We start from the raw sequence: 57279 nt of genomic DNA on the forward strand, positions 1-57279 counted from the left end.
CAGGAGTATCGTCAACAGTTCGGTATGGTGCTCCAAGATGCTTGGCTTTATGAAGGAACCATCAAGGAAAACTTACGCTTTGCTAAGTTAGATGCGACAGATGAGGAAATTATCGCTGCAGCTAAGGCGGCTAATGTCGATCACTTTATTCGCACTCTACCGGGTGGCTACAATATGGAAATGAACCAAGAATCCAGCAATGTCTCTCTGGGGCAGAAGCAGCTCTTAACCATCGCTAGAGCTCTTTTGGCCGATCCAAAGATTCTGATTTTGGATGAGGCGACCTCCTCGGTTGATACCCGTTTAGAACTCTTGATTCAAAAAGCCATGAGTCGACTTATGGAGGGACGGACAAGCTTCGTCATTGCCCATCGCTTATCAACCATTCAAGAAGCAGATAAGATTCTGGTTCTCAAGGACGGTCAAATTATTGAGCAGGGCACTCATGATAGCCTCTTGGCTGATAAAGGCTTCTATCATGATCTTTATATGAGTCAATTCAGCCAGTCTTAAATCAGTGCTATCAATTCCTTCACTGCAGGCTAACCTCTTTTGCCCTTTTGAATGAAAGTATTTATGGGAGAAGCGTATCGAGAATGAAAAAAGCACGGAAAGTCTAGTTTAAACAAAGGAGTTAACAATGAATGGATTAGAAGATATGAGCTCAGAAGAACTTCGGCAGCTTTTTCCTATCTTTTTGGTAGCCCACAATGATGACTGGACAAATTGGTATGAAGAGGAGAAAAAGAGTATTTTGGACTTACTTGCGGCGGATAAATTTTCTGTCAGCGTTCATCATATTGGCAGCACCGCTATTCCCAAGATTTGGGCTAAAAATATTGTGGATATTTTACTGGAAGCTGATAACAGACAAAGTCTTCAAGAGATTAAGACCATCATGCTGGCTAACGGTTGGCTTTTTATGAGCAAGACTGAAACTCGCATATCGCTTAAGAAGGGTTACACAACAAGTGGTTTTGCTCCAAGAGTTTTTCATCTGCATCTGCGACTTTTGGGAGATTGTGATGAACTCTATTTTAGAGATTATCTGATTAAACATCCGGAAACGGCTAAAGCTTATGAAGAGTTGAAACTTTCTCTCTGGAAAAAATTCGAACACGATCGTGATAGTTATACGGAGGCTAAAGCAGACTTTATCAGGAAATATACGGAATTAGAAAAGCAAAAGGGGGATAAGAATAGGAAAATCCCATAATACAGCCTACTTTCCTCGGTTTGACAGACAGCCAAACAATTAAATCGTTAATCATTTGTCAATCCTGCATCGGCCATGATGCAGGATTTTTCATTATGGCTTGAAGCTAGTTTTTCTCTTTGAGAAAAACAAGAAGACCACCAGTTAAGCTGGTGGCTGATAAGACTTCTAGTTTCCATTTATTATGCTTATTATGCGATTGTCAGTTCGCTTTGCGGCTTTGGATGCCAAACAAATAAATCACTCGCAAATGTCTAGAAGAAAATGGCTATGATAAGAATGTAAGGAGGGGGAGAGAAGTGCATGATGATTTTGAAAGATAAAGGTCAAGAAGTCATACACCTTTCTGCTAGGCAAAGAAACTCTATGACTTATGAAGTTTTGGCACAGGAGCTGCAGGCCATTTCATTAGTGACTATTTATAGTATGAGTTTCGCATTATCGATCTTTTTTGAATTTTTATATTTTACAAAGCTGAGAATACCTTGTAGTTATGAAGCTAATATTTCTTATTATGATTAGCCAGATTAGATTTAGATATTAAAAGGGTGGATTGATTAAATTTTTGAAAATATTTTAGTGGTTGAAATTAAAAAGAGCTGTTCAAAAACATCCTAGCCTCCTAATATTTTACTGAACAAACAGATTGACGCAGTGGTTGATTGGAAGTCCTTATCCCTTGCTACACAAGTGATAGCGGCCATCCTAATCAACTGTGCGGAGGTGGGACGACGAAGTCAATTTCTTCGAAATCATGACTTCTGTCCCACTCTCTTTGCTGTTATTTAATCGTTTACAGGTTAGCGAATTCTAAAGTAGAGCGAGAGGAGGGCAATTCCAATCATAAAGAAGAAGAAAGCGACCATAATGCCAATAATACTGGCTGAAAACAGGGGGCTGCCCAGTAGAATAAGGCCAAATAGGATAGTAAGAACAGCCGAGGAGAGATTGATGGAGTATCTCGGATAGCCAGATCGACGCAGCTGGATGCCAGTGACTAGGCGCAGCAGTCCAGATAGCAAGACCCAGTAAGCAATGATGGTCATAAAGGCTTTAGTCAAGGAAAAGACAGAGCTGCTCAGAAGTAGAAAGCCAAAGACGACAGAAAGCAGACTTTGAACGAGCTGCCAGATACTGCGGTATTGGGGATTGTTCAAATATTCCAGAAAACTAGCAATTCCAGTCACAAAGATAACTAAGGCGATGATCCAGGCAATCGTTGCCACACTGGTTAGTGGATTCGCAAAGAGAAAGCCAGCGTACAGGATTGAAAACACCCCTCCGATTAAAGGAAACCATTTCATAAATATACCTCACTTCGATAATTATTTCTATTATAGTTTAGCAATAAAAGAAAAGCAAAGAGAACCTATCATTCTTAAAAAATAAGGACATAACAATAGTTCGAGACCATCGCTATGTCCTTTTCTCAGAAGATCTAGTAGTTTATACTCTTTGAAAGTCAAAATCATAAGCCTTCGAGTACACAGCCTAATGCATTCACGGCAAGTTTCTATGTTGTTACTCATTAGCGTGAATGTCATAATTGTTGAGCAACCAATCACCAACGCCCGGTGCGTCTGGGTTGTGAGCAGGTTGATTTTTATCAAGAGCGCGCAGTTCTTCTATTTCTTGGCTTGTCAATTCAAATTCGAAAATATCAAGATTCGATTTGATACGAGCTGGTTTAGTTGATTTTGGCAAGACAAGGATACCTTCTTGGTTCTCAAAGCGAAGGATAATTTGTCCGACATCTTTACCGTATTTTTCAGCCAGCTTTTTGATGACTGGATCAGACAGCAGCTCCTTATTCCCCTGACCAAGTGGTCCCCAAGCCTCAATGAGGACATTATCTTTAGCTAGAAGTTCTCGTAATTCTTTTTGTTGGGCATAGGGGTGCATTTCAACTTGGTTGACAGCAGGTCTAGTTTTAAACTGTGGCACATACTCTTTCCATAGTTTAGGTGTCATATTAGAGACACCGATAGATCTGATTTTGCCAGCAGCCTGAAAATCCTCCAAGGCACGCCAGCCACCTAAGACCTCTCCGTAAGGCTGATGAAGCAGGACCAAATCGATGTAGTCTAAATTAAGCTTTTCTAACGAAGTATTTAAGCCTTTGACGGCTAAATCATAGACGTAATCCTGCAGCCAGAGCTTAGTCGTCACGAAGATCTCTTCGCGCGGGATGCCAGAGTCCGCAATAGCCTGGCCAACTTCTTTTTCATTCATATAAGCCTGTGCGGTGTCGATGTGGCGATAGCCCACCGCGAGAGCTGCTTTGACTGCCGTATAAGTCGAGCCGTCCGCAGGGATGCGGAAGACCCCGAAACCAACTGCGGGGATAGTATTGCCGTCGTTAAGTGTAAATGTTTGTACCATGGTTTTTCTCCTTTTTTAACAAGATACAAAGCCGTTAAGCACTCCAAAGAAAAATAGGGAACCTGACAAAGAATTAATAAAATTCTAGGAAGGTGAGTCTTTTTTCACAGGAGTGTAGGCGCGTTCAATTAACAAGATATAAAGGGTGTCCGTGGATACAGCTAAAATAGGAAAAGCTATCTTTTTAGCTAAGTCCACAGCACATGTTCAATTCAATCAAGATACAGCCAGAGTTCCCTTATCTAAGTGCTCTGCGTTTGGTAACAAGTGCTAATTATCATAGTGAATTGCCTGCTTCTAGTTTTATTTTTTCCAAAATATAGCAAAAGCAAGCTAATAACATAAGCTATTGCTAAGCAAGTAATGTACGCTAATCGCGTATAATACCAAAGTTTGTATTGACAAATTTGCTTGGTTCCAGTGCGACTTCCTTTATAAAATCAGCGATAGCCAGCCGCGAAATATTGTTGGCATAAATGATATCACCTTTGGGAATTAAATCATAAGAGCGGTCGCTTGAATTATCAAGCCAACCTGGTCGTAAGATTGTGATGTCAAGGCCTGAGTTTTCCAGAATATCAGCAGCCTGTCGATAAGGTTTTAGAATTCTTGCAACTTGACCATTTTGGCCAGGCAATTCACCATAAATACCATAGGATGAGATGAAAATAATGCGCTTGGTCTGCGTTGCCTGCATGGCATTGACGATGGCTGTTACCATTCTTGGCAGATCGCCTGATAAAGCAACGAAAACAAGATCACTACCGATAAGAGCTTGTTCCAAGGCAGCTTTATCAAAGACACTGGCTGCGATTTTTGTTGTACGAGCGCTATCTGGCAATCGATTGGCTGACCGTGAAAACAAGGTCAGCTCCACCTCAGTCTCATTCAGTAAGATTTTTGTTGTGGCACGGCCGAGTGACCCTGTCGCGCCGATGATTGTTACTTTTGTCATTTAATATCCTCTTTCTATCCCATACGGCCATTCTTCATGGCAGCGATGACACCGCCGTCGATAAGAAGGTCTGTTCCTGTAATGAAGCTAGCCTCCTCGCTAAGTAAATAGGCACTCGCAGTTGCAACTTCAGCTGTTGTTCCAACACGTTTAGTGGCCGAATTATCAATCAAAGATTGATAATCAGTCGGATTTGCTTTCAGTTCGTGACGAGCCAAAGGTGTAATGATGATACCAGGACTGATACTATTGAGTCGAGCCCCACGTTCTGCCCAATTTAGACTTTCTGCCTGCACCCTCAGAATATTGCCCTGCTTGGAGATACCGTAGGCACCTCCAGGCATATCTTCTTGAATAAAATCCAATTTGCCTAAATCATCTGCTGGAGTTGTCATCAAGGCTTGACGTTGTTCAACTGTCACAAGGTCCGTAAACATGTGCCCAGCCATACTTGAAACGACAAGACCGGAACCGCCGGGTGCTATAATTTTTCCGAAAATTTCTAGAGCGATAGCTGTACCAACCAGATCCACCCGAAGGACGTCCGCAAAAGTCGCTTGATTTGGTGAAAGTCCCGCTGTATGGACGTAATAGTTGATATCGCCTAGTTGTTTTGCCTTATCAGCAAAGGATTGGATAGAGGCACGATCACCTGCGTCAACAATGACTGTTTCAACGATGAAGCCAGCATTCTCCAAATCTTCCTTGGCATTCTCAAGATTTGTTTGATTGATATCTCCTAAAATAAGTGTTTTGCTGGTTGCGATGCGGCGCACAATTTCGAGTCCGATGGCTCCTGCACCTAACAAGACTACAATATCCTTTGATTTTTTCATGTTTTTTCCTTCCTTATTCCTTATCCTATAGTTTTAATCAATTTTACACGGCTAGCCGGTAAATTTCTACTCCAGTCATTATCATACTTAGTAACTTAAGAGTGCTAGAGTAAAAAATCCTTTCTCAATAGGTGCTAGCCACTTGCTTGGTAATTTTCCACTGACCATTTACTTTTTCAAAATACATTTTGGTTTGCAAGCGCCAGATCGAAGGCCCTATGCCCCAAACCCGCGCTTTGACACGGCTTTGCCCGATGAGACTGGCGCTGTTTTCCCCGACAGTCACCTCCTTGATGGCATCCTCCTGCCAGGAGTAGTAGGCCATCTCCCCTGAAGCGATCTGGTCCAGCCATTCGCTCACCGGCTGATGATAACTTGTCATGTGAATCAATAAGGTATCTGGCTTCAGCAGTTTTTCAAGCGTGTCAATATCCTTGGTCATCATAGCTTGATTGATTTGGCGGTAAAGATTTTTCAAGATTTCATCATCTGTCACAAGCATTACCTCCTTTTGGTTGATGAATTCAGTATAAAACCTTATAATCAAATTATCCAATACTTATTTTCGATTATTTATAAAATTATTTTATAAGAAAAAGAAAGGAATTGAGCATGGGCTGTGCTAAAAAATAAGTATTTCTTGAACGTCAGTGTTCTCGATTAGCTTTTTGTTTTAGCTGTGTGTGCTTGAAGCCCTTGTATCTTAATTATGAATACCAAACAAATAACCTATCTGATTGAAACGGCTAAGACCCTGAATTTGAGCCGTGCCGCTGAAAATCTCTACATTTCTCAGCCATCCCTATCTTACCAAATCAAAGTTATTGAGGAAGAAGTTGGCTTTGCGATTTTTGACCGTATCGGGAAAAGCATCCGCTTGACGCCTGCAGGAGGGGACCTGATTGTGTCGTTGCAGCGCATTTCGCAGGAGCTGCAGTTTGCCATTGAGCAGGCACAAAATATGGGGGAGCGTTACAAGGATTCGATTAAAATTGGATTTTCAACCCGAACGTCCCTCTATTATCTGCCTGAGGCTATCAAAATCTTTGAAGAAAAACAACCATCGGTGCAGATTGTGCCAGAAATTCAGTCACCCGATGATTTCATCAGCTCTTTTATGCGCAGAGAGCTGGACATAATTTTGCTGCCGCGGGAGGAAGCTGAAAAGTTGACGGGTGTCGGTATCCATCCACTTTTTACAAGTCATATCTATCTCTTGTGTCAAAATTCGGATCCGCTTGCCCAGAAAGAAGTCATTACTGCTGATGACTTGGCCCATCGTACTTTGCTGGTAAACGGTGGATCATCGCCAAAACTTCGCCAGGTCCAGCAGCGCGTCTTATCAAGTGTGCCTATCCATTACTATAACAGTCCGACACATGATTTCACACTGATCCAAGTCGCAAGCGGTAAGGCCATCTGCCTCTCGCCAGGCTTTCTTAATGACTACTCAGGACAGTTTGCCTGGATACCATTTGACTGTCCAGAGCAGTTTGACTTTGTCTTAGTGACACATGAGGATAATCGCATCACTAGTATCAAGGTTCTGATTGATATCCTACAAAATTTATACGAGGGGACGAGAGATCGTTTTTAAGCATTTAAAACTCTGCTAAAACCTTTTGAAGATTTAATTCTCTGGTATCGGAGAAAGAAAGTAGTAAGAGGGCTATGTTATAAAATATCACATGAAATACGAAAAAAATAGAAAAAGATGCGAAAAATCCTTGACAAAATATTCAGAATATTTATATAATAAAGGACGTAATTATAATTACAAAAACGTCATATCGGAGGTAAGTGTAATGACAAGTGGACAAGAGTACGTTAACAGCGTCTTTTATAAGGTTAAGAAGCAAAATAGTCATGAACCAGAATTCCTACAAGCAGTGGAAGAAGTTTTCCAATCTTTGGTTCCTGTTTTTGATAAATATCCTAAGTATATCGAAGAAAATCTTTTAGAGCGTTTGGTTGAGCCAGAACGTATTGTGTCTTTCCGTGTCCCATGGGTTGATGACCAAGGAAAGGTTCAGGTAAACCGTGGTTTCCGCGTGCAGTTCTCATCTGCTATCGGGCCTTACAAAGGGGGACTTCGTTTCCACCCATCGGTAAACCAATCCATCATCAAATTCCTCGGATTTGAACAAATCTTTAAAAACTCACTAACTGGTCAGCCTATCGGAGGCGGTAAAGGTGGCTCTAACTTTGACCCTAAAGGCAAGTCTGACAATGAAATCATGCGTTTCTGCCAAAGCTTTATGACTGAGCTGAGCAAACATATTGGCGCAGACACCGATGTCCCCGCTGGTGATATCGGTGTTGGGGGACGTGAGATTGGCTACCTCTATGGTCAATACAAACGCCTTCGCAATGAATATACTGGTGTCCTGACTGGTAAAGGCCTACAGTGGGGTGGCTCACTGGCTCGTACGGAAGCAACTGGTTACGGTGCTGTCTACTTTGCAGAGCAAATGCTTAATGCGCGTGGTGAAAACTTTAACAACAAGACAGCTATTGTGTCTGGTTCAGGTAATGTTGCTATCTACGCAACTGAAAAATTGCAGAGCCTCGGTGCTAAGGTTGTAGCCGTATCTGATTCATCTGGTTATGTTTATGATCCAGATGGTATTGATGTTGACCTGCTCAAACAAGTAAAAGAAGTGGATCGTGCACGTATTACAGCTTATGCAGATGCTCGTCCAAATGCAAGTTTCACCCCAGCAGGTGGAGAAACCACGATCTGGTCTATTAATGCTGACCTTGCCTTCCCATGTGCTACCCAAAATGAATTGAGCGAAACTGACGCTGAAACCTTGGTTAAAAACGGAGTTATCGCCGTTTCTGAAGGGGCAAATATGCCATCAACGCTGGGTGCCATTGATGTCTTCCTTAAAAATGGCGTTTCATTTGGTCCAGCCAAGGCTGCCAATGCCGGTGGTGTAGCCGTATCAGCGCTCGAAATGGCTCAAAATAGCGGACGCACATCATGGACATTTGAAGAAGTTGACTCTAAACTCTATGATATCATGAAGGGTATCTATGAAAATTCAGCAGCGGCAGCTAAAGAATTTGATCAAGAGGGCAACCTTGTTGTTGGTGCCAATATCGCTGGTTTCCTTAAAGTTGCTGAGTCCATGTCAGCACAAGGTATTGTCTAGGCAATCCGATAGTTATTTTGCTATAAAACTCCAATAAATATTATAAAACAGATAAAACACTTCAGTTTCTTTCAGATGCTGAAGTGTTTTAGTTAATAGCCTATACGGTCTAGCATAAAGAAACCGTATAGGTTATTTTTGATAATGAAATTAGGAAATTATAATAAATTATTGGAATATGATAGAATGGGGATGAATTATGATTTTGAAATGGAGGAGAATTTATGAAATCTAAACGTTTTATTCTTAGGAAAGCTTTATTAGCTACACTGCCAGTTTATTTTATAGGATGCCCTCTGGTGACGCAGGCCGATGAACTAGAAAGCAGTGCCAGCACGGCAGTTCCGTCTGAGGCTGCCAAGGTGGCGGAAAGCACTCAAACTGATGCTGTCAATACTAACCAGACAGATAGTGTTGCCTCTGCTCCAGAATCGGCTACAGTAACTGTAGAAGAGGCAGATAGCACCTCAGTTCCTGCAGAAACTGAGGAAGCTTATAAAGAAGAGAGTGGGGCTGTCCAAGATAATGCTCAAACTGTCCAAACAGTTCCATCTTCTCTTGCTTCAGAGACTGAAACGGCAGAGCCAACAAAACTTACTTCTCAGTCAGTAATTATTCCGGCCTATCAGCGAGGAGATGATTTCTGGACGAGGATTGAAAATGTTGGCGGAGATCAGATTCCTTATGTTATTGTCAATCCTGCTGGCGGTCCAGGTCCCAAAATTGATGAGGCTTATCAGAAACACATTGCCAATAATATCAACAGGGGAATTAAAAATGTTGCCTATGTTCCAACCGGTTTCTTTAACCGCCCAAGTACGGATGTCTTAAACGATGTAGACCGTTATGCGGAATTTTATGGAGAAGATAATCTTGCAGGTATTTTCTTTGACGAGGCATCTTATGGTGGAAATGCTTCAGATGCTCCAAAGATGGCGGAATACTATCAATATGTTAAACAAAATTATCCTGACATGATTGTCATGGCCAATGCTGGCCGGTCTATCACTGACGAAATCGCTCCTTATGCTGATATCTGGCTGACAAGTGAAGTCAGTGCCGATACTTATATCAATAATTTTTACCAGCCGATTTCCCAGTTTGAGGCTGATCCTGCCAATGCTAATCGCATCTATCATGTGATTTATGCGGTTGACCCTTCGCAATATGATGATATTATTGCTCTATCCCGAGCTAGAAATGCTGGCTGGGTAATGATTACAGATGACGTAAAGAATAATCCGTATGACCGATTGCCAACAGATTTTGAAAACTTGGTTGCTCGTATTAACTCCGAAAACCAGACAGACAATCCTGTACCATCTGAATCTGATAAGCCAATCAATGAAAAATCAGAAATGGAAGATACAACCGAATCATTAGTAAATAATCTGCCGGCAGCTGATCTATCTGATCCGTCTTCTCGATCGGCTCAGAATTTAAATGCTTCTGAGAATTCTCAAGAAGAAACGGTTAAAAACGGACAAATGTTACCTGCTACTGGCAGCCGGAGGACAGTCGCCATAACAGTTATGGGATTGGGCTTGCTGCTGGCTGGATTCAGTCTGATGAGCCGTAGAAACAAGAATCGGTAATGTTAATAGAATGAAAGAGTCTGGAACAAAGGCTGTTCCAAACTCTTTTTTGTTTATTTTATATTGACAAGTCGCAGTAACTGAAATAGTCTCTGACACACCGATAAATCAGGTTTTTAAAGTCCCGCTTACCTATATATGATGCAGAAGTGTCTTTTTCAGATCAAGTGTTCAGTAAGAAAAAAGGGGAGAAAAATCGAACTTTTCAAAAGTTCGGAATTTTCCTCTAACTTTTGGTATGCAGGGGGATAAATAAATGTTTATGATCTGCGATTCATTTCACGTTAAAAGGCTAATGAAACTATTGCCGTTTTTTCTTTAGCTGCATGTTAGAGCATTTTCTTGCATCTCAGCTCTAAAAGGCTTTCACAAGAGGAGGGATTTGTTATAATAGTCGCTAAGGAGGCGATCCTGTGAAATTGAAGTTAGAAGAAATTTCTGATGGTGAAGAAGAAGTGGTTATTCGCTATCGAAAATACAGTGCCAAGGTAGAAGCTATCAGCCGTCTGGTTAATCAAGACAGCGATAAGATTTTAGCGCGCAATGACAGCGGAGACCGCTATTTGGCTTTGGACGATATTTTGTACTTTGAGAGTATTGATGGCAAAACCTTTCTTTATACTGCTCAATCAGTTTATCAGGTTGCGCCGAGTCTGAAAAACTTGACTGCCGCTTATGCTCACTGCGGCTTCTTTCGCTCTGCTAAAGCTATGGTGCTCAATATGTACCACATTGAAAGCTTTAAAAGCCAGTCTTTTGGCCGGATCGAAGCCACTCTGGACAATGGTGAACGTGTCCTTATCTCACGTAAATACGCCAATAAACTCAGACAGGTCTTGCAGGAGGGAATTAAAGATGAAGACTAAATGGTGGGAACGTTTCTTAAGTCAGGAAATTGCCAATGAATATAAGACAGCCATCTATTGCTTTTGTGTTTATTTTTTCTATGCTGTTTATCAGCTTTTTCAGGGAAGAACAACAGCCAATATCTATTATTTAATCGAAATGGTTATCGCAGCCTATGTTATCACTCAGATTCAGGTTTTTCTGTTTAAAAACTTTGATGAAGCTGATAGGTTAGCAGGGAGGGAACTGTTAGGCTTAATCGTTTGTTCCTGCCTTTATGGCCTTGTCGGGCAATGGCTGAGCTGGTTTGATGGCAATCTCCTAGCAGCTGCTTGCTTTGTCCTCTATGTGATGCTGGAATACTTGACTATTTTTATTGCCAATAAAATCAAGCGCCGTATTGATAGCAAGAACCTTAATCAGCTTTTGGATACTTACAAACAAGGAAAGGAAAACTAGCATGACTGAAACGGTAATTGATATCCAATATCTGAAAAAATACTATGGTAGGCATATGGGTGCAGAAGATGTGACCTTGTCTGTTAAAAAGGGAGAAATCTTCGGTTTTTTAGGTTCCAATGGTGCTGGAAAGTCAACGACTATTCGCTGTCTGCTGGGATTGATCCAAGCAAGCAGCGGTCAGATGACACTTTTTGGAAATCGTTATGGTTCGTTGACGGAAAATCTCAAACATATCGGCTACATGCCATCGGAAGCCATGTTTTACCCTAATATGAAAGTCAAAGATGTCATTGCTTTTGCGGCTAAATCCAGAAAAAAAGACTGTTCGCAAGAGGCGGACAGGCTCTGCCGGCTTTTAGAGGTGCCGCTGGAGAAGAAAATCGAGGATCTGTCTCTGGGCAATCGTAAAAAAGTCGGGATTGTCTGTGCTCTGCAGCATCAGCCAGAACTGCTTATCTTAGATGAGCCGACCTCAGGCCTTGATCCGCTCATGCAGGAGCGTTTCTTTAGCTTGGTTAAAGAGGCCTGTGCAGCGGGCAGTACGTGTTTTCTGTCTTCCCATGTCCTGTCTGACATCAAAAATTACTGCAGCCGCGCAGCTATTATCAAAGATGGAAAGATCCTTAAAATTGATACAATCGAAAACCTGACACACAGTCAGTCCAAGCGCGTGACGGTTTGGAAGGATAATAAGCAAGAATCCTTTACGTTTACAGGTTCTAGCAGCGACTTGCTGGCTCGTCTAACAGACATGCAGACAGATGATTTCCTAGTTGAAGAACCGCCGCTGGAAGACCTCTTTTTGCAGTATTATGAGGAGGCAGATAAATGATTTTATTAAAGCATGAATTAAAACTGACGGTCAAAAGTCTGCTCATTTGGTCCTTGGCAGTAGGAGTGGTTTGCTGGGGCTGCATTATCTTATACAAAAGTGTGGAGGATCAGCTGGCAGCTACAGCAGCTCTTTATGCTAATATGGGAGATATGACCAAAGCTTTGGGGATGGATAAGGTTAGTATCGCTACTTTAGACGGCTATTTTGCAACTGAAATTGTTATGATGTTCGGACTTGGAGCAGGGATGTTTGCGGCTATGATGGGAGCAAGCAGCCTCTCCAAGGAAGAAGAAGGGCATACGAGTGAATTTCTCTATACCCTTCCTTTTAGACGCCTGAATATCCTAATGTGGAAGTTTATCAGTCTGATTCTTATGCTGCTGATATTTAATCTGATCGTTATAGGACTGGAAGCATTTGGTATCTGGCAGATTGATTTGGACTTTTCTTATGATCTCTTTCTCAGGTATCATGCCTTAGCCTTTTTGCTGCAGATCGAAATTGCCAGTCTGGCTTTCTTGGTTTCTGCTTTCAGCCGTAAAAAACAAATTGGTCTCTCACTCGGGTTGGTTTTGCTGCTCTATGTTATGGATATGATGAGCCGTATTGTGCCGGATATCGAATTTCTCAAATACCTGACACCCTACTATTTTGCGAGCGGAGCAGATGTCTTCAGTCAGGTCAAATTACAGCCGGCCTATTTAGCTCTTGCTGGAGCTGTCATTGCAATTAGCTTGATCGTCAGCACAACTTATTACCAAAGGAAAGATCTGAGTGTTTAGATCGCATGCAGGATTTTGATTTAGCCCAGACCAGCGATAAAATTTCGAAAATGATAATAGAAATAGGCTTTTTCTTGTATTATAAGAAGAATCTAATTTATCCGCTTGAAAATCTAGTTTTACCTATCACAAAAAAGCATGACATTTTCCCTTCGTTTGAGGAATGGGATGTCATTCTTTTTTCATTTCATAGAAAAATTCTTAAGCTAGAGCTAGTTTTCTTCCTTTTTCTTTCCCGTAAAGAAGACTGTAAATGTTATGATCAGACCGACTAGGCTAAGGGCAGTCGCTGATTTCTCCTCGGTTCCCGTTTCCGGCAAGGAATTAGCCTCAGTTCGATTAACTTGTTTCGCTTGAGCAGCGGTTGACTGATTTCCTGTCTTGTCAGCGGGAGGTGTGAGGATAAAGCTAGCACTTGGTAGAACTTGAGTTTTTTGCTCGGTTCTTGCTTCAGACTGGCTTTCTTTAATCCGTTGGTCGCTGATAAGAGCTTGACCGACTGGTTGACCTTGACGATTGACATAGGTCTCTATAGTCAGCAGATGACGACCATCAGGTCGGTCTTGATAGGTATGGGCCGTTTGAACGGTGACATAGGTCTTGTGGTTCATCTCCGGTATATCAACCGTTTTACCGGCGGCCTCTTGATCTTTGATGTATTGAACAAAGGTTTCGGTATCAGGATCAATCGCACCGATCAGGGGAGCATTGCGCAACACAGAGAAGCCATCCCCACCGCCATAGAGGAAGTCGTTGATGACCACCTTGTAGGCCTGACTCGGATCGATTTCGCTGCCGTCATCCTTATAAGCTTTGACCACTTTATAAGGTGTTTCCTTGCCCCCGGCAGGATTATCGGTATAGAGATAGTGAAGTCCAGCCATTTGTAAGAAATAGCGTTGTTGCTCGTCATATTGTTGGTCAAGGGAGTCATAAATTTGTTGGCCTGTCAGCTGAACAACCTGTAAGACATTACCAAATGGTTGAACAGCCTGAGCAGCTCCCCAAGTGATAGATTTGTCAGGATTAACAATCAAATCTGAACGAACACCACCATTATTCGTTAAAGCGAAATCAACATCAGGATAGGTTTTGCGAGCAATGGCCAATTGTCCTTGAGTAACCAAATCACCAACAGCTGTTTCCTTATCTTGGTTGGTCTCCCGAGTGATAGCTTGAGGAAGGGTAGCAGTACCGATTTTAGCCTGTGTGACAGCTTTTACCCGCCTGCTGGCATCGTCAACAATAGCTTGAAGGTCAGGACTACCGGCCTTACCTGGTGCTACAGGGATAATTTGAGCGCTTGGGATATCAGTAAAATCACCTGTATCGGTATCTAAGACGCCGCGGACATCTTCAAAAGCCTTACCTTGGGAAGTGGCCTGAACGACACGTGTTCTGCCAACCACCCCATTGGCGTACTTGTGACTGTGACCGGCAAAGAAAATATCGACACTATTGTCTGGATAAATTTGGTTGAGCTTATTAAGGATCGGCACAGCATCACCTTCGAGTTCACCCGCATCATTGTCAGCAGCGACGTGAGCCAGAACACCAATAGCATGGACGCCTTGGTCATTTAATTCCTTGGCATATTTGGCAATGGTTTCAGCCTCATCTAGGAAAGTGTAGCCTTCGAGATTTTTCCTCAAGACGAGATTGGGAATTTCAGTCGTAACAATACCGATATAGCCCATCTTGACTTCTTTACCATTGATAGGAATGGTCTTAATAGCATAGGGCTGCCAGCCAAAGGGAATTTGATTTGTCTGTTGGTCAATGATGTTAGCGACTAGGATCTGCTGTTTTGCGGCTTCTTGCTGACCGTCAGCTGAATATTGGTCAACAATTGGATCGAATTGACCCGGTTCAGGTGCTTGTCCCTGAAGGATTCGGTTGTACTCAGCCAAACCTTCATCAAATTCGTGATTGCCAATGGTTCCGAATTGGACATCCATCTGGTTAAAAGCTTTAACAGTTGGTTCATCCTGCAGAAGACCTGAATTGGCAGGACTGGCTCCAACCATATCACCAGCTTGTACTCGAGTCGTGTCACCCTGTGGATGCTCAGCTTGGAATTGTGCCTGGGCATCATCCATATAAGCATCAAGCTGGGCGACCCCGCCAGCATCCCTGACAGGCCCATCTGGCATAGAAGCCGTCCCCGTCGTATCCAAGGCACCGTGAAAGTCATTGACTCCGAGAACTTGGACATCTACTTGATCGGCTGAAACCTCAGCAGCTAGAAGGCTCAAGCTAGCTGCGATGGCTAAAATACTACTTTTTAGTAATATACGTTTTTTCATAAATACCTCCGAATAGTTTACTTTTTCTACATAAGTTTACAACTAAATAACGAATTATTCAATATATTTTTTATCGATTGTTTATATATAAACGAACAATTATCTTTTTAAGCATTAGCCAAAAGTTTCCATGAGAACTTATTGCTTGACTTTAAAGTACAGGGCGAGTAGAATGATTCTCACGAGAACTAAAATGTTTTCAGGAAATGTGAGGTGTTTTCATGAAAGATCCTTTTGATACTTTCAGAAACTTCATCAATACTATGGAAGCTGCTATTCAGGAATTGGCCAAGGCACGAGGGGTCGAACACTTGGCTGGCCCTCAGGGCTTCACTGTTTCTTATCTTTACGAAAATCGTCATGACGAAATTTTCATCAAGGATATTGAGGAGAAGCTGGATATTTCCAAGTCTGTCACTAGTAATCTCATCAAGCGCATGGAAAAGAATGGATTTATTCTGGTTAAGCCTTCCTTGAGAGATAAGCGCTGTAAGCAGATTGTCTTGACGGATTGGGGGAGTGAAAAAGCCCAAGAACTAGCTATCTTTCGTCAGGAAATTCATAACAAGCTTCTCAAAGGGATTGATGAACAAGATTTGGAAGTTACCCATAAAGTTTTTAAACAGCTTAAAATTAATTTAGAAAAATAGGAGGCGTACATGTTTAAAATTTTTAAACGATTAAGTGCCAAAGAGTGGGGCATGATTGTCTTAAGTACGGTCTTCATTTGTCTAGCAGTTTGGATGGATTTAAAGACACCAGAATACATGTCTAAAATCACTACCTTACTGCAGGATAAAGGGACGACGACATCAGATATCATGAAGCCTGGTTCTAAGATGCTCATGTTCTCATTTGGGAGTTTTTTGATGGCTGTTCTAGTCGGTTTTTTGGCAGCACGAACGGCTGCCAGCTTTACGACACAGCTGCGCTCGGATATCTTCAACCAGGTGACGGACTACTCTCAGGCTGAGATTAAGAAATTTTCTGTGCCAAGTTTGCTGACTCGGACGACCAATGACCTGACACAGCTGCAAATTATGGTTACTATGGGGATGCAGGTGGTAACCCGCGGACCAATTATGGCTGTCTGGGCCCTGACTAAAATTTGGGGCAAAAGCGATGAGTGGACTGGTGCTGTCGGTGTAGCTGTTTTGGTTGTCTTTATCCTGCTGTCAGTCCTGATGTTTGTCGCTTTTCCGCGGCAGCGCAAAGTTCAGGGTTTGACCGATGATCTCAATGCTACTATTCGTGAATCCTTAACGGGTGTGCGTGTGGTTCGGGCCTATAATGCGGAAAGTTATCAGGATGAGAAGTTCCGAGAAGAAAATGCCAATCTGACTAAGCTTAATCTCTTTGTTTTTCGTCTGATGTCCTTGATGAATCCTGTTATGACTGCCGTTTCCAGCGGTTTGACTCTGGCTATTTATTGGATCGGTGCCAACTTGCTTAATGATATCAAGATTCCGGCAGTGGATAAAACGAGCCCTCAAGTAATGAAGATGGTAGCAGCAGCTGCACACGCGCTCAAGGATCGTGTCTCCATCTTTAGTGATATGGTGGTCTTTTCATCTTATGCTATGCAAGTTGTTATTGGTTTTATGATGATGGTGGCTATCTTTATTATTCTGCCGCGGGCTCTAGCTTCTGCTAAGCGGATCAACGAAGTTTTAGCCTTGAAGCCGTCGGTTATCTTCAAAAAAGATTCCAAGGCTGATGATGGCCGCAAGGGACGAGTGGAAGTGCATGATGTCTCATTCCGCTACAGTAAAAATTCTGCTGCTGTTATTGAACATGTTTCCTTTACAGCTGAAAAGGGACAGACTGTTGCCTTTATCGGTTCTACTGGTTCGGGGAAATCAACTCTGGTTAACCTAATTCCGCGCTTCTATGATGCGACTGAAGGCTGGATTAAAGTGGATGGGGTCAAGGTTGATGACTATAGCCATGATGATCTTAATAACAAGGTGGGCTATATTCCACAGACAGCCGTCCTCTTTAGCGGAACTATTCGTTCTAATATTGCCATGGGTGAAAGTGCCCAAGGTCAGCTGTCAGACGATGATATCTGGGAAGCCTTGAAACTAGCTCAAGCCAAGGATTTCGTTGAAAGTAAGGAAAAGGGACTGGATACAGAAGTTGCCCAAGGCGGAACCAATTTCTCTGGCGGTCAGAAGCAACGTCTGGCTATTGCCCGTGCCTTGGCCCGTAAACCGGAAATCCTGATTTTCGATGATTCCTTCTCGGCTTTGGACTATAAGACCGATCGGATTCTGCGCCAAGAACTTAATGATAAGACTAGGGATTTGACTAAATTGATTGTTGCCCAACGGATTTCGACTATTATGGATGCTGACCAGATCTTGGTTCTGGATGAAGGGCGAGTCGTTGGGCAGGGTACCCATAAAGAGCTTTTAGCCAATAATCCTGTTTATCAAGAAATTGCCTATTCACAATTATCTAAGGAGGAGTTAGAAAATGGAAAATAAAAAGAAATCTAAATCTTTATTCAGCCAAATGACTCCTTATCTGAAGGGGTATCGGGCAGTATTTGGATTAGCGGTTATCTTTACGGCTGTATCCAGCACAATTACCGTTATTGGTCCTGACCGCCTCAAGGAGATGACAGATACCATGACTAAAGGGCTGACAGGCGAAATTGATCTGGATAAGATTGGTCATATTGCCTTGACGCTGGCCTTACTTTATGCCGGCGGCGCTTTGGTGTCTTACGCAGCCAGCTTTATCGTTTCGACTATTATCCAACGATTTTCACAGCGTCTGCGCGATGCTATCGCTGATAAGATCAATAAAATTCCCTTGAGTTATTTTGACAGCCACTCCCAAGGCGATACCCTATCACGAGTGACTAATGATGTGGACTTGCTGACCCAGTCCTTCAACCAAAGCTTGGTTTCCATGGTATCGGCGGTTATTTTACTGCTGGGGTCCATCTTTATGATGATCAGGACCAATGGTACTATGGCAGCAACAGCGATTTTATCGGTTTTTGGGGGCTTTTCTGTGACAGCTCTTATCATAGCTAAAAGTCAACCCCTATTTAAACGTCAGCAAAAGAATCTTGCTGACGTCAGCGGCTATGTGGAAGAGATCTATTCCGGACACAATGTTGTCACCAGTTATAACGCTCGGCAGGAAAGTAAGGAGCAGTTTGAAGTCCTCAATAAAAAGCTCTTTTCTAGTATGTGGAAATCTCAATTTTTCTCAGGCATCATGATGCCCATGATGCAGTTTGTCGGGAACTTTGGATATGTTATGGTCTGTATTGTTGGGGCGCGAATGGCAATCAATGGTGACATTACCATGGGGACGATCGTGGCCTTTATGACCTATGTTCGCATCTTTACTCAGCCTATTTCTCAGATTGCGCAGGGGATTACCCAACTCCAGTCGGCTAATGCTGCAATGGGGCGTGTTTTTGAATTCTTGGATGAAGAGGAAATGGAAGAAGAAGGAAGCAAAAGCCGCCAATTGCAAACTGTTAAAGGAGATGTGGCTTTTGAGAATGTCTTCTTTGGTTACAATGAGGACAGAACTATTATCCATGATTTTTCTGCCCGTGCTGCATCTGGACAAAAGATTGCTATTGTCGGTCCAACTGGTGCTGGTAAAACGACTATTGTGAACTTGCTGATGCGTTTTTATGAAATCAATAAAGGACGCATTTCCATCGACGGTGTTAATATCCATGATATGAAGCGCTCTGAAGTTCACAATGCCTTCTCAATGGTGCTTCAAGATACTTGGCTCTTTGAGGGAACCGTCAAAGAGAACTTGATTTATAATCAAGATCATATAACAGATGACCAGGTTATTGCTGCTACCAAGGCAGTCGGTGTCCATCACTATATTAAGACCCTGCCGCAGGGCTACGATACTGTTTTGGATGATTCGATTACCCTGTCTGTCGGTCAGAAGCAGCTCATGACTATCGCTCGGGCTTTGCTCAAGGACTCACCGCTCCTGATTTTAGACGAAGCAACCTCATCGGTTGATACTCGGACAGAGGAGTTGATTCAAAAGGCTATGGACAAACTGATGGAAGGACGGACATCCTTCGTCATCGCCCACCGCCTGTCAACTATTCGCAATGCCGATCTGATTCTGGTAATGAAAGAGGGTAATATTATCGAACAGGGTAATCATGATGAGCTAATGACTCAAGGTGGCTTTTATGCCGACCTTTACAATTCACAGTTCGCTTCAGCCTAAAACTGTAAAAGAAGGGTCTTCCGGAAGGAGGGCTCTTTTATAGATCGCTTTCCTTTGATTTTCAGAAATTGTTTTTCTTTTTTTGAGAAAAGACTTACAAAAAAATTTTTAATTTGATAAGATAAGCCATGGATCGCTGAGTCGATACTCTTTGGAAATTACAAAGGCAGGTTACTGACTTCGACAACTAGTACGGCGGCTAGGTGGATCGCCTGCTGAAGGCTGTCCATAGTTACTGGGATGCTTTGTTGCCCAGCCTGATTTTGATTTTTTGACTAGGGGATCTATAATCATACAAAAAACAGCATTTGTATTGCAGAAAAATGAGTTTTTTCGAAGTAGGAGCTGAAACAAGCCTTGCTTGTTCGCAAGTTTTGTCTCCTTCTTGTTTTGAAAGGCTCTTTTTATTTAGCTTCAGAATTAGCTGTTGTTTACTGAGAGGAGAATAATTGTGGAAGAACACAAGCAAGAAAACACCGCGCGAGCTTCAGTTCATGTTGATCATCCTTGGTTAGCCATGACAAGTATGTTAATCGGAGCTTTTGTAGGGATGCTTTCTGAAACATCACTAAATATTGCCCTGCCTAAATTGGAAGTCGCCTTAAATGTAGGAGCGTCATCCTTGCAGTGGCTGGTAACGGGTTACATGCTGGTTATTGGTATCGTTTTGCCCTTATCCAGCTTGATTTCGAAATGGTTTACGACCCGGCAGACAGTTATCTTTGCTATTCTGGCTTTTATCTGCGGTGCTGTTATTTCAACCTTGGGAAGCAATTTTAGCCTTGTATTGGCAGGTCGAATGATTCAAGGGATCGGAACTGGTCTCATTCTACCCCTAATGTTTACTGTAGCCATGAAGATTTTTCCTATGCAAAAGCTAGGGGCAGCCATGGGAGTTAATGCGCTGGTTATCATGTTTGCCCCTGCTATTGGTCCGACTTTAACAGGACTTTTGCTGGCAAAACTGTCATGGCGCTATATTTTTTGGTCTTTTGCCCTTATTTTGGCAGTCGCCTTAATCTTTGCCCTAGTTTTTCTAAAAAATGTAGCAGAGTTGACGAAACCTAAGGTTGACTTTCTGTCTGTTTTATCCAGTATTGTGGGGTTTGGCGCCTTGGTTGTCGGTGTTAGTTTTGCTAGTAATCAAGGCTGGGGTTCACCGATTGTTCTGGGAGCTTTAGCGATCGGAATCCTTGTTTTGACATTTTATACTTACCGTCAGCTGCACCTTAAAAATCCCATTCTTAATTTGAAAATTTTTACCAAACCAGCTTTTAGAATCGGGGCTGTTCTGGTTATGCTGGACTTTGCTATTATCTTATCAACTATGTATCTCTTTCCGCAATTTATTCAAAATGGTATGGGCTTGCCTGTTGCTATGACAGGGATTATTATGTTGCCTGGCGGCCTTGTCAATGCCTTGGTATCAGCCGTATCAGGTCGCCTTTATGATAATTTGGGGGCACCGATGCCGGCTCGATTAGGATTTATCATCGCTATCATAGGTGCTGTTATGCTGATTTTTGTTACTCCAGCATCATCGGTCACTTATGTCATTGCTGCCCACATTGTTTTAATGATTGGCTGCCCCTTAGCTATGTCTCCTTCGCAGACCCATGCTCTTAACAGTTTGCATGGGGCTGAATCGGCTGATGGCTCAACAATTATGAATACGATGCAGCAAATTATCGGCGCTATAGCTACAGCATTAGCTACGAGTTTCTTGGTATTAGGGCAAGCTCATTACCATGGTTCCAATCACGCAGCTGCCTTTACAAATGGGATTCATTACGGCTTTTATTTCACATTAGGCCTTGCTATTGCCGGTTTCCTATTAGCTTTGAATTTGAAGAGCAGCAGAACAAAATAAACACTCAGACAAACACAGAGTCTTCTCTGCCTTAGCTTTCGAGGCAAAGAAGGCTTTGTGTTTTTTATTTTTATCCATTAATTCTACTCACAAAAAATTAAAATCAAACTAGGTTAAAGGCAGCCTATAGATTTTTGAAATCGATCTCATCTAAAATTAAGACAGTAGGCTCATCTAGAAAAGCTGGCAGGAGCAGCTTGTAGTGATAATTACTTGAATTCTTAACAGTTCTCAATATAGGGATAATTGATTTGCAATAATTACTTGTTAGAGTAATAACCTAACCTCTGAATTTTTGACTAAGAGGGTATGCTTATTAGTTGACTCTCAGTAGCAGTATGGTAAACTGTAATGGTAAAATATTTTTACTTTTTAAGTGCTTGAGGTGAGGAGGATAAGGTATGATGCTAACCAAGGCTCAGCAATATGCTATGTTGCGGGATGAACAGTTTTCGCTCATTGAAAGTTATGCTCGCCAACACGGCATGACCAGCAAGTCTTTTCTAGTTTTGATGTGGATTTACAATCGTCCCATGGGGATGACGCAGGAGAGTTTAGCCAAACGAACTTTTTCAACCAAGCAGGTTATTCAAGCTATCGTTAAGACCTATCGCCAAAAAGGCTGGCTCCGCTTAGAACTTAGTCTAGTTGATAAGCGCAAAAAGCTAGTCATGCTGACAGCAGATGGTCAGCGTGAGTTCCAAGCGATCGTCGCTCCTTTTTATGATTATGAAAAGCAGGCGATGTCAGCTCTCAGTCAGCAGCAACAAGAAACACTGTTAGAGGCAACTCGACTCTTCTCGCAGAAATTTAAGAGTTTGATAGAAAGTCATCAGGTGCACTAATGGTTGAGAAAATTAGTCAATATTTTACGGCCCATAGCGCTGCCTATTGGGGTTATGTCTGGCAGCATATCAGTCTGAGTTTATCAGCGCTCTTTATTTCGCTGCTTTTGGGCTTTAGTCTAGGTTATTATGCTTATCGAAGACCTCATCTCAAGCAGCTGATAACGGGGGCCAGTCAAGCTTTGAGGGTTATCCCTAGTCTCGGTGTACTTTTTATCCTCATTCCTTTGGTTGGAGTTGGGACAGTACCAGCCCTGATAGCATTGATCTTTTTGGGTCTGCCGCCAATCTTGGTTAATACGGTTGTTGGCTTTGAACAGGTTTCAGATGATTTGCTGGAGACTGGGATTGGTCTTGGTATGACCCAGTCTCAGCTGATGCTTCAAGTGAGCATTCCCCTAGCCCTGCCTTATATTCTCAATGGGATTAAGCTCTCCTTGGTTGAAATTATTGCCAGCGCTACACTGGCTGCTTATATCGGTGCTGGCGGTTTAGGAAATCTTATTTTTTCCGGACTTCAGCTCTTTAGGTATGACTTGTTGATTATCGGCGGTGGTTCGGTAGCGATTTTATCCTTTGTCAGCATGCTGGTTATGGATTTAGGAATTAAATGGAGTAATGTCAAATGAAAAATAAAAAAATATTATTAGGCACTATCTTAGCACTTTTGGTGCTGCTTGTTGGCGGATTCTTTGCTGCAGGTTTAAAGACGTCAAATGGCGCAGGTAGCAAGGGAACGATTCGTTTTGGTTCTAAGGATTTCACTGAAAACCTTGTCGTGGCAGAAGTTTATTCTTTAGCCTTAGAGGACCATGGCTATAAGGTTGACCGCAAGGCCAATATTGGAAGTTCTCTCATTCATAATTCTTTAAAAAATAATGAGATTGATGTCTATCCCGAGTACACAGGAACAGGGCTCCTATCTGTCCTAGGAGAAAATATGCAGACAGATCCCAAAGCTGTTTATAAAACGGTAAAAACAAACTATGAGAAAAAATTCAAATTGACTTGGCTGGACTATGCACAAGCTAATGACAGTCAAGGTTTGGTAATCCGGACGGAAACCGCAAAAAAATTAAACATTAAGACGATTTCAGATTTACAGAAACATGCGCAGGAGCTCCGTTTTGCTAGTCAGGGTGAATTTGACCAGCGTGAAGATGGTTTGCCAGGGCTGGAAAAGACTTATGGCAGCTTTAATTGGAAATCGTCAAAAACCTATGATAATAGCTTGAAGTATGAGATTCTGGCCAATAATAAAGCGGATGTCACGCCAGCTTATACGACAGAAGGGCAACTGGTTGATACAGATAAGTATACGCTTTTGAAGGACGATAAAGCCTTTTGGCCGCCTTATAATTTAGCCCCTGTTATCCGTGATGAAACGCTTAAGAAATATCCTGAGGTAAAAGGAATCCTGAATCAGGTTACTAAATCTTTGACCACTAAAACGGTGACAAAACTCAACGCTAAGGTTGATGTTGATAAGGAAGATTATAAAAAAGTGGCCAGAGACTACTATGAAACTATTAAGTAAGAAAGTACAAGAAGCAAGGAGAGCCTCAAAAATTTTTAGGTCCCATCACTTCCTGATTGTCAGGTAGTGACTAGTAACTGGAAACGCTGGGACCTTTGGAGGTTGGAGATAAGATGAACAGCGTTCATTGCATTCATTTAGCTTTCCGCTTTGACCTTGTGGCAAAAGGAAAGCCAGCCACCTACTGCACTGAGAATTTATTCAAAAACATGCGGACTGAATGAGTTTTCGTTCGGCCTTTTGCAAGGATTTTTGACAGACAAGAATTGAGGAGAGTATGGCAGAGATTATCCAATTTGATCATGTCAGCAAGGTTTATAACGACAAGACTGTTGTCGATGATGTTACTTTTACCATTGAAAAGGGGGAATTTATCACAATCCTCGGAAGCTCGGGTTCTGGCAAGACTACGACGCTGAAGATGATAAATCGCTTGATTGAACCAAGTAAAGGTCGGGTGTTTTTTGAAGGAAAGGATTTGCTGTCGCTTGATCCCATTGCTCACCGACGTCATATTGGATATGTCGTTCAGCAAATTGGCCTTTTTCCACATCTGACAGTAACTGATAATGTTGCTACGGTTCCCAAACTGCTCAAGTGGGATAAGAAACGAATAGCTGAGGAGACAGACCGCCTTTTAGAGCTGGTCCAGCTACCGTCTGCTGAATATGGCAAGCGCTATCCTCATGAACTTTCAGGTGGACAGCAACAGCGAGTCGGTGTTGCCCGGGCTCTGGCATCGAATCCTAACGTCATTCTATTTGACGAGCCCTTTGGAGCCATTGATGCTATTACGCGTACAGATTTGCAGGAACAGCTTGTAGAGCTCCATCAGCAACTGGGAGATAAGACCTTTATTTTTATCACTCACGATATTACAGAGGCATTTAAATTAGGCAACCGTGTTTTAATCATGGATCAGGGGAAAATTTGCCAGTTTGCCAGTCCTAAACAGATTATCAGAGAGCCGCAGGGGGACTTTGTCCGCAAGTTAGTTGAGACTGCGCGTGCCCAAGAATCTTTATGGAGTATTGCTAATGATTGAGTATTTTCAAACGGCGTCGAATCAGCTAATCACAGCAACGATTGAGCATATTGTGCTGGCAGGTGTCTCGCTTTTATTGGCTCTGCTGGTGTCTAGTATCATTACTGTTACTTTACTTTTGGTACCTAGACTGCGCCAGCCTTCTGTCTATATTTTGTCGCTGCTGTACGCCGTGCCCAGTTTTGCTCTCTTTGCCCTCCTTATTCCTTGGACAGGGTTAGGAACCGCGACAGCCGTGATTACTCTGGTTGTTTATGCCCAGTATACTATGGTGAGAACCTTTCTTGAAGGACTGGTTCAGGTAGATGCCAGTGTGATAGAAGCAGCGGTTGGTATGGGGATGACACCTGTTCAGGTGTTAGTTAAAATTCGATTGCCCTTGGCCTTACCAGCCATTATCGCCGGTATCCGCCTTGCTGCGACCTCTATTATAGCCATTGCGACCATTGCCTCAACTGTAAATGCTGGTGGACTAGGCACTGTTCTTTTTGATGGTCTACGCACAAGGAGTCTGCCCGAATTGGCTTGGGGAATCCTGCTGACGGTGGCCCTCAGCTTACTAGTCAGTCTTATTCTTTACCTGATTGAAGAAATTTTAAAGGAAGGACAAGCAGCAGCTTAAAAGGCAGAAGAAGGTTGTTTTTTCTGTGAATTTAGTCTTTAGTCCCGAATCTGTGGGAGTGAGTGGAATAACCAGCTTATTAGACAGAGCATGGCTTGGTGTATCCCTGACTTTTTAGACCTTGGAGCAATAACACTATTTTTAGACTGGATTGGTTCTCTAACTCCTAAGAAGGGACATTTACGTTTATGGGTTCGAGTGGTTAAAACCGTTTCGCTGAAGCGGTTTTTTCAATAGCAAATTATGCTTGCAAGTGTGCTATAATAAGTGCATTCTATTATTATTTAAAGGGAAATTCTTATGTCAAGTATCTATGGTGACTATGCCGACTACCTACCGCAGATTTTAAAGCTTCTAACAGATAGTATTGAGCTTGCGAATAAAAAGCAGAAGGCAGCAACTGGCTTTAAGCTTTATGAACACCTGCTTGCTCGCGTTAAGGATGAGGACAGCATGGTTGAAAAATGTCGCCGAAAAAAGCTTCCGCTTCAACCGCAATCTGCTCTCAGAGCTATCCGAGACAGTATTGGTATTCGGGTAGTTTGCGGCTTTGTTGACGATATTTACAAAACGGTGGAGGTGCTCAAGAATCTACCGGGAGTTAGTGTCTACAATGAGAAGGACTACATTTTTAATGCTAAGCCTAATGGTTATCGCTCCTATCATTTGATATTAGATATCGAAACAGACTTTCCGGATGTAGATGGAAATAGCAGGGGGCATTATTTTGCAGAAATCCAGCTGCGGACTATTGCTCAAGATTCTTGGGCTAGCCTGGAGCATCAGATGAAGTATAAGCACGATATTAAAAATCCGGAGATGATCACGCGAGAACTGAAACGCTGTGCTGATGAATTAGCTTCTTGTGATTTAACCATGCAGACTATCCGTAATTTGATTCAAGAAAGTGGTGACTAAATGCCTATGCATATTTTATTAGCAGAGGACGAAGAGCAACTTGCTCGCGTATATCAAGCAGCTTTGGAGCACCAAGGCTATCAGGTTGATCATGCGGCAAATGGTCAAATAGCTGTCAATTTGGCACGAGAGAAGGCTTACGATGTGATGGTCTTGGACATCATGATGCCGGTAAAAACAGGCCTAGAGGCCTTGAAGGAGATGCGGGAATCAGGCAATCGTACCCCCGTCATCATGCTGACAGCTATGTCTGAAATCAATGACCGAGTAACTGGCTTGGACGCAGGGGCTGATGAATATCTGACGAAACCAATCTCTCTAAAGGAATTGCTGGCACGTTTACGCTCAATGGAGCGCCGTCTCGATACCTATACGGCTAAGGTGCTGGAGGTTGGATCTGTCACCCTCAATATTGCAGAGCAGGAGCTGACGGCGGCTAATTCGGTTCGCTTAGCCAGTAAGGAAGCAAAATTGATGGAATTTCTCATGCTAAATGTTGGCAAGCGCCTATCTATTCAGGAGATTTTTCAGCAGGTCTGGGGTAAGGATGATGCTGATCAAGTGACAGAGGATTATGTCTATGTCTATATCTCCTATCTGCGGCAGAAACTCAAGGCCATCAAGGCCGACTTGGAGATTCTTGGTGAGCCAGAAGGCGGTTTTGAATTAACAGAAGGCAGGTGATGTTTATGTTTAGACGGTTGCGCTTTCGAATTATTTTGATTGCTGCGGCAGCGCTCGCCTTGGCACTCTTTATCTTTTCTAATGTGCTCACTTCGGCTTATTATTTGACAGCCCGTCAACAGATTGACAGTGTCTTGCAGCTTTTAGCTAACAATGATGGTGAGCTGACTTATAATGATAAGACCTCGGATCGCTTGGGAATTACGTCTCCTGATGCCCTCTACCAGTACCGTTATTTCAGCCTGACTCTAGATAAAGATCGAAAATTGTTATCCGCCTCGATTGATAATATTCAATCGGTCAAAACGGATGATGTCGCTAGTATTATTAAAACTGTATTGAACTCTAAAAAAGATAAGGGCACATTAACAGTCAATGATGTTGAATTTTCTTATCAGCGAACGCCGATAGAAGGTGGGAAAACCTTGATTGTCGTTTTAGATAGCAGCCAATTCTACGCCTCCACTAAACGGTTGACTCATCTGACTTCTCTTATGTCTCTTGTCAGTTTTGTCCTTTTTCTCACTATCTTTTCCCTCTTTTCAGGTCGGATTATTCGCCCCTTTGTCAGAAATATGGAGAAGCAGAGACGCTTTGTTACCAATGCGGGGCATGAACTTAAGACTCCCTTGGCTATTATTCAGGCCAATACGGAACTACAGGAGCTCATGACCGGTGAGACTGAGTGGTCACTTTCCACCAAGGATCAGGTCAGTCGCTTGGGCAACCTCATTAATTCAATGGTGGCTATGGCTAGGCTGGAAGAGCAGCCCGATATAACCCTATCTGATGTCGATTTTTCGGCAGTCGCAGAAGATGCTGCCGAGGATTTTAAAGGACCAGTGGTTAGAGATGGTAAAGAATTTGTCATGGCTATATCGCCTGATATTCACATTAAGGCAGAAGAGAAATCAATTTTTGAATTGGTAACCATCTTAGTTGATAATGCTAATAAGTACTGTGATGCGGGCGGTAAGGTCAGCGTCAGCCTCAGTCAGGTAGGGCGCACCCGCAAACGAGCCAGACTGCAAGTCTCCAATACCTACAAAGAAGGACAGGGTACTGATTACAGCAAGTTCTTTGAGCGTTTTTATCGAGAAGAAGAATCTCATAGCAACAAGAAAAAATCGGGATTTGGAATTGGACTGTCCATGGCAGAAAGCGTAGTCAAGCTTTTTAAAGGGCGTATTTTTGCCAGCTACAAAGGTGACACCATCACCTTTACCGTTATCTTTCCTACATAAGAGGTTGAAACAAAAGTCCTGCTTTTGTCTCAACCTCTTATTTTATGAATCCATGGCCGCAAAAAAACGATCTTCCAAACGTCTACGCTCTCTCAAATGAGGTGCTGAAAAACGTTTAGGGACGCGCCCCAATAAATAAAAAAACTAGACTGTAACGTAGATGAACTAAAAAGCTGACTATTCTTATCAGACTGTTTTAGAATCGACCTTAAGCCTAGTTTTTATAGTTAGTTTATCCTAAAAATATTGCAGTAATAATAGTCAAGATGGCTAGACCACCTTGGGTCAGGAGGATTTTAGGATTAGACGTGGCTGCACCGTAAGCTGCTACCAGTACGATATAAATCATGATGGGCAGCAGCATGCTTGGATTCCAGATGAGGGCGTAAAGAATGCCAACCCCAATCAAACCATTATAGACACCTTGGTTTTTAAAAAGGGTCTTTAAGGATGGTGCTGACAGTTCCTCTCGAGTCATGCCAAAAACCCGTGATGTGCTGGCAGATGTCGTTGCAAAGGTTTCTAAATACATGATATAGAAAAATTCCAGAGCAACGAGGCTTGCTAAAATTATCGTCATTACTGACATAAATCATATTCCTCTCTTCTTATCTATTGATTTCTGTTTTATTATAGGGGGCTGCAGAATTAATTGCAAGCGATTTGACTGAGAGAACTAGAGCCTCTTGGATAAATCTAATTTTTTGGACCAGAAGCTATATTTTTATCAGAAGAAATATTATAATGGAGAACAAGAAAGGTGGCGATTGAATGACAACAGATAGCCAAGATAACTTTCAGGTCGATCAGCAAGACTATGATTTTCACGTGGATATGGATCCTGTCTTTTCAACAGGAAAGGGACTGAATGAGGATGTGGTTCGGCAGATTTCGCAGAAGAAGCAGGAGCCGGACTGGATGCTGGATTTTCGCCTGAAGGCTCTCAAGGCCTTTGAGGAGATGCCTCTGCCCTCATGGGGACCGGATTTATCAGGTGTCAATTTTAATGATATTGTCTACTATCAAAAAGTCTCCGATGCGCCGGCTAGGACTTGGGATGAGGTGCCGGATAAGGTCAAGGAGACCTTTGAGCGTTTAGGTGTTCCCGAGGCAGAGCAATCCTATTTGGCGGGAACCGTTGCCCAGTATGAGTCCGAAGCGGTCTACCACAATATGAAAAAGGAGTTCGAAGCCCAAGGCATTATTTTCACCGATATTGATTCGGCTCTGCAGGAGTATCCTGAACTTTTTCGTCAATATTTTGGTCAATTGGTACCGCCGACTGATAATAAACTGGCTGCTCTTAACTCAGCTGTTTGGTCAGGGGGAACTTTTATCTATATTCCCAAAGGAGTTCATGTGGAAGTCCCCCTGCAGCTCTACTTACGTATTAATAATGAAAATACCGGTCAATTTGAACGTACATTGATTATTGTTGATAAGGGGGCCAGCATGCACTATGTTGAGGGCTGTACGGCACCGAGCTACACGACCAATAGCTTGCATGCCGCTGTTGTTGAAGTTTTCGCTTTGGATGGTGCCCACATTCGTTACACCACTATTCAGAACTGGTCGGACAATGTCTATAATCTGGTGACCAAGCGGGCGACGGCTAAAAAAGACGCAACGGTCGAGTGGATTGATGGGAATCTTGGTTCCAAAACAACCATGAAATATCCAGCTATCTATCTGGATGGTCAAGGAGCAACAGGAACCATGCTGACCATCGCCTTTGCCAATAAAGGACAAGACCAAGACACCGGTGCTAAAATGATCCACAATGCTCCCCATACGAAATCTTCGATTATTTCCAAATCACTGGCCAAGGGAGGCGGAAAGGTGGACTACCGTGGTCAGGTGACCTTTAAGGAAAATGCTAGCCAGTCTCTCAGTCACATAGAATGTGATACGATTCTAATGGATGATTTGTCATCTTCAGATACAGTACCATTTAATGAGATCCACAATTCATCTGTTTCTTTAGAGCACGAAGCCAAGGTCTCTAAAATTTCTGAGGAACAGCTCTTTTACCTGATGAGCCGCGGACTCACGGAGCAGGAAGCGACTGAAAAAATCGTCATGGGCTTCATCGAACCCTTCGCCAAGGAGTTACCGATGGAATACGCAGTTGAACTGAACCGATTGATTTCTTTTGAAATGGAAGGCTCGATTGGATAAGTTCTATCATGAGTGTCAGATAGAAGTTGAGCAAAAACTCATCCAGTATTTCTGATTTGGAATAGTCTCTTAGCCCAATGTGCAATAGCAAGACTAAGCTAACCTAGCCAACAAGCTTCACTTCCAACTACTGTGTCAAACTGTTATATCTCAAAAAATCTATGGCGACAGGACTTTTGTCTCAGCCCTTCAGGACAGCAGCTAAAAATAAAATTTTGCTGACCAGTGCTTTTGTTATTTTTAGGTTGATCCCACTCCCTTTTACTTTTCTTGCTGTTAAGACTGGAACTGCCTGAATCCTGCGTAAATAATTTGTTTGTTTTTTAAGTTTTAACTTGACTTATAGTGGACTTCAAGGTATAGAATAAAGGTGAAATTTCTACAGGAGGTAGCATCATGGAATATGTGAAATTAGGAGCAACAGGTTTGGAAGTTTCTAAGCTCTGCTTAGGCTGTATGAGTTTTGGAGATGCCACGCTGGGATTTCACTCAGGCTGGCTTCTCGATGAGGACAAGAGCCGTGTCATCATTAAGAAAGCCTTGGATCTAGGAATCAATTTCTTTGATACGGCTAATGTTTATGCGGCTGGCAGCAGTGAAGAGTACCTCGGCCGAGCTCTTCGTGATTTTGCCAACCGTGAAGATGTGGTGATTGCGACCAAATGCTTCTTCAGTGATTTGCCTAATGGTGAAAGTAAGCCCAACAACCACGGGCTTTCACGCAAGGCTATTTTCCATCAGGTTGAGCGCAGCCTTAAGCGGTTGGGGACTGATTACATTGATATTCTCTATATTCATCGCTGGGATTATCATACGCCAATTGAAGAGACCATGTCAGCTCTGAACGATTTGGTAGGCAGCGGTAAGGTTCGTTATCTGGGAGCTTCAGCCATGTATGCTTGGCAGTTCCAGAAAGCGCAATATGTTGCTGAAAAGAACGGCTGGACTAAATTTTCCGTCATGCAAAATCATTATAATCTCCTCTATCGTGAAGATGAGCGCGAAATGTTGCCTTTCTGTCAGGAGACAGGTGTTGGTTTAGCGCCCTACAGTCCTTTGGCATCGGGTCGTGTCGTGCGCGATTGGACAGCTGATACAGCCCGCAGTAAGACGGATACAACAGCCCAAAGTAAATACGACAGTACCGAGGAGCAGGACATGGCGATTGTTAACCGAGTCGCTGAACTTGCTGACAAATACGGTGTCACCCGCACGCAGATCGCCTTGGCATGGTTATGGCAAAAAGGCGTCCACTCTCCAATTGTCGGTGTCACCAAGGAAAAATATCTGGATGACTTTATGGGAGCTTTTGACCTTCACTTGACTCAGGAAGATATGGATTATCTGGAAGAAAAATATCTCCCTCACAAGGTTGTCGGGGCTTTGTAAATAGTATGGAGTTAACCCTATACGACCTCTATCAAAAGATGCTGGCACACATGGGGCCCACCGGCTGGTGGCCGGCTGATAGTAAACAGCAGATTATTATTGAGGCTATTTTGATTCAAAATACAACTGAGCGCAATGCTGTTCGTGCGTCACAGCTGATTAGAGCCCAGACCGATTACGATTTTCACCGTATTCGGCAGCTGCCGCTGGAAGATTTGGAGGAACTGGTTCGGCCAGCCGGCTTTATGAAGAATAAAAGCAAGGCCATCCAAACGTTGACCCAGTGGTACCTAGCTCATAATCAGGATCCCAAGGCTATTGTGGCGCAGTATGGTGTAAGTCTGCGTGATACCCTGCTTAAGCTGCATGGTGTCGGACCTGAGACGGCTGATGTGCTGCTGACTTATATTTTCGACCAGCCGCAATTCGTAGCGGATAAGTATGCTCGCACGCTCTTTGGTCTTTTAGGTGTTGAGGGATTGACCACCTATCAAAGTTTGAACCGCCAGCTATCTCAGCTTCCAGAGTCCTTCACTTATCAGGAAGCCCAAGAATTTCATGGCTTGATTGATGAATTTGGCAAGGCCTATTTTCATCCCATAGAGAATTTCAAAACAAGCTTCCTAGCTGGTCATAGATTAGACTGGGAGTCTAGGGAAAAAGGATAAATCAGCATTTACATTTTCCCTACTGCGTGATATGATTAAAACAATCGATTTTCGATAATACAAATAGAATAATCTATCAGAAACTTATTTAAACTGTGAATAGGGCACAGCGTCTCTACAAGACACCGTAAATGTCTTTCAATAAGTATGGCAGACAACAATTAACTTCTAGAAGTTCTTTTTATGTATCAAAAATCTTCAAAAAGCTAGTGCTGAAAATGAGTATCTGACACAGTTGGATACTCATTTTTTATGCTATAATTGCTGGTTTATGCTCAAAAATCAGAGTCAGTTGCCACCCATAAGACAGCATGTATAGGAGTATGTTACAATGACACAAGGAGGTGCGGTTCTATGTTAGATGAAAGAGCCATAAAGTTTAAAAACAAACTCTTTGCCTTACTAAAACGAGAGGCCATTATTGAAAAATATCAAGCTGAGCTTAGAAATAATGAAAAACTAGTCCATGACAGTGAAAAACTATCTCGGGGGATATTGGAACTCGTCAGAACATTTTCGTTAGCTCTCTTGCCGGAAACTAAACGTCGTCAAGATTTAGACTTTGCTCAAGAATTACATCAATCATGGGAGGAAGTGAAAGAAAATCATCGACTATCTCAAGAGAGTGTTCATGAACTATCTGACTTCGCCAAAAAGTTAGAAGAAGATATGCGCCAAGTCCAGAAAGAAAAGCAAGAGCTAATTGATGCATCTGGTTATACTCCAGAAGAATTAGGGAAAATTCTTGACGAGCTAGCAAATGAGATTGATGGTTAATGGTAGAGCCTATCTGATATTGAGCCTAGTTTAGCTTATATTATAATATTAAGGAGGTTTTATGACATTAAAAAAGAAAGCAGTTATTTTATTAGGAATCGCAGCAATTTTAGTAATAGGAGGTATAATAATGATTAATCCCTTTACAGGCAAAGATGAGCCAAAGTATAAAAGTGAGCAGGATAGGATAGCTAACTATCTTGTTGACCATTATGAATTGGCAAATGGTGATGATATCAAGACGATAGAGTTTATTGAATTTGAGAAAAATGATATGACAGGATATTGGAGAATCACGGCAAGGGTCAATAATAAGTATTATATTTCTTTTAGTGAAAAACAAATTGGTGGAGAGCTAGAAGGAGAAGGATACTATTCAGAAGAGATCCAAAATCGTTCGGATAGTAGACAAAAGGTCAGTATAAAAAGCATTAAGATCAAGTATATAAAGGAGTAGAAACATGACAACAGAGGAAGATTATAATAAGATTTCTAATGCCGTTTATAACGTAGACTCATCAAAAATTGAAGTTCCGTTAGCAGAAGGAAAAACTATATTAGGTGGTAAATACAAAGTCCTCCAAGTCGAAGACAGTACAGATAAAGATGAGCAACAAATCAAGCACAACGAAAATATTTTGTCATCTTTTTTTATGCTATCTTATGTTTGGTTACTAATTTGTTTGTATTCATGGAATGGTTCAATAGTTATGTTTATCAGCATTTTCACCTTTGGACTCCCTTTACTACTCTATGGATTTCCTTTCCTTAGTATTGTCATGTTAGGAAATAAAAAACATACTGTTATTGTTGGCTATTTATCTAGTCTGACTTCAATTTTTTATCTGGTCTTTGCTCTTGTACATTATCCATTGAAAAAAGTAACTGATGAAGCTGGAAATGAAATGACGTTAAGTGCTTGGCATTCTTTTACAGTCATTACATCCATAATAATCTTTTTGATAATGTCCACTTTATTGCTTTATTATAAAATATCTCATAGGAGGAATTTATAAAAATGGAAACCATCGTCAGCGCTGAGTGCTGACTAATAAAAGAGTCACCGAATAATGTAGTTAAAAATAGTAAGAAATTATGGCATCTGGGACATCAAATTTATGTAATTTTGCTGAGACGGCTATCTATGTCGAGAGAAAAAATGCTGGCATGCTGGATGACCACAGTGTCGCTGGCTGGCAGTTCGATAACGATGGCAATCTGGTCGATAAAGTTGAAGATAAGTATTATAATCTAATCCAAGCCAGTTAAAAAAGAGCTGGTTTAGCTTATATTATAATAAAAGGAGGTTTTATGACAGTAAAAAAGAAGGCAGTTATTTTATTAGGAATCACAGTAGTTTTAGTAATAGGAGGTATAATAATGATTAATCCCTTTACAGGCAAGGACGAACCAAGGTATAAAAGTGAGCAGGATAGGATTGTTCAGTATATAGGTGAACACATAGAATTAGTTGATGGAGAACCAATTAAAAAAATTGAGTTTATTGAATTTCAAAAAAATGATATGACGGGAACTTGGAGAATAACAACAACAATTAATGGGAAATATGATATTTCGTTTTCAGAAAATTCCTTGGGGGAAGAAATTGAGACTGCTAATTATTCTCCTAAGGAGTTTAAAGAAAGTGATGAAAAATTAAAGAGTGATCGTGTAGATAGTGTTAAAATAATATATTTTGAGGGGTAGTAATGGTAACAGATAAAGATTACAAAAGAATTGCAGATCGTGTTTATGACGTTGATTCTGGCAAAGTAGCTAATCCTGTAAAAAAAGGTAATACTGTAGCAGGTGGTAAATACAAAGTCCTCCAAGTCGAAGACAACACTGACAACGGTATGCAGGCTATGGCCGTAGCGCCTGTAGACAAGAACGGCCATGTGGATACCAGCCAAGTTGTGATCGCTTATGCGGGAACGAACAAGAGTGATATTAAAGATATCGAAACCGACAGTCAGTCTCTTGGCCTGGGAAGAGACAAGCTACAAATGCGCTCAGGGCTGAATTCGGCTAAAGTTACTGATTCTCAGTTCAAAACAGCCCAAGCCTTTGCCAAGAAGGTCGCGAAAAAATATCCCAAAGCAGAGATTACAACGACGGGACATTCCCTTGGGGAATCTTTAGCCATGTATGTGTCTGTGAAAAAGGGCTATAACAATGTCGGCTTCAATGGCCCTGATATCCATAATATGCTTTCGGATAAAGAAATTGCCGACATGAAAAAACATAAGGGCCAATTTCGCAATTACCGCAATCCCCATGATAAGATAGGGAACATCACCGGTAATGAGACTGAGACAGCTATTTATGTTGATAAGGATAACAAGAGCGGTTTGACCGGCGACCACTCGCTCAGTAACTGGCAGTTCGATAACGATGGCAATCTGGTCGATAAAAACGGCAATGTGGCAGATGTGACCCATGTCTATGATGAGGTAGAATCCATGGTTTCTGGCTACATGGGTAAGGACTTCAAGGCTATGAAGTCCAAGCTGGGAGCTGATGGCTATTCAGGTCATGAAAAGATTTTCTTGGATTATCTGTCTGCCAGTGCCGTGGCTTCTGGTTTGGGAAGCGCAGCCCAAATCGGTTATGAAAGCATCAAAGGACAGGCCGATGCTGCTGGTGAAGAGGCCGAACAACTCTATAAGAGCCTGACCAGCGATCGCCCAGCTTCTGTCAATAAGCTGACAGATGATGAGATCTTAGCCGTTTATGCCGAGGAAGGCATTACCTATGACTATATGGTAACTAAGGTCAAAGATCATTTTGACAAGAAAACAACTAAAGCCTCAAGTCTATCTGAAGAGTTTGCCAATCTAGGCGGTCAAATAGAAACCGGTATGCAGGGACTTATCGATGAAGACAATAGTTTAGGAGGAGAAATTTCAGGATGGATGAGTGGGATGTAATACAAGATAAAATCAAGAAATACGAGCTGGAACTTGAATTTATGGACGAGGACTACCGCCGGCTCAAAAAACAGTTGGAGCAAGAGCGGGAATCCTATGAGGAGCGGCTGCAGAACTTCAACGCCATTACGGATACCAAATATCAAGAAGCATTGGCTGATTTTAGAGCCTTAGGGGTTCAGGACAGCACGCATTTTACCACTACCGTAACCGATATCAACACTCGGGTTCAAAATGCCTTTATTGATGTTTTTAGATATTACGACGATCAGTTTGAATCATTAGAGAAGGTTTATAAGAAAACCTTCCAGCCTGTCAGTGACAAACTGGAAGCAGCCTATATTGAACGGCGGAAATTATCCTAAAATGATGAAAAAGAAAAGAGGAGGACAGCAATGAGTGCCCTTACAGATGCTTGGAACAGTGCCAAAGAACTGGCCGGCGGTGTAGCGCGGACACATATGGGAAAGGCCGTAGGTGACGCGGTATCAGGAGATACAGAAGCGGCTGAAAAGGAGTACGAGAAAGGGATTATTAGGGCTTGTGCCAGTGCTCAGAAGGCTAAGCGTCAGGAACTGATAGATAAGTACGATAAGGCGATCAGTCACATAGCTTCTGAGACAAGGTCCAGCCTGAAGAAGATTGCCGGGGAATTAGACGAAGACATTAAAGGCCAGTTTTCCAAAGCTGTCAACCAAGCGATTAAGGACAAGGCGTCTGCTTATGATGACTTGATGACTGGATCCAATGGTAAGTAAGTAGGTAGCACCACAGATTATTATGACTGAGGTGTATGTATCAGGAAAACCAAGGTAGTTTTTCCCTTGTACTTTTATACTCAAAAATCTCATCAGTCTAATCAAAGGCTTAAAAATTCGCTAAAGCTGAATTTTCTGTACCAAGTTCTATGGAAACAGCTAAAGATCTTGCTAGTTGTCCTGCCGAAATTAATGATGATTTTTAAAAAGTACTGCCTCAGGATTTTCTGTTGATTAGAGGAGGAAAAAATTTTGAAAGCACTGGAAGATCGGATTTTAAAGGATGGTCAGGTTTTGGGGGAGGACATTCTCAAAGTAGATAGCTTCTTGACCCATCAGGTAGACTACCAACTCATGCAGGAGATGGGCCAAGTATGGGCGGAGGTTTACAGGGATGCAGGGATTACAAAAATTGTCACTATCGAGGCTTCTGGTATTGTCCCGGCTGTCTATACAGCGCAAGCATTAGATGTTCCGATGATTTTTGCTAAAAAACATAAAAACATTACCATGACTCAAGGAATTTTGACAGCAGAGGTCTATTCTTTTACCAAGCAGGTCACTAGTACGGTTTCTATCGCTGAAAGGTTGCTCTCCAAAGCAGACAAGGTTTTGATCATTGATGACTTTCTGGCCAATGCTCAGGCGGCTAAAGACTTGATTGAAATTATCCAGCAGGCAGGAGCAGATGTGGTAGGGGTCGGAATTGCTATCGAAAAATCATTCCAGACAGGACGCCAGATTTTAGAGAATATGGGTCTTCAGGTGACCTCTTTGGCGCGTGTGGCTAGTTTTGCTAATGGCCGAGTAAACTTCAAGGAGGCAGATGCCTAATGAACAAGGAAAGTCATACCCAATCAGCTATTCTAGGCCTGCAGCATCTCTTATCCATGTATGCGGGCTCTATTCTAGTGCCCATCATGATTGCTGGCAGTCTGAACTATTCGGCGACTCAGCTGACCTATCTGATCGCAACCGATATTTTTATGTGTGGGGTCGCAACCTTCCTGCAGCTCCAGCTCAATCAGTACTTTGGTATCGGACTCCCCGTCGTGCTTGGCTGTGCCTTCCAGTCTGTTGCCCCCTTGATTATGATTGGCCAAAATCAGGGCTCAGGCTATATGTTCGGTGCCTTGATTGCCTCTGGAGTTTATGTCATCTTAGTGGCAGGTATCTTTTCTAAAATTGTCCGCTTCTTTCCGCCAATCGTGACAGGGTCAGTTATTACTGTGATTGGCCTCAGCTTGATTTCGGTTGCCATGGGAAATATGGGGGACAATGCTGATAAGCCAAGTCTTGATTCTCTCTTTCTATCTCTGACAACCATTGCCATCGTTCTTTTAGTACAAATTTTTGCCAAGGGGTTTATCAAGTCCATTTCTATTTTGATTGGCCTAGTGGGAGGAACTCTTCTCGCCGGTTTCATGGGGCTGGTTGATTTCACGGCTGTCGCTCAGGCACAGCTCGTTCATGTGCCGCAGCCATTTTATTTCGGTCAGCCTAAGTTTGAGCTGACCTCGATCATTATGATGTGTATCATTGCAACAGTTTCCATGGTCGAGTCGACTGGCGTTTACTTGGCCTTGTCTGATTTGACCAATGATAGATTAGACAGCAAGCGTCTGCGCAACGGTTATCGTGCAGAGGGTTTAGCAGTCCTTCTTGGCGGGATTTTCAATACCTTTCCCTACACTGGTTTCTCACAAAACGTTGGTCTTATCCAGCTCTCAGGGATCAAGACCCGCCGTCCGATTTACTATACGGCTGTCTTTCTAATTGTACTTGGTCTAGTTCCTAAGTTCGGCGCCTTAGCGCAATTGATTCCCAATCCCGTTCTAGGCGGTGCCATGCTGGTACTCTTTGGGATGGTAGCCCTTCAAGGGATTCAGATGCTTAATACGGTTGATTTCAAAAATGAGGAGCACAATTTCATTATTGCGGCCGTCTCCATTGCAGCAGGACTGGGATTCAATAATACCAATCTTTTTGCCAGCGCCCCCGCAACTGTCCAAATGTTCTTTACCAACGGTATAGTCATTGCCACGCTCAGCTCCATCTTGCTCAATATAATTTTCAATGCCAAGTCTAAAAAGCGGCAGAGCTAGCCAAATCTTCACACAGCAGTTTCCACTAAAAAATGGTAAGATAAGGGTGGAATGTTATTGAAAAAGTGAGAGAGGGTGTGTGGTCATGGCCTTTATAAAGGAAAAATTTGAAGATAGCAATATTGATGCTTTCATGGCAGAGAGAACAGATGAATTGGTTGCTATGCTGCGCTTTATGAGTGATCTACCCCTGAGCTCCCTGCGCTATGAACTGGTTGAAGCTGAAAATGATAAGCGCAGTTATAAGTGCTACTTTTTTGAATCTAGCTCAGCCTTTCGGGGTTATGGTCAGTTTGCTTTTCAAGTCAGCTTTGATTACCAAACAAAGGAGATTGCCGTGATGCATCTATCAGGTGTTGCCAATCTGACTGCTGCTTACAGCGTTCCTGAAATCATTAAAATTCTTGCTGAGGACTTCTTTGCTGATTTTTTCCTCAAAGAGAGTTTATCCTAACGATAATTTTAAGCCTAAAAACCCGCTGAGAACTTTGACTCTCAGCGGGTTTTATCGGCTCCATGTAGAAAAAGGGGCCAATATTTGGCCTCTTAGACGATGAGAACTAAGCTACTGGACTGATGTCATTGTCAATAATCACTTTTAAGGCTTGATTGTCACCTGCATTTTTGAAAACGTCATAAGCCTTATCAACCTCTGATAAGTTAAAATGATGAGTGACTAATTGACTGGCGTCAATTTTACCAGATTTTAAAACATTCAGCAGCATTTCTGTCGTGTTAGCGTTGACTAAACCTGTTGACAAGGTAATATTTTTAATCCATAAATCTTGTAAGTCAAATGATACTGGCTTACCATGGACACCAACGTTAGCGACGTGACCGCCAATGGCGATAATTTTTTGACAGATATCAAAGGTTGCTGGGTAGCCTACACACTCAATGGCAACATCAACCCCTCGACCATCTGTCAAGGCGCCAATCTGATTCTTAACTTCTTCAGCGTCTCCTGAGCAAATGACCTCAGTCGCTCCGAAACGTTTAGCAGCTTCCAGACGCGATTCTGACAAATCAACCATGATGATTTGTGCTGGAGAATAAAATTGTGCTGTCAGTAAAGCAGCAAGGCCAATCGGTCCTGCACCTACAATACAAACAGTATCACCTGGCTTAACATCTGATGCTTGGACCCCAATCTCATAAGAAGTTGGCAGGATATCAGACAACATGACTAGAGCCTCGTCGTCAACCACTTTTGGTGCATGATAAAGACTGCCATCAGCCTGCGGAATATGGACATATTCTGCCTGCGTACCATTGATTAGATGACCTAAGATCCAGCCCCCTTGTTCGCAGTGAGCTGGGATCCCCTTTTTACAGTAATAGCAGGTATTGCAAGCTGTAACACATGAAATAATAACCTTGTCACCTACTTTAAAATTAGTAACTGCATCACCAACATCCTCAACAATACCGATACCTTCGTGGCCTAGAATAGTGCCCGGCGGTGTTTCTGGAACATCGCCTCCCAAGATATGCAAATCAGTCCCGCAGATGGTGGTTTTTAACAACCTCACAACAGCATCTGTTGGATTGACAATCTTTGGTTTAGCTTGCTCAACCAAACCGATCTTACCTTTTTCTAAATAAGTCGCAGCCTTCATAGCCTGGCTCCTTTCTAATGATTTTTACACGGTAATTGTAACAAATATCGGCAGCGCTTTCAAAAATTTGATATTGTTTCCTTACGCCTATTTTCCCCGTTGAAATCTAGAAGTCATTTTCCCATTATCAATCGTCTTTCGGCGCTTTTTCAGCCAGGAAGAACTGGGTGAAAAAGAGCCTCACAAAGAATCGAATATCGGGTATCTTCTTTTCGTTAAGTAGGTAGCTAGCTCATAAAAATACAGCAGGCAAGAACACCATAAAATAAAAACAGCCCCCTGCCTTAGAATCCTGAGGATCCATAGGCAGAGGATCTATTTTTTCTTGCATTTCCACCTTCTAATCACTTAGTTCTTTTTCTTCATCTCACCGTGGGGGTAGTAGGTCCCTTCTGGTAGATCATTAATAAAGACGTGAATATTTTCTTTGGGAGCCTTAGCAATACGTGAAACAACCTCGGTAACTTCGCGTGCTAATTCGATTTTTTGTTCCTGTGAACGACCTTCAAAGAGATCAATTTTGACAAATGGCATAGGGCTTTCCTCCTAAAATAGAAATAACTTATTACTCTCTTATTGTATCATGAAAACTGTAAGAATAGCAAAGTTGAAGCGATTGTGCAGATGATTTTCCAAGTCTTGATTCTTAGATTTCCTACTGATAATTCCCTTGATTTATGATAAAATAAGACGATAAACTTTTTTAGACAGGAAGGCATATTTTTGGCACAGTTATATTATCGTTATGGTACTATGAATTCGGGGAAATCTATTGAAATTCTCAAGGTTGCTTACAATTATGAGGAGCAGGGGAAACCAGTTGTCCTTATGACTAGCGCCTTGGATACACGTGAAGGATACGGCTGGGTTGCCAGTCGTATTGGCCTTAGGCGTAAGGCAAAGCCAATTTCAGCAGATACCGATATTTTTGGTTATATTGACGGCCTGCCTGAAAAGCCCTACTGTGTCCTTGTTGATGAATGCCAATTTCTGACCAAGGCCAATGTTTTTGATTTGGCTAGAGTAGTCGATGAGTTAGATGTACCTGTGATGGCCTTTGGCCTCAAAAATGATTTTCGCAACCATCTCTTTGAAGGCTCTCGCGAACTGTTACTCTTGGCAGACAAGATTGAGGAAATCAAAACCATATGCCAATACTGCAGTAAAAAAGCCATCATGGTACTGCGAGTTAAGGACGGTCAGCCCGTTTACGAGGGAGAACAAGTCCAAATCGGCGGACACGAAACCTATATTTCGGTCTGCCGTAAGCACTATTACCACCCAGAAATTGATTAAGAGAGGAGCTTGACCCTTTTTATGAATATCTATGATCAGCTGCAAGCTGTAGAAGACCGCTATGATGAATTAGGTGAATTGCTCAGTGATCCTGATGTGGTCTCTGACACCAAGCGCTTTATGGAACTATCGCGTGAAGAAGCTAGTACGCGTGAAACAGTCACGGTTTACCGTGAATATAAGAAGGTGCTGCAAAATATTAATGATGCTGAAGAGATGATTAAGGATGCCAGCGGCGATCCAGACCTTGAAGAGATGGCCAAGGAGGAGCTGAAAGATTCCAAGGAGGCCAAGGAAGACTATGAGGAGCGTCTCAAAATCTTACTGCTGCCCAAGGATCCTAATGACGATAAGAATATCATTCTGGAAATCCGCGGGGCTGCTGGCGGTGATGAAGCCCAGCTCTTTGCGGGCGATCTTTTGCAGATGTACCAGAAATATGCCGAGAGTCAGGGCTGGAAATTCGAGGTCATGGAAGCATCCTACAATGGCGTGGGCGGTATCAAGGAAGTGGTGGCGATGGTATCAGGCCAATCGGTCTACTCCAAGCTTAAGTATGAATCTGGCGCCCACCGTGTCCAACGAGTTCCAGTGACTGAAAGCCAAGGTCGGGTTCATACGTCGACAGCGACTGTCTTAGTGATGCCAGAGGTTGAAGAGGTAGAGTATGATATTGATCCCAAGGATTTGCGTGTCGATATCTACCATGCATCGGGTGCTGGCGGACAAAATGTCAATAAGGTGGCGACTGCTGTTCGTATGGTCCACATTCCAACAGGCATCAAAGTGGAAATGCAGGAGGAGCGTACCCAGCAAAAGAACCGCGATAAGGCAATGAAGGTTATCCGTGCTCGTGTGGCCGACCACTTTGCGCAAATTGCCCAAGACGAGCAGGATGCTGAGCGTAAGTCAACCATTGGTACTGGGGACCGTTCGGAGCGGATCCGGACTTACAACTTCCCGCAGAACCGAGTGACAGACCATCGTATTGGCTTGACTCTGCAGAAACTGGATACGATTCTGTCTGGTAAATTAGACGAGGTCATTGACGCTTTGGTCCTTTATGACCAAACTCAAAAATTAGAAGAGTTAAATCAATGACCTATGCTCAACTTTTTACGGAGTATGAGGAACAATTACTGGCGGCTGGCGAGGAGGCTGAGAGCCTAAGTTTTGTCTTTAGAGAACTTAAAAAGCTTGACATGACAGCCTTTATCCTCATGCTTCGCCGAGAGGTGACGGCGGAAGATGACTTCTTGCTGACAGAGCTTGTTCAACGTTTGCTTGCCCACGAGCCAGCCCAATACATCATTGGTTATGAGAGCTTCCACGATCTGACCTTTAAGGTTGATAAGCGAGTGCTGATTCCTCGCCCTGAAACAGCTGAATTGGTTGATTTGATTTTAGAGGAGAATGCGGACAGTGGGCTGAGTTTGCTTGATCTTGGCACTGGGAGCGGTGCTATTGCAGTATCGTTGGCACACAGTCGGCCGGCTTGGCACGTGATAGCGTCTGATATTTCCCAGGATGCTTTGGACTTGGCTGGTGAAAATGCCCTAGCTAACAAGGTGCAGGTAGATTTTCGTCAATCCGATGTTTTTGATCAGATTGAGGGGGGGGTCGATATTATTGTCAGCAACCCGCCCTATATTTCCCAAGCAGATAAAGAGGAGGTTGGTCTCAATGTTCTGACTTCCGAGCCTCATCTTGCTCTTTTTGCCAACGAGCAAGGTCTGGCTGTCTACCGCAGGATCGCTGAAGGAGCAGCAGCTCATCTCAAACCTGATGGCAAGATTTACCTGGAAATTGGCTATAAGCAAGGGCAGGCAGTCTCACAGATCTTTCAAGCCGCCTTTCCAGATAAGCGGATAAGAGTTTTGCCCGACCAATTTGGTCAGGACAGAATGGTGGTGGTTGATGATGGCTGATCAAGCAGCGGTTGCTGAGATTTTAGCTGCAGGTGGAGCGGTTGTCCTCCCGACTGAAACCGTTTATGGCCTTTTCGCCAAGGCCTTGGACCAGCAGGCAGTCAAGCGTGTCTATGACCTGAAACGACGTCCACTCGACAGGGCCATGAACCTCAACGTAGCCAGCTTGGAAGATATTTTGGCCTACAGCAAGGATCAGCCAGCCTACCTAGCTAAGCTCTATCAAGCCTTCCTACCAGGTCCGCTAACCATTATCCTCAAGGCTAATGACAAGGTTCCAAGCTGGGTCAACTCGGGTCTGTCAACGGTCGGTTTTCGCCTGCCTGACCATCCCCTAACTCAGGAGCTCATTAGAGAATACGGCCCCTTAATCGGTCCGTCGTCCAACCTATCCGGTCAAGCGTCTGGCACGGTCTTCGAGGACATTGTCGAGCAGTTGGACCATCAGGTGATAGGAATAGCGGATGACTCAGCCATTCAAGGCTTGGATTCAACGATCCTAGACTTGTCTGGAGATAGAGCCAACATTCTTCGTCAAGGCATTATCAGCAAGGAGGCCTTGCTGGAGGCAGTGCCTGAATTAAATTTCTGAAGGAGAATTGACTGATGCTGAGAGCTTTGGTTTTATCAGACACTGCCGCCATCTAAGCGATCAATCGCTATTCGCTGGGTTATACCTTAGATCAGGAACAGACTGAGCAGCAGCTAAAAAAACTTCTAAAGGACTCTCATCATTTTTTGTTAGGGTTTGAAGATGAGGTTAGGCAAGAATTGGTTGCCTATGTCCATGCTGAGGTTTATGACACACTTTATTCAGAAACTGGTTTCAATGTTCTTGGTTTAGCTGTTTTACTGGCCTATCAGAATCAAGGCATTGGTAAAGAACTGATGCAGGGTCTGGAAGCAGAAGCTAGAAAACGACAGTATGCCTTTATTCGGCTCAATTCAAGCGCCAATCGAAAAGATGCCCATGCTTTTTATGACACTATAGGATAGTTTTGGCCAACTATTATCAGGCTTACTTTTAATGAAAATGGCCAACCCATTTAACGCAGTGGTTGGCTGGCTGTTCTTATCCCCTGCTAGGCAGTGATAGCGACTAGCCCAGCCAACTGTGCGGGGGTGGGAAAACGAAGTCAAAATCTATGATTTATGACTTCTTTCCCACTCCCAGAAGCGCTTTATTAAATCTATGAGGTGATTTTATGATTTTTGACAAAGATGATTACAAGGCTTACGACCCAGAGCTCTGGCAGGCCATTCAAGCAGAAGAAGTGCGACAGCAAAACAACATCGAGTTGATCGCATCTGAAAATGTGGTCTCAAAGGCTGTGATGGCTGCCCAAGGTTCCGTTTTAACCAATAAGTACGCCGAAGGGTATCCAAGCAAGCGTTACTACGGCGGAACTGACTGTGTTGATGTGGCTGAAAATCTCGCCATTGAGCGGGCCAAGGAGCTCTTTGGTGCCAAGTTTGCTAATGTCCAGCCCCACTCAGGCAGCCAAGCTAACGCGGCAGCCTATATGGCCTTGATCCAACCTGGAGACACCGTCATGGGGATGGATCTGTCGGCCGGCGGTCACCTGACGCATGGCTCGCCCGTCAGCTTTTCAGGGAAAACCTACAATTTTGTCCCTTATAATGTTAATAAGGAGACAGAAGTTTTGGATTATGATGAAATCCAGCAGCTGGCTGTTCAACATCAGCCTAAACTGATTGTAGCGGGGGCTTCAGCCTATTCACGGATTATTGATTTTGCCAAATTCCGCGCTATTGCTGATAGTGTCGGCGCCTATCTCATGGTTGATATGGCGCATATTGCCGGTCTGGTTGCGTCTGGCCACCATCCTAGTCCAGTTCCTTATGCCCATATCACCACCACAACGACTCATAAGACCTTGCGCGGTCCGCGCGGTGGCTTGATTTTGACCAATGATGAAAATTTGGCTAAGAAGATCAATTCCGCTGTCTTCCCAGGTTTGCAGGGCGGTCCTTTGGAACATGTGATCGCGGCTAAAGCGGTTGCCCTCAAGGAAGCCTTGGATCCAGCCTTTAAAGACTATGGTGACAACGTTGTCAAAAACGCCAAGGCCATGGCTGATGTTTTTGCCGCCCACCCTAATTTTCATGTTGTTTCTGGTGGAACCGATAATCATGTCTTCCTCGTTGATGTGACTAAGGTCGTTGAAAACGGCAAATTGGCTCAAACTATTCTTGAAGAAGTTAATATTACCCTCAACAAGAACAGCATCCCATTTGAGACGCTGTCGCCATTTAAGACATCGGGTATCCGTATCGGCAGTCCAGCTATTACCAGCCGCAGCATGGGGGTAGCTGAAAGCACCAAGATTGCTGAGCTGATGGTTCAAGCCTTAGAAAATCATGATGATGAGACAGTGCTTGATCGTATCCGCCAAGATGTTAAGTTATTGACGGACAATTTCCCACTTTACTAACATGCTAGATTTATATTTAAAAAAGATTATTATCCATCAATTCAGCCCTGATGACACTGAACTTCGTTTTGCGGATAAGCCGCTGACTTTGACACCAAGTCTGGATGAGTATTTTCGTAAAAAGCTGACCAAGGTTTTTACCGCTGATGCTAAGCGGGGAAGCTTTGAGCCTGAAAATGACTTTATCGCCAACCTCGGTGCTGACTTTATGGAATCTGCCCGCAAAATAGCCCAGCTCTGGAAGGAAGAGTTTGTCATCAGCGAGGATCAAAAGACTAATGATCTGATTTTTATCCAATTTGATAAGGATGGTATTGAACATTTCGCCTTCTTACGGCTGGTGCTTAAGGATAGTTTGGCGCATATTCTGGGAGATGATGAGCAGCCGCTCAAGGTCACCCAGAATAATCTGCCTTCAGCTGCTCAAACGCCAGATGAGGCCTTGGTGATTAACCGTCAGTCTTATCGCTATTATTTGATTGAAAAACGCATTAAGCATAATGGCAGTTTTGCCAACTATTTTTCTGAAAATCTGCTCAAGGTTAAACCGGATCAGTCTGTCAATAAATCCATCAATCTGTTGGAAAAGACAGCCCAAAAGGTAGCCGATGATTTCAATCAAGATGATTTTACCTTTCAGTCTAAGATGAAGTCAGCAATCTTTCAAAATCTGGAGGAAGATCAGGAGCTCTCTCCAGAAAAGCTGGCCAATCAGCTTTTTGATGACAATCTCACGGCTCGTCTAACCTTTGTGGATCAGCTTAAGGAAAAAATTCCAGAGCCGATTCCGGTAGCAGATGTGGACTATTCCCGTCAGTCGAAGAAGTTGGAGAGTCAGAAATTATCCCTGTCCAATGGGATTGAGCTGGTGGTACCCAATCAGGTCTATCAAGATGCAGAAGCGGTGGAGTTTATTCAAAACAGTGATGGCACTTACTCTATCTTAATCAAGAATATTGAAGATATCCAAAGCAAGTAATATGTTTAAAAAAATTAGACGATTGATTATCATTATCATCGCCTTGTTGGCTATTTATAAGGGGGTGACGGTCTATCGGGCTGTGAAAACGGTTCTGGCCTACCGCCCCCTTGTAGAAGAAGTGCTGGCAGAGGACGACAATGCTACCAATGAAGATTTGGTTCTGGCGGTGATTTATACCGAAACAAAAGGGCGTGATGATGATGTTATGCAGGCCAGCGAAAGCTCGACTGGAAAAACCAACGACATCAGTGATAATCGCGCCAGCATTAAACAAGGCACCAAAGTTTTAGCTGAGAATTTGGAAAAAGCCCAAAAGCATGAGACAGACACTTGGACGGCTATTCAGGCCTATAACTATGGGGCAGCCTACATCCCTTATGTGGCCAAGCACGGCGGTAAGAATACGATCGACCTTGCCAAGGCCTACTCCAGAGATGTGGTCGCCCCCAGTCTAGGCAATAAATCTGGTGATACCTATTATTATTTCAATACCATCTCCATCCTCTATGGCGGCGGTAAACTTTACGTAGATGGTGGCAATCTCTACTATGCCAAACAAGTCCAGTTTAATCTCTTTTTAGTGCGACTGGTTGAGAAATTTTAAAACTATGAAACATCTATTAACCTATTTTCGGGGCTACCTGAAAGAAACTTTTCTCGGCCCCCTCTTTAAACTGCTGGAAGCCAGTTTTGAATTGCTGGTTCCCATCATTATAGCCAGAATAGTTGATATTACTATTCCCCATAAAGACAAAAATCATCTGTATGGGATGATTTTTCTTCTCGTTTGCCTAGCTGTATTGGGTGTTGTTGTGGCTGTGACAGCCCAGTATTTTTCATCCAAGGCAGCAGTGGGCTACACGAGGCAGTTAACCAAGGAGCTTTATCGAAAAATCATGCGGCTTTCCAAGGAAGACCGTGACCGCCTGACGACTGCTAGCCTGCTGACCAGACTGAGCAGCGATACCTTTCAAATTCAAACAGGAATCAATCAATTTCTGCGCCTTTTTCTAAGAGCACCGATCATCGTCTTTGGCTCGGTTGTCATGGCCTTTGTTATCAGCCCGAGTCTTTCACTGTGGTTTCTGCTGATGGTGCTGCTTTTAACTCTCTTAATCTATGGTATGTCACGGCTGGTTAATCCGCTCTACCTAAAGATCAGAAAACAGACCGATCGTTTGGTCAGTCTGACACGAGAGCAGCTTGAGGGAATGCAGGTGATTCGCGCCTTCGGTCAGGCGGAGCGTCTGAAAGAGCAGTTTTCCGATCACAATCAGCTCTACACCAAAACCCAGATTAAAACAAGTGCTCTGTCAAGTTTGGTCAGTCCTCTGACCTATCTCATTGTCAACGGAACCCTAGTCGTGATTATTTGGCGAGGAAATCTGGCTATTGCTGATAACCTCCTCAGTCAGGGCAGCTTGATTGCTTTGGTTAACTATCTGCTTAATATCTTGACCGAGCTGCTCAAGCTGGCCATGATGGTGACTAATTTAAATCAGAGTTTTATCAGTGCTGGCCGGATTAGCCAAGTATTTGTTCAGCCGGAAGAGGATTTACAGTCTAGTATTCCCCTACTAAAATCTGATAGAAAGCAAATCTTGTCTTTATCAGGTGTGAAATTCACTTATCCAACCGCGGCCCAGCCTTCTCTATCTGGTATTGAACTACAAATGACAGCAGGAACAACTCTGGGAATTATCGGTGGAACAGGTTCTGGCAAATCCACGCTGGTGCAGCTCTTGATGGGATTGTACCAAGCGCAGCAAGGGCATCTGGCCATCTTTAATCAAGGCAAGAGTCCGGCTAATTTGGCGGAGTGGCGCTCTTGGATTGGCCTGGTTCCCCAAAAGGCGGAGCTTTTTCTGGGAACGATTCGTTCCAATCTGACATTGGGCTTAGACGGTGACACCATCTCAGATGACCAACTCTGGTGGGCATTGGAAATCGCTCAGGCACGCGACTTTGTCGAAGAAAAAGAGGGTGGCTTAGATGCCCAAGTTAAGGAATTTGGCCGCAATTTTTCTGGAGGTCAGCGCCAGCGCTTAACCATTGCCAGAGCGGTTTTACGGCAGGCGCCTTTTCTGATTTTGGATGATTCAACTTCGGCCTTGGATTACCTGACAGAAAGTCGCCTGCTCAAGGCGATTAAGTCGGAGCTTAAAACCAGCCTTATCCTTATATCTCAGAGGACTAACAGCCTGAAGTCAGCAGATCAGATCTTGGTTTTGGAAAAAGGGCAGCAGGTTGGTCTTGGCCGCCATGAGGAGCTGCTGGAGACCTGTCCTACCTATCAGGAAATTCATTATTCGCAGCATAGTAAGGAGGCTCAGGTATGAAACCATCTCCTTTAAAACGTTTGGTTCATGATTTTTTGAAACAGAAGCTTTTGCTGGGCTTAGCCCTGGTTGGTATTTGCCTGCAGGTTGCTCTGACCATCTATCTGCCAATTCTGATTGGGAATGCTGTCGATGCGGTCTTAGTGCCCCATAATCGCCAGCTGATTTGGGGGATTTTGGCCAAAATGCTCATCGTCATTCTGAGTAATACGCTGGTGCAATACCTCAATCCCTTACTTTACAACCGACTGATCTTTGCCTTCAGCCAAGATTTGCGCCAGCAGGTTATTGACAAGGTGCACCGGCTTCCTATCTCTTATCTGGGGCAATCGGTCGGAGATGTCGTCAGCCGCGTGACTACAGATGTCGAGCAGCTCAATAATGGCCTGCTCATGGTTTTCAATCAGTTCTTTGTCGGCGTACTGACTATTGTGGTGACCCTTATCACGATGGCTAAAATTGATGGGCTCATGATGCTTTTAGTGCTGTGTTTAACCCCCTTATCGCTCTTTTTGTCGCGCTTTATTGCCCGCAAATCCTTCCTCCTCTTTCAAAAACAAACCCAATCTCGCGGTCGCCAGACTCAAATGATTGAGGAGAGCCTAAATCAAGAAAGCTTGATTCAAAGCTTTAATGCGCAGGAGCAGTTTATTCAGCAATTTTTTAAGGTCAATGACACTTATGCTGACTACTCGCAGAGCGCTATCTTCTATTCCTCGACTGTCAATCCGGCAACGCGCTTTATCAATGCACTTATCTATGCTCTCTTAGCAGCTGTCGGAGCCCTGCGGATTATGAGCGGTGCCTTTTCTATCGGCCAGCTAACCACCTTTTTAAACTATGTGACCCAGTATACCAAGCCCTTCAACGACGTTTCGTCTGTGCTGGCAGAACTGCAGGGAGCACTGGCCTGTGCCCAGCGCCTCTATCAAGTTTTAGATCAGGACAGTCTAGTCGAGACAGGACATGAAGAGTTGAAGAGCGATCAGGTGAAAGGACAGATCTCTTTTGAGCATGTAAGCTTTGGTTATACACCTTATAAGACCCAGATAAAGGATCTCGATATCTCTGTACCGGCTGCCAGCCGCGTTGCCATCGTCGGGCCAACTGGTGCCGGTAAATCAACCTTGATCAACTTACTCATGCGTTTTTATGAGGTGTCCTCGGGTCGGATATTGCTGGATGGCAAGCCTATCACTAATTACACTCGCAGCAGCCTGCGTCGCCAGATCGGCATGGTCTTGCAAGAAACGTGGCTGCAGGCTGCGACTATTCATGATAACATCGCTTTCGGCCATCCCAATGCCACTCGCGAACTCGTTGTCGAAGCGGCCAAGGCGGCCAATGCCGATTTCTTTATCCGCCAGTTGCCAGACGGCTATGATACCTATTTGGCCGATGCTGGCAGTTCGCTCTCACAAGGTCAGCGTCAGCTCTTGACGATCGCTCGAATTTTTGTTGCTGTCCCTAAAATCCTGATTTTAGATGAGGCAACGTCATCCATTGATACGCGGACCGAAAGTCTGATTCAGGATTCTTTTGAAACCTTGATGAAAGGGCGAACCAGCTTTGTCATCGCCCACCGTCTGTCGACCATCCAGACAGCAGACCTAATTTTAGTTATGGTGGATGGTGATATCGTCGAGCATGGCAGCCACCAGGAACTCATGAGAAAGAAGGGTGTCTACTATGACATGCAGACCGCTCAAACTCAATCTTAAGGAGAATTGCCTATGCAGCTAAATGCTATTCACCACATTGCCATTATCGTCTCAGATTATGAGCTGTCTCGGGACTTCTATGTCAATAAACTAGGTTTTGATATTATCCGGGAAAACCACCGCCCCGAGCGTCACGACTATAAATTGGATCTCAAGTGTGGAGATATTGAGCTGGAGATTTTTGGCAACAAGACCAGTGATCCTGCCTATCAGGCACCGCCCAAGCGTGTCGGCTATCCAGAAGCAGTATCAGAGGCAGCAGGCCTACGCCATCTGGCCTTTCGTGTTACGAACATCGAATCCCTTGTAGCTGAGCTTGAAGCTATGGGAATCACCTGCGAACCTATCCGCCGTGATAGCTTCACTGGTGAAAAGATGACCTTTTTCAAGGATCCCGACGGCCTGCCCTTAGAGCTCCACGAGTAAACAAGTAAACTAAGCAGCAAAGCGAATGTGGTGGAAATATAATTATGTAAATTCCAAATCTATGATTTTTTGAATTTTTTCACTGTACCATTTGCAAAAGAATAGCGATACTCGTGCTAAACTTACCCCTTCGGTATTTTTCTATTTTTGTCATTTAAAAGGAAAGGGACACCATCAAACAGCTGTCCCTTTCTTTTTTGCAAACGCTTTACTATAATAAAAGCATAAAGAAAAACAAAGGAGTTAGGACTTATGAAAAAAATTATGAATGATCCTAGAGCTGTTGTCACTGAAATGTTGGATGGTATGGTCTTTGCATATGGTGAGCTCCTTCACCGTGTAGATGGGTTGGAAATCATCGCCCGTAACGCCCCGAAAACAGGGAAAGTAGCGCTTATCTCCGGTGGCGGTAGCGGTCATGAGCCCTCTCATGCAGGCTTTGTCGGAGAAGGCATGCTCTCTGCAGCTGTCTGCGGACCAGTCTTTACTTCACCCACTCCCGATCAAGTCTTAGCAGCCATCAAAGAAGCCGACGAGGGCGCAGGCGTCTTCATGGTTATCAAGAACTATTCAGGCGATGTCATGAACTTTGAAATGGCTCAAGAACTGGCCGAAATGGAAGGCATCTCTGTCGCCAGTGTCGTCGTCGATGACGATATCGCTGTCGAAGACAGTCTCTATACCCAAGGACGCCGCGGCGTTGCAGGTACTGTTCTCGTTCATAAAATTCTAGGCCATGCAGCTCGCAGCGGAAAAAGTCTGGAAGAGATTAAGGAGCTAGCAGACCGTCTGGTTCCTAATATCCATACTGTCGGCTTGGCCCTAAGCGGTGCAACGGTTCCAGAAGTTGGTAAACCAGGCTTTGAGCTCGCCGATGATGAAATCGAATACGGCATCGGTATCCACGGCGAACCTGGTTACCAGCGGGAAAAGATGAAACCATCTGCCGAGCTCGCCAAAGAATTAGTGACAAAGCTGGTGGATTCTTTCCAACCAAAAGCAGGTGAAAAATATGCTGTCCTCGTCAATGGTATGGGAGCAACACCGCTGATGGAACTCTATATCTTTGCCAATGACCTCGCGAAGCTTTTAGAAGAAGCAAAAATACAGGTCGCCTATAAAAAACTGGGCAATGTCATGACCTCCATTGATATGGCTGGTTTATCTTTAACCTTGGTGCGACTGGAAGACGAAACTTGGTTAGAAGCGCTAGAGGCGCCTGTTAGGACAATTGCCTGGTAAGGAGACAGATATGAATGCAGAACAAGCGATTAAATGGATGTCATTATTCAACAACAAGATTCAAGTCAATAAAGATTACCTATCCCAGCTAGATACGCCAATCGGTGATGGTGACCACGGAGGCAATATGGCAAGAGGTATGGCTGCAGTCATGGAAAACTTAGAAGACAAAGATTTCGCTAATCCAGCTGAGGTTTTTAAAGTAGTCTCCATGCAGCTCCTCAGCAAGGTTGGCGGTGCTTCAGGCCCCCTTTACGGTTCAGCCTTTATGGGCTTTACCAAGTCTCTTCAAACCAGTGACTCCGTAGCCGAGGCGGTTGCAGCAGGATTGGAGATGATCCAGAAGCGCGGCAAGGCAGAAGTCGGCGAAAAAACCATGGTTGACATTTGGGTGAAGGTTCTAGAGGACTTACGTACCGAACAGCTCTCACTAGACAAGATCCATCAGTATATTGAGGATTCTGCCCCTATCAGGGCAACCAAGGGACGTGCCTCCTACTTGGGTGAGCGTTCCATTGGGCATATCGATCCCGGGACCTGCTCATCCGGCTACCTTTTTGAAGCTTTAGTGGAAGCAGGTGACTAGTATGGCACAAGCAGGAATTGTTATAGTCTCACACTCAAAATATATCGCCCAAGGTATCGTTGATCTCATCGAGGAAGTCGCCAGCGATGTTGAAATCACTGCTGTCGGAGGCACAGAGGACGGCGGTATCGGTACCAGCTTTGATCAGGTTCAAAAGGCCGTTGAAAGCAATTCACGAGATGAGCTCTTGGCCTTCTTTGATCTAGGCAGTGCTAAAATGAACCTAGAAATGGTCGCTGATTTTTCAGAAAAAATCATCCATATCAAGGATGTCCCTATCGTTGAAGGAGCCTATGCTGCCGCCGCACTCTTACAGGCTGGCGCAGATACAGAAAGCATCTTAGAGCAATTAAAGGACTTAGGCATTGAAAAATAGGTAACGGCCCAATCCCAACCCTGTTGTTCTAGACGCAGTCCTTGTTTACAATCTTGTTTTAGGATCTATCCAAATCCAAATTTTGACAGAATCGACGTCTAGCAGAAAAACTTCATAAGGAAAGACGCCCCAAGAGTTAGTCCAAAAAACTAACGTTTGGAGCGTTTTTTTGATTTTAGCGGCTTTATCTTCCAAGGTTTATGTTTCCTTAACCTCTCCTATGCTATAATAGTAAAGATAGTATAAGATTAGAAAGTGATGACTATGGCGATTAAAGTGACAAATGAGCTGGTGATTGAGGATCAGGTCATTGAGCAGTTGATAACAGGCGAGAGTCAGTGGAGCCTGCGCGATGACCTACGCACAGAAGAAGATCTTTGGGGTAATTTCTTTGCCAAACTGGAGCAAAATAATACTATAGTTATGATTAAAAATAAGGAGATAACAACATGACTTTTGATAATCTAGTTGCACAAATCAATGCAGTAGCAGACACTCAACGTGATAGAGGAACCTACTTTGAATATCTCGCTCGTGCTTATTTTCAACATGAGCCAACCTATCAAAATGAGTTCAAAAATGTTTGGTTGCTAGCAGATGTGCCCGACGAATATGGGATACCAAAAACTGATATTGGTGTTGACCTTGTCGCTGAAAAGTTTACAGGTAAGTTGGTTGCTATTCAGGCAAAGTTCTATAATCATGCTGTTCAAAAGTCTAATATCGACTCTTTTTTAGGTGAGCTTGGAAAAGATTATTATGAATCTGGTATTATTGTCGCTTCTACCGATAAGTGGGGTAAGAATGCTGAGAAAGCCCTTGCTGATAGAAGTGATGTTGTTCGTGTTGGTTTATCTGATCTCAGAAACTCTCGTATTGATTGGGAACATTTTTCATTTGAACGGCCGGAAGAAGTAATCATTAAAGCTAAAAAACAACCTCGTTATTATCAAAAGGAGGTCATTTCATCTGCCCTAGAATACTTCAAAGATCATGACCGTGGTCAGCTGATTATGGCCCCTGGTACTGGTAAAACATTTACGAGTCTGAAAGTAGCAGAAGCTATGGCAAAGGAAGCACACAAGGAACAATATGCCATCCTTTATCTTGTCCCCAGTATCCAACTGCTGACTCAGACTTTGCGTGGTTGGAATAACGATACTAGCATGACCATATCTTCAATGGCTGTTACCAGTGATAGAAATGCTAGCCGTGGCAGTGTCAAACAAGATGAATCCAATATTACGATTAAAGCCAGCGATATTGGTTATCCAGCGACTACATCAGCTAGAAAAGTAGTTGAAAATTATCAAGAGCTGTTAACTCAACCTAAAAAAGAACTTTTAATTGTCTTTGGTACTTATCAATCCATAGATGTTTTAGGGACAGCTCAGAAGAATGGTTTCCCTGAGTTTGATTTGATCATTGCCGATGAAGCCCACCGTACAACTGGAGCTAAAGCACTTGGTGATGAAGATTCATCATTCACAAAAGTACACAGTAACCTCAATGTCAAAGGTGCTAAACGTCTTTATCAAACAGCGACACCAAAACTATACGGGACAGAAGCCAAGAAAAAAGCAGAAAGCAATTCGATTGTGGTTTCTAGTATGGATGATGAAAGTCTGTATGGAAAAGTTTTCTATCGCTTAGGTTTCGGTGATGCCATTAGTCATGATATTCTCACTGATTATAAACTCATGGTTTTGGCAGTAGATGAGACAGTTGTCCAAAAGGATATGCAAAAATCATTAGCTGATTCAGAAAATGGGCTCAATATTGATGATGTTGGTCGTATTATTGGTGTTTGGAATGGTATGATTAAGCGAGAAAGCTTCGCAGATAAGGTTTCTGGCGAACCAATGAAACGTGCGATTGCTTTTTCGCGCACGATCAAAGACAGTCAGCGATTGTCCGAACAGTTTGAAAGTGTTGTGAATGATTATCTTGACAGTGAAGATGGTTACTCTGTTACTGTCCGTCATGTCGATGGTAGTATGAATGCCCTTGAGAAAAATGAAGCGCTGGATTGGCTGGCGAGTGATGACATTACAGAGGATTCTGCTCGTATTTTGTCCAATGTCCGTTTCTTAACAGAAGGGATTGATGTGCCCAATCTGGACGCCATTATTTTCCTGTCACCTCGTAAATCGCAAGTAGATATTGTCCAAGCAGTTGGGCGTATCATTCGTAAATTTGAAGGAAAAGACTACGGCTATATCATCTTGCCGATAGTTGTTCCCGCAGGAGAAACACCTGAGAGTATCCTTGATAATAATAAGTCCTATGATGTGGTTTGGCAAGTTTTAAATGCCTTACGATCAGTTGACGAACGCTTTGAAGCGACAATCAATAAATTAGAACTTAATAAAAAGAAACCGGAAAATATTCAAGTTATTGGTGTTGGTGGTGCACCCGATGATCCTAATTTTAATGATGGTTTTGTATCAGAGCCACAAGCAAGTTATCAAACAGAACTTGAACTAGAATGGGAAGCGGTAGAGGGTGCTATTTACGGTAAGATTGTTCAGAAAGTTGGGGACAGACGCTATCTAGAAGATTGGTCCAAAGATGTTGCGGACATTGCCAGACGTCATATCCAAGGGATTGAAATCATTTTAGACCAAAATCCTGAAAGTGGGGCAGCCTTTGAAAAGTTCTTACATAGTTTGCAGCACAATATCAATGAATCCATTGATCAAAATCAGGCCATTGAAATGTTGGCACAGCACTTGATTACCTTACCGATTTTTGACGCCCTCTTTGGTGATTACAGCTTTGTTAAAAATAACCCTGTGAGTTCGGCTATGGAGCAGATTATTGAGGAACTGTCTCAGTACGGCTTTGAAAAAGAACAAAAAGAATTGCAGCCTTTTTATGAATCTGTCCGCCTGCGTGCAGAAGGGATCGATAATGCCGAGGCTAAGCAGAAAATCATTGTGACACTCTATGATAAGTTTTTTGCAACAGGTTTTAAATCAACTACTGAACGTCTAGGAATCGTCTTTACCCCAGTTGAAGTGGTCGATTTTATCGTCAAGTCAGTGGATATGGTTTTGAGAGAGCACTTCGGTAAGACCTTAGCTAGTGAAAATGTCCATATTCTAGATCCATTTACTGGTACAGGAACTT

The 57279-nt window shown here is 43.2% G+C and carries 61 protein-coding genes and 1 riboswitch (2 of these 62 cut by a window edge); of the genes, 52 read left to right on the forward strand and 9 right to left on the reverse strand.

Features of this window, described 5'->3' with window-relative positions; genetic code table 11:
• From ACVR1G_RS00575 to ACVR1G_RS00585, 3 genes are all read left to right on the forward strand, one after another.
• A protein-coding gene (locus ACVR1G_RS00575) for an ABC transporter ATP-binding protein (protein ID WP_447451282.1) crosses the window boundary here: on the forward strand, window positions 1-513 show its 3' end. Its footprint begins 1233 nt before the window's first position; the window shows 513 of its 1746 coding nt (coding positions 1234-1746); the start codon falls outside the window, past its left edge; it ends in the stop codon at window positions 511-513.
• Between the two features lie 127 nt (window positions 514-640).
• Window positions 641-1216, forward strand: coding sequence for a GrpB family protein (locus ACVR1G_RS00580; RefSeq protein ID WP_447451283.1), 576 nt, complete (start codon window positions 641-643; stop codon window positions 1214-1216).
• Between the two features lie 303 nt (window positions 1217-1519).
• On the forward strand, window positions 1520-1738 hold the full coding sequence (locus ACVR1G_RS00585; RefSeq protein WP_447451284.1) for a hypothetical protein: 219 nt from the start codon (window positions 1520-1522) through the stop codon (window positions 1736-1738).
• 278 nt (window positions 1739-2016) lie between these two features.
• On the opposite strand, the gene ACVR1G_RS00590 is transcribed toward ACVR1G_RS00585, so the two are convergent.
• The 5 genes from ACVR1G_RS00590 to ACVR1G_RS00610 form a co-directional block, all read right to left on the reverse strand.
• Window positions 2017-2520 carry an HdeD family acid-resistance protein gene (locus tag ACVR1G_RS00590; protein ID WP_447451285.1) on the reverse strand — a complete coding sequence of 168 codons (504 nt, stop codon included), beginning with the start codon at window positions 2518-2520 and terminating at the stop codon, window positions 2017-2019.
• A gap of 217 nt (window positions 2521-2737) precedes the next feature.
• On the reverse strand, window positions 2738-3598 hold the full coding sequence (locus ACVR1G_RS00595) for an aldo/keto reductase (RefSeq protein WP_447451286.1): 861 nt from the start codon (window positions 3596-3598) through the stop codon (window positions 2738-2740).
• A gap of 370 nt (window positions 3599-3968) precedes the next feature.
• A complete protein-coding gene (locus ACVR1G_RS00600; RefSeq protein WP_447451287.1) occupies window positions 3969-4553 on the reverse strand; it encodes an NAD(P)H-binding protein in 585 nt (194 codons plus the stop codon).
• A gap of 14 nt (window positions 4554-4567) precedes the next feature.
• On the reverse strand, window positions 4568-5389 hold the full coding sequence (locus ACVR1G_RS00605) for an SDR family oxidoreductase (RefSeq protein WP_447451288.1): 822 nt from the start codon (window positions 5387-5389) through the stop codon (window positions 4568-4570).
• Between the two features lie 124 nt (window positions 5390-5513).
• Window positions 5514-5891 carry a nuclear transport factor 2 family protein gene (locus ACVR1G_RS00610; RefSeq protein WP_447451289.1) on the reverse strand — a complete coding sequence of 126 codons (378 nt, stop codon included), beginning with the start codon at window positions 5889-5891 and terminating at the stop codon, window positions 5514-5516.
• A gap of 207 nt (window positions 5892-6098) precedes the next feature.
• On the opposite strand from ACVR1G_RS00610, the gene ACVR1G_RS00615 reads away from it, so the two are divergent.
• The 7 genes from ACVR1G_RS00615 to ACVR1G_RS00645 all read left to right on the forward strand — a co-directional run bounded on the left by ACVR1G_RS00615 (window position 6099) and on the right by ACVR1G_RS00645 (window position 13067).
• The gene (locus ACVR1G_RS00615; RefSeq protein WP_447451290.1) at window positions 6099-6986 is read left to right on the forward strand and encodes a LysR family transcriptional regulator; all 888 of its coding nucleotides are present in this window, start codon (window positions 6099-6101) and stop codon (window positions 6984-6986) included.
• Between the two features lie 208 nt (window positions 6987-7194).
• Window positions 7195-8547 carry an NADP-specific glutamate dehydrogenase gene (gene gdhA, locus ACVR1G_RS00620; RefSeq protein WP_447451291.1) on the forward strand — a complete coding sequence of 451 codons (1353 nt, stop codon included), beginning with the start codon at window positions 7195-7197 and terminating at the stop codon, window positions 8545-8547.
• A gap of 224 nt (window positions 8548-8771) precedes the next feature.
• A complete protein-coding gene (locus tag ACVR1G_RS00625) occupies window positions 8772-10142 on the forward strand; it encodes a spherulation-specific family 4 protein (protein ID WP_447451292.1) in 1371 nt (456 codons plus the stop codon).
• Between the two features lie 413 nt (window positions 10143-10555).
• A complete protein-coding gene (locus ACVR1G_RS00630; RefSeq protein ID WP_447451293.1) occupies window positions 10556-11008 on the forward strand; it encodes a LytTR family DNA-binding domain-containing protein in 453 nt (150 codons plus the stop codon).
• On the forward strand, window positions 10998-11447 hold the full coding sequence (locus ACVR1G_RS00635; protein WP_447451294.1) for a DUF3021 domain-containing protein: 450 nt from the start codon (window positions 10998-11000) through the stop codon (window positions 11445-11447). The genes ACVR1G_RS00630 and ACVR1G_RS00635 overlap by 11 nt, the downstream gene beginning before the upstream one ends.
• Before the next feature lies 1 nt (window position 11448).
• A complete protein-coding gene (locus ACVR1G_RS00640; protein WP_447451295.1) occupies window positions 11449-12282 on the forward strand; it encodes an ABC transporter ATP-binding protein in 834 nt (277 codons plus the stop codon).
• Window positions 12279-13067: an ABC transporter permease subunit gene (locus tag ACVR1G_RS00645; protein ID WP_447451296.1), complete on the forward strand. Its 789-nt coding sequence runs from the start codon at window positions 12279-12281 to the stop codon at window positions 13065-13067. Before ACVR1G_RS00640 ends, ACVR1G_RS00645 begins: the two co-directional genes overlap by 4 nt.
• A gap of 212 nt (window positions 13068-13279) precedes the next feature.
• Here ACVR1G_RS00645 and ACVR1G_RS00650 read toward each other — a convergent pair whose 3' ends face one another.
• Window positions 13280-15373, reverse strand: a complete 2094-nt coding sequence (locus ACVR1G_RS00650) for a surface-anchored 5'-nucleotidase (protein ID WP_447451297.1) — start codon at window positions 15371-15373, stop codon at window positions 13280-13282.
• A 221-nt stretch (window positions 15374-15594) separates the two neighbouring features.
• Here ACVR1G_RS00650 and ACVR1G_RS00655 point away from each other — a divergent pair, with 221 nt between their 5' ends.
• The 12 genes from ACVR1G_RS00655 to ACVR1G_RS00710 all read left to right on the forward strand — a co-directional run bounded on the left by ACVR1G_RS00655 (window position 15595) and on the right by ACVR1G_RS00710 (window position 28371).
• Entirely contained in the window at window positions 15595-16023 is a 429-nt protein-coding gene (locus ACVR1G_RS00655; protein WP_447451298.1) for a MarR family winged helix-turn-helix transcriptional regulator, read from the forward strand.
• A 9-nt stretch (window positions 16024-16032) separates the two neighbouring features.
• Window positions 16033-17862, forward strand: a complete 1830-nt coding sequence (locus ACVR1G_RS00660) for an ABC transporter ATP-binding protein (protein ID WP_447451299.1) — start codon at window positions 16033-16035, stop codon at window positions 17860-17862.
• Window positions 17852-19606, forward strand: a complete 1755-nt coding sequence (locus ACVR1G_RS00665) for an ABC transporter ATP-binding protein (protein ID WP_447451300.1) — start codon at window positions 17852-17854, stop codon at window positions 19604-19606. Before ACVR1G_RS00660 ends, ACVR1G_RS00665 begins: the two co-directional genes overlap by 11 nt.
• A gap of 451 nt (window positions 19607-20057) precedes the next feature.
• The gene (locus tag ACVR1G_RS00670; protein WP_447451301.1) at window positions 20058-21476 is read left to right on the forward strand and encodes a DHA2 family efflux MFS transporter permease subunit; all 1419 of its coding nucleotides are present in this window, start codon (window positions 20058-20060) and stop codon (window positions 21474-21476) included.
• A 401-nt stretch (window positions 21477-21877) separates the two neighbouring features.
• A complete protein-coding gene (locus tag ACVR1G_RS00675; protein ID WP_447451302.1) occupies window positions 21878-22321 on the forward strand; it encodes a MarR family winged helix-turn-helix transcriptional regulator in 444 nt (147 codons plus the stop codon).
• Window positions 22321-22950, forward strand: a complete 630-nt coding sequence (locus ACVR1G_RS00680) for an ABC transporter permease (RefSeq protein WP_447451303.1) — start codon at window positions 22321-22323, stop codon at window positions 22948-22950. Before ACVR1G_RS00675 ends, ACVR1G_RS00680 begins: the two co-directional genes overlap by 1 nt.
• Entirely contained in the window at window positions 22947-23858 is a 912-nt protein-coding gene (locus ACVR1G_RS00685) for a glycine betaine ABC transporter substrate-binding protein (protein WP_447451304.1), read from the forward strand. Before ACVR1G_RS00680 ends, ACVR1G_RS00685 begins: the two co-directional genes overlap by 4 nt.
• Before the next feature lie 286 nt (window positions 23859-24144).
• The gene (locus tag ACVR1G_RS00690) at window positions 24145-24903 is read left to right on the forward strand and encodes an ABC transporter ATP-binding protein (RefSeq protein ID WP_447451449.1); all 759 of its coding nucleotides are present in this window, start codon (window positions 24145-24147) and stop codon (window positions 24901-24903) included.
• On the forward strand, window positions 24896-25525 hold the full coding sequence (locus tag ACVR1G_RS00695; protein ID WP_447451305.1) for an ABC transporter permease: 630 nt from the start codon (window positions 24896-24898) through the stop codon (window positions 25523-25525). Before ACVR1G_RS00690 ends, ACVR1G_RS00695 begins: the two co-directional genes overlap by 8 nt.
• A 300-nt stretch (window positions 25526-25825) precedes the next feature.
• On the forward strand, window positions 25826-26443 hold the full coding sequence (locus tag ACVR1G_RS00700; RefSeq protein ID WP_447451306.1) for a GTP pyrophosphokinase: 618 nt from the start codon (window positions 25826-25828) through the stop codon (window positions 26441-26443).
• Complete coding sequence (locus tag ACVR1G_RS00705; RefSeq protein ID WP_447451307.1) at window positions 26444-27127, forward strand: response regulator transcription factor; 684 nt, start codon at window positions 26444-26446, stop codon at window positions 27125-27127.
• Window positions 27128-27132: 5 nt separating this feature from the next.
• Window positions 27133-28371: a sensor histidine kinase gene (locus ACVR1G_RS00710; protein ID WP_447451308.1), complete on the forward strand. Its 1239-nt coding sequence runs from the start codon at window positions 27133-27135 to the stop codon at window positions 28369-28371.
• Window positions 28372-28603: 232 nt separating this feature from the next.
• On the opposite strand, the gene ACVR1G_RS00715 is transcribed toward ACVR1G_RS00710, so the two are convergent.
• Window positions 28604-28960: a DUF1304 domain-containing protein gene (locus ACVR1G_RS00715; RefSeq protein ID WP_447451309.1), complete on the reverse strand. Its 357-nt coding sequence runs from the start codon at window positions 28958-28960 to the stop codon at window positions 28604-28606.
• A 182-nt stretch (window positions 28961-29142) separates the two neighbouring features.
• On the opposite strand from ACVR1G_RS00715, the gene sufB reads away from it, so the two are divergent.
• From sufB to ACVR1G_RS00785, 14 genes are all read left to right on the forward strand, one after another.
• Window positions 29143-30549, forward strand: a complete 1407-nt coding sequence (gene sufB, locus ACVR1G_RS00720; RefSeq protein ID WP_447451310.1) for a Fe-S cluster assembly protein SufB — start codon at window positions 29143-29145, stop codon at window positions 30547-30549.
• A gap of 396 nt (window positions 30550-30945) precedes the next feature.
• Window positions 30946-31938, forward strand: coding sequence for an aldo/keto reductase (locus tag ACVR1G_RS00725; RefSeq protein WP_447451311.1), 993 nt, complete (start codon window positions 30946-30948; stop codon window positions 31936-31938).
• 5 nt (window positions 31939-31943) lie between these two features.
• A complete protein-coding gene (locus ACVR1G_RS00730; protein WP_447451312.1) occupies window positions 31944-32606 on the forward strand; it encodes an endonuclease III domain-containing protein in 663 nt (220 codons plus the stop codon).
• Window positions 32607-32670: 64 nt separating this feature from the next.
• A riboswitch (purine riboswitch) is annotated at window positions 32671-32768 on the forward strand.
• Between the two features lie 192 nt (window positions 32769-32960).
• Window positions 32961-33383: a transcriptional repressor TraM gene (locus ACVR1G_RS00735; RefSeq protein WP_447451313.1), complete on the forward strand. Its 423-nt coding sequence runs from the start codon at window positions 32961-32963 to the stop codon at window positions 33381-33383.
• A gap of 61 nt (window positions 33384-33444) precedes the next feature.
• Window positions 33445-33840, forward strand: coding sequence for a hypothetical protein (locus tag ACVR1G_RS00740; protein WP_447451314.1), 396 nt, complete (start codon window positions 33445-33447; stop codon window positions 33838-33840).
• Between the two features lie 4 nt (window positions 33841-33844).
• The gene (locus tag ACVR1G_RS00745; RefSeq protein WP_447451315.1) at window positions 33845-34399 is read left to right on the forward strand and encodes a hypothetical protein; all 555 of its coding nucleotides are present in this window, start codon (window positions 33845-33847) and stop codon (window positions 34397-34399) included.
• Between the two features lie 79 nt (window positions 34400-34478).
• Window positions 34479-34652 carry a hypothetical protein gene (locus ACVR1G_RS00750; RefSeq protein WP_447451316.1) on the forward strand — a complete coding sequence of 58 codons (174 nt, stop codon included), beginning with the start codon at window positions 34479-34481 and terminating at the stop codon, window positions 34650-34652.
• A 42-nt stretch (window positions 34653-34694) separates the two neighbouring features.
• Entirely contained in the window at window positions 34695-35090 is a 396-nt protein-coding gene (locus ACVR1G_RS00755; RefSeq protein ID WP_447451317.1) for a hypothetical protein, read from the forward strand.
• Window positions 35091-35092: 2 nt separating this feature from the next.
• Entirely contained in the window at window positions 35093-36313 is a 1221-nt protein-coding gene (locus tag ACVR1G_RS00760) for a Tle-like phospholipase domain-containing protein (RefSeq protein WP_447451318.1), read from the forward strand.
• A complete protein-coding gene (locus ACVR1G_RS00765) occupies window positions 36295-36678 on the forward strand; it encodes a hypothetical protein (protein ID WP_447451319.1) in 384 nt (127 codons plus the stop codon). The genes ACVR1G_RS00760 and ACVR1G_RS00765 overlap by 19 nt, the downstream gene beginning before the upstream one ends.
• 30 nt (window positions 36679-36708) lie before the next feature.
• Window positions 36709-37071: a hypothetical protein gene (locus ACVR1G_RS00770; protein ID WP_447451320.1), complete on the forward strand. Its 363-nt coding sequence runs from the start codon at window positions 36709-36711 to the stop codon at window positions 37069-37071.
• A 252-nt stretch (window positions 37072-37323) separates the two neighbouring features.
• Window positions 37324-37905, forward strand: coding sequence for a xanthine phosphoribosyltransferase (locus ACVR1G_RS00775; protein WP_447451321.1), 582 nt, complete (start codon window positions 37324-37326; stop codon window positions 37903-37905).
• On the forward strand, window positions 37905-39176 hold the full coding sequence (locus ACVR1G_RS00780) for a nucleobase:cation symporter-2 family protein (protein ID WP_447451322.1): 1272 nt from the start codon (window positions 37905-37907) through the stop codon (window positions 39174-39176). The genes ACVR1G_RS00775 and ACVR1G_RS00780 overlap by 1 nt, the downstream gene beginning before the upstream one ends.
• Before the next feature lie 85 nt (window positions 39177-39261).
• Window positions 39262-39630 carry a hypothetical protein gene (locus tag ACVR1G_RS00785; RefSeq protein ID WP_447451323.1) on the forward strand — a complete coding sequence of 123 codons (369 nt, stop codon included), beginning with the start codon at window positions 39262-39264 and terminating at the stop codon, window positions 39628-39630.
• 106 nt (window positions 39631-39736) lie between these two features.
• On the opposite strand, the gene ACVR1G_RS00790 is transcribed toward ACVR1G_RS00785, so the two are convergent.
• Window positions 39737-40795, reverse strand: a complete 1059-nt coding sequence (locus tag ACVR1G_RS00790) for a zinc-dependent alcohol dehydrogenase family protein (RefSeq protein ID WP_447451324.1) — start codon at window positions 40793-40795, stop codon at window positions 39737-39739.
• Between the two features lie 348 nt (window positions 40796-41143).
• A complete protein-coding gene (locus ACVR1G_RS00795; protein ID WP_447451325.1) occupies window positions 41144-41329 on the reverse strand; it encodes a 4-oxalocrotonate tautomerase in 186 nt (61 codons plus the stop codon).
• 189 nt (window positions 41330-41518) lie between these two features.
• On the opposite strand from ACVR1G_RS00795, the gene ACVR1G_RS00800 reads away from it, so the two are divergent.
• From ACVR1G_RS00800 to ACVR1G_RS00875, 16 genes are all read left to right on the forward strand, one after another.
• The gene (locus ACVR1G_RS00800; protein ID WP_447451326.1) at window positions 41519-42091 is read left to right on the forward strand and encodes a thymidine kinase; all 573 of its coding nucleotides are present in this window, start codon (window positions 41519-41521) and stop codon (window positions 42089-42091) included.
• A 21-nt stretch (window positions 42092-42112) separates the two neighbouring features.
• Window positions 42113-43192 carry a peptide chain release factor 1 gene (gene prfA / locus ACVR1G_RS00805; RefSeq protein ID WP_447451327.1) on the forward strand — a complete coding sequence of 360 codons (1080 nt, stop codon included), beginning with the start codon at window positions 42113-42115 and terminating at the stop codon, window positions 43190-43192.
• A complete protein-coding gene (prmC, locus tag ACVR1G_RS00810) occupies window positions 43189-44019 on the forward strand; it encodes a peptide chain release factor N(5)-glutamine methyltransferase (RefSeq protein WP_447451328.1) in 831 nt (276 codons plus the stop codon). Before prfA ends, prmC begins: the two co-directional genes overlap by 4 nt.
• Entirely contained in the window at window positions 44012-44611 is a 600-nt protein-coding gene (locus ACVR1G_RS00815) for an L-threonylcarbamoyladenylate synthase (RefSeq protein ID WP_447451450.1), read from the forward strand. Before prmC ends, ACVR1G_RS00815 begins: the two co-directional genes overlap by 8 nt.
• Window positions 44612-44670: 59 nt before the next feature.
• The gene (locus tag ACVR1G_RS00820) at window positions 44671-45015 is read left to right on the forward strand and encodes a GNAT family N-acetyltransferase (protein ID WP_447451451.1); all 345 of its coding nucleotides are present in this window, start codon (window positions 44671-44673) and stop codon (window positions 45013-45015) included.
• 209 nt (window positions 45016-45224) lie between these two features.
• Window positions 45225-46475 (forward strand): serine hydroxymethyltransferase, encoded by a 1251-nt coding sequence (gene glyA / locus ACVR1G_RS00825; protein ID WP_447451329.1) that lies wholly within the window; start codon window positions 45225-45227, stop codon window positions 46473-46475.
• Between the two features lies 1 nt (window position 46476).
• Window positions 46477-47454 carry a nucleoid-associated protein gene (locus ACVR1G_RS00830; protein WP_447451330.1) on the forward strand — a complete coding sequence of 326 codons (978 nt, stop codon included), beginning with the start codon at window positions 46477-46479 and terminating at the stop codon, window positions 47452-47454.
• A 1-nt stretch (window position 47455) separates the two neighbouring features.
• Entirely contained in the window at window positions 47456-48061 is a 606-nt protein-coding gene (locus tag ACVR1G_RS00835; protein ID WP_447451331.1) for a lysozyme family protein, read from the forward strand.
• A 4-nt stretch (window positions 48062-48065) separates the two neighbouring features.
• Window positions 48066-49796 (forward strand): ABC transporter ATP-binding protein, encoded by a 1731-nt coding sequence (locus tag ACVR1G_RS00840; RefSeq protein WP_447451332.1) that lies wholly within the window; start codon window positions 48066-48068, stop codon window positions 49794-49796.
• Window positions 49793-51517 carry an ABC transporter ATP-binding protein gene (locus ACVR1G_RS00845; protein WP_447451333.1) on the forward strand — a complete coding sequence of 575 codons (1725 nt, stop codon included), beginning with the start codon at window positions 49793-49795 and terminating at the stop codon, window positions 51515-51517. The genes ACVR1G_RS00840 and ACVR1G_RS00845 overlap by 4 nt, the downstream gene beginning before the upstream one ends.
• A 12-nt stretch (window positions 51518-51529) precedes the next feature.
• Window positions 51530-51943 (forward strand): SMU1112c/YaeR family gloxylase I-like metalloprotein, encoded by a 414-nt coding sequence (gene gloA2, locus ACVR1G_RS00850; protein ID WP_447451334.1) that lies wholly within the window; start codon window positions 51530-51532, stop codon window positions 51941-51943.
• A 252-nt stretch (window positions 51944-52195) separates the two neighbouring features.
• Window positions 52196-53185, forward strand: coding sequence for a dihydroxyacetone kinase subunit DhaK (gene dhaK / locus ACVR1G_RS00855; RefSeq protein WP_447451335.1), 990 nt, complete (start codon window positions 52196-52198; stop codon window positions 53183-53185).
• Between the two features lie 10 nt (window positions 53186-53195).
• Window positions 53196-53771 (forward strand): dihydroxyacetone kinase subunit DhaL, encoded by a 576-nt coding sequence (gene dhaL, locus ACVR1G_RS00860; RefSeq protein ID WP_447451336.1) that lies wholly within the window; start codon window positions 53196-53198, stop codon window positions 53769-53771.
• A 1-nt stretch (window position 53772) separates the two neighbouring features.
• Complete coding sequence (dhaM, locus tag ACVR1G_RS00865) at window positions 53773-54147, forward strand: dihydroxyacetone kinase phosphoryl donor subunit DhaM (protein WP_447451337.1); 375 nt, start codon at window positions 53773-53775, stop codon at window positions 54145-54147.
• 264 nt (window positions 54148-54411) lie between these two features.
• Window positions 54412-54600 (forward strand): hypothetical protein, encoded by a 189-nt coding sequence (locus ACVR1G_RS00870; RefSeq protein WP_447451338.1) that lies wholly within the window; start codon window positions 54412-54414, stop codon window positions 54598-54600.
• A protein-coding gene (locus tag ACVR1G_RS00875) for a DEAD/DEAH box helicase (protein ID WP_447451339.1) crosses the window boundary here: on the forward strand, window positions 54597-57279 show its 5' portion. 1991 nt of this gene lie beyond the right edge of the window; the window shows 2683 of its 4674 coding nt (coding positions 1-2683); the start codon lies at window positions 54597-54599; its stop codon lies off the right edge, out of view. The genes ACVR1G_RS00870 and ACVR1G_RS00875 overlap by 4 nt, the downstream gene beginning before the upstream one ends.

Source organism: Streptococcus dentasini (assembly GCF_053206945.1).

Bases quoted from the DNA above. Each gene is read 5' to 3' on its own strand.
- ACVR1G_RS00700 (WP_447451306.1), top strand. From the start codon at position 25,826: ATGTCAAGTATCTATGGTGACTATGCCGACTACCTACCGCAGATTTTA.
- dhaK (WP_447451335.1), top strand. From the start codon at position 52,196: ATGAAAAAAATTATGAATGATCCTAGAGCTGTTGTCACTGAAATGTTG.
- ACVR1G_RS00785 (WP_447451323.1), top strand. From the start codon at position 39,262: ATGGCCTTTATAAAGGAAAAATTTGAAGATAGCAATATTGATGCTTTC.
- ACVR1G_RS00750 (WP_447451316.1), top strand. From the start codon at position 34,479: ATGGCATCTGGGACATCAAATTTATGTAATTTTGCTGAGACGGCTATC.
- dhaL (WP_447451336.1), top strand. From the start codon at position 53,196: ATGAATGCAGAACAAGCGATTAAATGGATGTCATTATTCAACAACAAG.
- prmC (WP_447451328.1), top strand. From the start codon at position 43,189: ATGACCTATGCTCAACTTTTTACGGAGTATGAGGAACAATTACTGGCG.
- ACVR1G_RS00645 (WP_447451296.1), top strand. From the start codon at position 12,279: ATGATTTTATTAAAGCATGAATTAAAACTGACGGTCAAAAGTCTGCTC.
- ACVR1G_RS00615 (WP_447451290.1), top strand. From the start codon at position 6,099: ATGAATACCAAACAAATAACCTATCTGATTGAAACGGCTAAGACCCTG.
- glyA (WP_447451329.1), top strand. From the start codon at position 45,225: ATGATTTTTGACAAAGATGATTACAAGGCTTACGACCCAGAGCTCTGG.
- ACVR1G_RS00680 (WP_447451303.1), top strand. From the start codon at position 22,321: ATGGTTGAGAAAATTAGTCAATATTTTACGGCCCATAGCGCTGCCTAT.
- ACVR1G_RS00675 (WP_447451302.1), top strand. From the start codon at position 21,878: ATGATGCTAACCAAGGCTCAGCAATATGCTATGTTGCGGGATGAACAG.
- ACVR1G_RS00780 (WP_447451322.1), top strand. From the start codon at position 37,905: ATGAACAAGGAAAGTCATACCCAATCAGCTATTCTAGGCCTGCAGCAT.
- ACVR1G_RS00590 (WP_447451285.1), bottom strand. From the start codon at position 2,520: ATGAAATGGTTTCCTTTAATCGGAGGGGTGTTTTCAATCCTGTACGCT.
- prfA (WP_447451327.1), top strand. From the start codon at position 42,113: ATGAATATCTATGATCAGCTGCAAGCTGTAGAAGACCGCTATGATGAA.
- ACVR1G_RS00735 (WP_447451313.1), top strand. From the start codon at position 32,961: ATGTTAGATGAAAGAGCCATAAAGTTTAAAAACAAACTCTTTGCCTTA.
- ACVR1G_RS00685 (WP_447451304.1), top strand. From the start codon at position 22,947: ATGAAAAATAAAAAAATATTATTAGGCACTATCTTAGCACTTTTGGTG.
- ACVR1G_RS00640 (WP_447451295.1), top strand. From the start codon at position 11,449: ATGACTGAAACGGTAATTGATATCCAATATCTGAAAAAATACTATGGT.
- ACVR1G_RS00650 (WP_447451297.1), bottom strand. From the start codon at position 15,373: ATGAAAAAACGTATATTACTAAAAAGTAGTATTTTAGCCATCGCAGCT.
- ACVR1G_RS00695 (WP_447451305.1), top strand. From the start codon at position 24,896: ATGATTGAGTATTTTCAAACGGCGTCGAATCAGCTAATCACAGCAACG.
- gdhA (WP_447451291.1), top strand. From the start codon at position 7,195: ATGACAAGTGGACAAGAGTACGTTAACAGCGTCTTTTATAAGGTTAAG.
- ACVR1G_RS00795 (WP_447451325.1), bottom strand. From the start codon at position 41,329: ATGCCATTTGTCAAAATTGATCTCTTTGAAGGTCGTTCACAGGAACAA.
- ACVR1G_RS00580 (WP_447451283.1), top strand. From the start codon at position 641: ATGAATGGATTAGAAGATATGAGCTCAGAAGAACTTCGGCAGCTTTTT.
- ACVR1G_RS00760 (WP_447451318.1), top strand. From the start codon at position 35,093: ATGGTAACAGATAAAGATTACAAAAGAATTGCAGATCGTGTTTATGAC.
- ACVR1G_RS00745 (WP_447451315.1), top strand. From the start codon at position 33,845: ATGACAACAGAGGAAGATTATAATAAGATTTCTAATGCCGTTTATAAC.
- ACVR1G_RS00840 (WP_447451332.1), top strand. From the start codon at position 48,066: ATGAAACATCTATTAACCTATTTTCGGGGCTACCTGAAAGAAACTTTT.
- ACVR1G_RS00830 (WP_447451330.1), top strand. From the start codon at position 46,477: ATGCTAGATTTATATTTAAAAAAGATTATTATCCATCAATTCAGCCCT.
- ACVR1G_RS00870 (WP_447451338.1), top strand. From the start codon at position 54,412: ATGGCGATTAAAGTGACAAATGAGCTGGTGATTGAGGATCAGGTCATT.
- sufB (WP_447451310.1), top strand. From the start codon at position 29,143: ATGACAACAGATAGCCAAGATAACTTTCAGGTCGATCAGCAAGACTAT.
- ACVR1G_RS00730 (WP_447451312.1), top strand. From the start codon at position 31,944: ATGGAGTTAACCCTATACGACCTCTATCAAAAGATGCTGGCACACATG.
- ACVR1G_RS00770 (WP_447451320.1), top strand. From the start codon at position 36,709: ATGAGTGCCCTTACAGATGCTTGGAACAGTGCCAAAGAACTGGCCGGC.
- ACVR1G_RS00605 (WP_447451288.1), bottom strand. From the start codon at position 5,389: ATGAAAAAATCAAAGGATATTGTAGTCTTGTTAGGTGCAGGAGCCATC.
- ACVR1G_RS00845 (WP_447451333.1), top strand. From the start codon at position 49,793: ATGAAACCATCTCCTTTAAAACGTTTGGTTCATGATTTTTTGAAACAG.
- ACVR1G_RS00660 (WP_447451299.1), top strand. From the start codon at position 16,033: ATGTTTAAAATTTTTAAACGATTAAGTGCCAAAGAGTGGGGCATGATT.
- ACVR1G_RS00705 (WP_447451307.1), top strand. From the start codon at position 26,444: ATGCCTATGCATATTTTATTAGCAGAGGACGAAGAGCAACTTGCTCGC.
- ACVR1G_RS00625 (WP_447451292.1), top strand. From the start codon at position 8,772: ATGAAATCTAAACGTTTTATTCTTAGGAAAGCTTTATTAGCTACACTG.
- gloA2 (WP_447451334.1), top strand. From the start codon at position 51,530: ATGCAGCTAAATGCTATTCACCACATTGCCATTATCGTCTCAGATTAT.
- ACVR1G_RS00610 (WP_447451289.1), bottom strand. From the start codon at position 5,891: ATGCTTGTGACAGATGATGAAATCTTGAAAAATCTTTACCGCCAAATC.
- ACVR1G_RS00765 (WP_447451319.1), top strand. From the start codon at position 36,295: ATGGATGAGTGGGATGTAATACAAGATAAAATCAAGAAATACGAGCTG.
- ACVR1G_RS00740 (WP_447451314.1), top strand. From the start codon at position 33,445: ATGACATTAAAAAAGAAAGCAGTTATTTTATTAGGAATCGCAGCAATT.
- ACVR1G_RS00665 (WP_447451300.1), top strand. From the start codon at position 17,852: ATGGAAAATAAAAAGAAATCTAAATCTTTATTCAGCCAAATGACTCCT.
- ACVR1G_RS00755 (WP_447451317.1), top strand. From the start codon at position 34,695: ATGACAGTAAAAAAGAAGGCAGTTATTTTATTAGGAATCACAGTAGTT.
- ACVR1G_RS00595 (WP_447451286.1), bottom strand. From the start codon at position 3,598: ATGGTACAAACATTTACACTTAACGACGGCAATACTATCCCCGCAGTT.
- ACVR1G_RS00655 (WP_447451298.1), top strand. From the start codon at position 15,595: ATGAAAGATCCTTTTGATACTTTCAGAAACTTCATCAATACTATGGAA.
- ACVR1G_RS00725 (WP_447451311.1), top strand. From the start codon at position 30,946: ATGGAATATGTGAAATTAGGAGCAACAGGTTTGGAAGTTTCTAAGCTC.
- ACVR1G_RS00815 (WP_447451450.1), top strand. From the start codon at position 44,012: ATGGCTGATCAAGCAGCGGTTGCTGAGATTTTAGCTGCAGGTGGAGCG.
- ACVR1G_RS00600 (WP_447451287.1), bottom strand. From the start codon at position 4,553: ATGACAAAAGTAACAATCATCGGCGCGACAGGGTCACTCGGCCGTGCC.
- ACVR1G_RS00710 (WP_447451308.1), top strand. From the start codon at position 27,133: ATGTTTAGACGGTTGCGCTTTCGAATTATTTTGATTGCTGCGGCAGCG.
- ACVR1G_RS00635 (WP_447451294.1), top strand. From the start codon at position 10,998: ATGAAGACTAAATGGTGGGAACGTTTCTTAAGTCAGGAAATTGCCAAT.
- ACVR1G_RS00715 (WP_447451309.1), bottom strand. From the start codon at position 28,960: ATGTCAGTAATGACGATAATTTTAGCAAGCCTCGTTGCTCTGGAATTT.
- ACVR1G_RS00790 (WP_447451324.1), bottom strand. From the start codon at position 40,795: ATGAAGGCTGCGACTTATTTAGAAAAAGGTAAGATCGGTTTGGTTGAG.
- ACVR1G_RS00835 (WP_447451331.1), top strand. From the start codon at position 47,456: ATGTTTAAAAAAATTAGACGATTGATTATCATTATCATCGCCTTGTTG.
- dhaM (WP_447451337.1), top strand. From the start codon at position 53,773: ATGGCACAAGCAGGAATTGTTATAGTCTCACACTCAAAATATATCGCC.
- ACVR1G_RS00585 (WP_447451284.1), top strand. From the start codon at position 1,520: ATGATGATTTTGAAAGATAAAGGTCAAGAAGTCATACACCTTTCTGCT.